50 protein-coding genes (1 of these 50 running past the window's edge) are annotated in these 57,671 nt (G+C 46.5%); 30 read left to right on the top strand and 20 right to left on the bottom strand.

Annotation, left to right across the window (positions count from 1 at the left end; all coding sequences use genetic code 11):
• Nucleotides 1-37 carry the beginning of a tRNA guanosine(34) transglycosylase Tgt gene (gene tgt / locus BLV62_RS15150; RefSeq protein ID WP_089762810.1) on the bottom strand. 1,094 nt of this gene lie to the left of the window's left edge, so the window shows 37 of its 1,131 coding nt (coding positions 1-37); the start codon lies at nt 35-37; its stop codon lies beyond the left edge, outside the window.
• Between the two features lie 167 nt (nt 38-204).
• On the opposite strand from tgt, the gene BLV62_RS15145 reads away from it, so the two are divergent.
• The 7 genes from BLV62_RS15145 to BLV62_RS15115 all read left to right on the top strand — a co-directional run bounded on the left by BLV62_RS15145 (nt 205) and on the right by BLV62_RS15115 (nt 5,276).
• Nucleotides 205-1,341 carry a glycosyltransferase gene (locus tag BLV62_RS15145; RefSeq protein WP_089762809.1) on the top strand — a complete coding sequence of 379 codons (1,137 nt, stop codon included), beginning with the start codon at nt 205-207 and terminating at the stop codon, nt 1,339-1,341.
• Nucleotides 1,342-1,379: 38 nt separating this feature from the next.
• Nucleotides 1,380-2,009, top strand: coding sequence for a 16S rRNA (guanine(527)-N(7))-methyltransferase RsmG (rsmG, locus tag BLV62_RS15140; protein WP_089762808.1), 630 nt, complete (start codon nt 1,380-1,382; stop codon nt 2,007-2,009).
• Nucleotides 2,010-2,241: 232 nt separating this feature from the next.
• Nucleotides 2,242-2,829 (top strand): RNA polymerase sigma factor, encoded by a 588-nt coding sequence (locus BLV62_RS15135; RefSeq protein ID WP_089762902.1) that lies wholly within the window; start codon nt 2,242-2,244, stop codon nt 2,827-2,829.
• A 16-nt stretch (nt 2,830-2,845) separates the two neighbouring features.
• Entirely contained in the window at nt 2,846-3,259 is a 414-nt protein-coding gene (locus BLV62_RS15130) for a hypothetical protein (protein ID WP_089762807.1), read from the top strand.
• Between the two features lie 11 nt (nt 3,260-3,270).
• Nucleotides 3,271-3,480: a hypothetical protein gene (locus BLV62_RS15125; protein ID WP_089762806.1), complete on the top strand. Its 210-nt coding sequence runs from the start codon at nt 3,271-3,273 to the stop codon at nt 3,478-3,480.
• A gap of 196 nt (nt 3,481-3,676) precedes the next feature.
• On the top strand, nt 3,677-4,243 hold the full coding sequence (locus tag BLV62_RS15120; protein ID WP_089762805.1) for a DinB family protein: 567 nt from the start codon (nt 3,677-3,679) through the stop codon (nt 4,241-4,243).
• Nucleotides 4,244-4,274: 31 nt separating this feature from the next.
• On the top strand, nt 4,275-5,276 hold the full coding sequence (locus BLV62_RS15115) for a patatin-like phospholipase family protein (RefSeq protein ID WP_089762804.1): 1,002 nt from the start codon (nt 4,275-4,277) through the stop codon (nt 5,274-5,276).
• A gap of 31 nt (nt 5,277-5,307) precedes the next feature.
• Here the strand turns inward: BLV62_RS15115 and BLV62_RS15110 are convergent, their stop codons facing one another.
• From BLV62_RS15110 to BLV62_RS15085, 6 genes are all read right to left on the bottom strand, one after another.
• Nucleotides 5,308-7,197 (bottom strand): M1 family metallopeptidase, encoded by a 1,890-nt coding sequence (locus BLV62_RS15110; RefSeq protein ID WP_089762803.1) that lies wholly within the window; start codon nt 7,195-7,197, stop codon nt 5,308-5,310.
• A 75-nt stretch (nt 7,198-7,272) separates the two neighbouring features.
• A complete protein-coding gene (locus BLV62_RS15105; RefSeq protein ID WP_089762802.1) occupies nt 7,273-8,334 on the bottom strand; it encodes a winged helix DNA-binding domain-containing protein in 1,062 nt (353 codons plus the stop codon).
• Between the two features lie 19 nt (nt 8,335-8,353).
• Nucleotides 8,354-9,022: a 16S rRNA (cytidine(1402)-2'-O)-methyltransferase gene (gene rsmI / locus BLV62_RS15100; protein ID WP_089762801.1), complete on the bottom strand. Its 669-nt coding sequence runs from the start codon at nt 9,020-9,022 to the stop codon at nt 8,354-8,356.
• A gap of 94 nt (nt 9,023-9,116) precedes the next feature.
• Nucleotides 9,117-9,362 carry a phosphoribosylformylglycinamidine synthase subunit PurS gene (purS, locus tag BLV62_RS15095; RefSeq protein ID WP_089762800.1) on the bottom strand — a complete coding sequence of 82 codons (246 nt, stop codon included), beginning with the start codon at nt 9,360-9,362 and terminating at the stop codon, nt 9,117-9,119.
• 67 nt (nt 9,363-9,429) lie between these two features.
• The gene (locus BLV62_RS15090; RefSeq protein ID WP_089762799.1) at nt 9,430-10,200 is read right to left on the bottom strand and encodes a CDP-alcohol phosphatidyltransferase family protein; all 771 of its coding nucleotides are present in this window, start codon (nt 10,198-10,200) and stop codon (nt 9,430-9,432) included.
• Nucleotides 10,201-10,294: 94 nt separating this feature from the next.
• On the bottom strand, nt 10,295-11,587 hold the full coding sequence (locus tag BLV62_RS15085) for an aminopeptidase P N-terminal domain-containing protein (RefSeq protein ID WP_089762798.1): 1,293 nt from the start codon (nt 11,585-11,587) through the stop codon (nt 10,295-10,297).
• 318 nt (nt 11,588-11,905) lie between these two features.
• Here BLV62_RS15085 and pckA point away from each other — a divergent pair, with 318 nt between their 5' ends.
• From pckA to BLV62_RS15060, 4 genes are all read left to right on the top strand, one after another.
• Nucleotides 11,906-13,507: a phosphoenolpyruvate carboxykinase (ATP) gene (gene pckA / locus BLV62_RS15080; RefSeq protein ID WP_089762797.1), complete on the top strand. Its 1,602-nt coding sequence runs from the start codon at nt 11,906-11,908 to the stop codon at nt 13,505-13,507.
• Nucleotides 13,508-13,834: 327 nt separating this feature from the next.
• Complete coding sequence (gene folD / locus BLV62_RS15075) at nt 13,835-14,722, top strand: bifunctional methylenetetrahydrofolate dehydrogenase/methenyltetrahydrofolate cyclohydrolase FolD (RefSeq protein WP_089762796.1); 888 nt, start codon at nt 13,835-13,837, stop codon at nt 14,720-14,722.
• Between the two features lie 10 nt (nt 14,723-14,732).
• Nucleotides 14,733-15,359: a 7-carboxy-7-deazaguanine synthase QueE gene (locus tag BLV62_RS15070; RefSeq protein ID WP_225889679.1), complete on the top strand. Its 627-nt coding sequence runs from the start codon at nt 14,733-14,735 to the stop codon at nt 15,357-15,359.
• 400 nt (nt 15,360-15,759) lie between these two features.
• On the top strand, nt 15,760-17,643 hold the full coding sequence (locus tag BLV62_RS15060; protein ID WP_089762794.1) for an OmpA family protein: 1,884 nt from the start codon (nt 15,760-15,762) through the stop codon (nt 17,641-17,643).
• Between the two features lie 42 nt (nt 17,644-17,685).
• On the opposite strand, the gene BLV62_RS15055 is transcribed toward BLV62_RS15060, so the two are convergent.
• Entirely contained in the window at nt 17,686-18,492 is an 807-nt protein-coding gene (locus tag BLV62_RS15055) for a 5'-nucleotidase, lipoprotein e(P4) family (RefSeq protein ID WP_089762793.1), read from the bottom strand.
• Between the two features lie 94 nt (nt 18,493-18,586).
• Here BLV62_RS15055 and dprA point away from each other — a divergent pair, with 94 nt between their 5' ends.
• From dprA to BLV62_RS28330, 8 genes are all read left to right on the top strand, one after another.
• Complete coding sequence (gene dprA, locus BLV62_RS15050) at nt 18,587-19,684, top strand: DNA-processing protein DprA (protein WP_089762792.1); 1,098 nt, start codon at nt 18,587-18,589, stop codon at nt 19,682-19,684.
• A 110-nt stretch (nt 19,685-19,794) separates the two neighbouring features.
• Nucleotides 19,795-21,267 (top strand): IMP dehydrogenase, encoded by a 1,473-nt coding sequence (guaB, locus tag BLV62_RS15045; protein ID WP_089762791.1) that lies wholly within the window; start codon nt 19,795-19,797, stop codon nt 21,265-21,267.
• Nucleotides 21,268-21,527: 260 nt separating this feature from the next.
• Nucleotides 21,528-23,138 (top strand): apolipoprotein N-acyltransferase, encoded by a 1,611-nt coding sequence (lnt, locus tag BLV62_RS15035; RefSeq protein WP_089762789.1) that lies wholly within the window; start codon nt 21,528-21,530, stop codon nt 23,136-23,138.
• On the top strand, nt 23,122-23,913 hold the full coding sequence (locus BLV62_RS15030; RefSeq protein ID WP_089762788.1) for an alpha/beta fold hydrolase: 792 nt from the start codon (nt 23,122-23,124) through the stop codon (nt 23,911-23,913). The genes lnt and BLV62_RS15030 overlap by 17 nt, the downstream gene beginning before the upstream one ends.
• 18 nt (nt 23,914-23,931) lie before the next feature.
• Entirely contained in the window at nt 23,932-26,559 is a 2,628-nt protein-coding gene (locus BLV62_RS15025; protein ID WP_089762787.1) for a PKD domain-containing protein, read from the top strand.
• A 67-nt stretch (nt 26,560-26,626) separates the two neighbouring features.
• Entirely contained in the window at nt 26,627-28,558 is a 1,932-nt protein-coding gene (locus BLV62_RS15020) for a gliding motility-associated C-terminal domain-containing protein (protein ID WP_089762786.1), read from the top strand.
• A gap of 31 nt (nt 28,559-28,589) precedes the next feature.
• On the top strand, nt 28,590-29,345 hold the full coding sequence (locus tag BLV62_RS15015) for an SDR family NAD(P)-dependent oxidoreductase (protein WP_089762785.1): 756 nt from the start codon (nt 28,590-28,592) through the stop codon (nt 29,343-29,345).
• Nucleotides 29,346-29,491: 146 nt separating this feature from the next.
• The gene (locus BLV62_RS28330) at nt 29,492-29,653 is read left to right on the top strand and encodes a hypothetical protein (RefSeq protein WP_168927949.1); all 162 of its coding nucleotides are present in this window, start codon (nt 29,492-29,494) and stop codon (nt 29,651-29,653) included.
• Between the two features lie 96 nt (nt 29,654-29,749).
• Here the strand turns inward: BLV62_RS28330 and BLV62_RS15010 are convergent, their stop codons facing one another.
• The 5 genes from BLV62_RS15010 to ruvA all read right to left on the bottom strand — a co-directional run bounded on the left by BLV62_RS15010 (nt 29,750) and on the right by ruvA (nt 41,675).
• Nucleotides 29,750-30,961, bottom strand: coding sequence for a sialidase family protein (locus tag BLV62_RS15010; RefSeq protein WP_089762784.1), 1,212 nt, complete (start codon nt 30,959-30,961; stop codon nt 29,750-29,752).
• A 7-nt stretch (nt 30,962-30,968) separates the two neighbouring features.
• A complete protein-coding gene (locus BLV62_RS15005; RefSeq protein ID WP_089762783.1) occupies nt 30,969-33,248 on the bottom strand; it encodes a TonB-dependent receptor in 2,280 nt (759 codons plus the stop codon).
• 65 nt (nt 33,249-33,313) lie between these two features.
• Nucleotides 33,314-33,685: a hypothetical protein gene (locus BLV62_RS28105; RefSeq protein WP_139170183.1), complete on the bottom strand. Its 372-nt coding sequence runs from the start codon at nt 33,683-33,685 to the stop codon at nt 33,314-33,316.
• A gap of 96 nt (nt 33,686-33,781) precedes the next feature.
• On the bottom strand, nt 33,782-41,053 hold the full coding sequence (gene sov, locus BLV62_RS14990) for a T9SS outer membrane translocon Sov/SprA (RefSeq protein WP_089762780.1): 7,272 nt from the start codon (nt 41,051-41,053) through the stop codon (nt 33,782-33,784).
• A 34-nt stretch (nt 41,054-41,087) separates the two neighbouring features.
• On the bottom strand, nt 41,088-41,675 hold the full coding sequence (ruvA, locus tag BLV62_RS14985) for a Holliday junction branch migration protein RuvA (protein ID WP_089762779.1): 588 nt from the start codon (nt 41,673-41,675) through the stop codon (nt 41,088-41,090).
• 181 nt (nt 41,676-41,856) lie between these two features.
• Here ruvA and BLV62_RS14980 point away from each other — a divergent pair, with 181 nt between their 5' ends.
• Nucleotides 41,857-42,867, top strand: a complete 1,011-nt coding sequence (locus tag BLV62_RS14980) for a beta-ketoacyl-ACP synthase III (RefSeq protein ID WP_089762778.1) — start codon at nt 41,857-41,859, stop codon at nt 42,865-42,867.
• A 138-nt stretch (nt 42,868-43,005) separates the two neighbouring features.
• Here the strand turns inward: BLV62_RS14980 and BLV62_RS14975 are convergent, their stop codons facing one another.
• The 4 genes from BLV62_RS14975 to BLV62_RS14960 form a co-directional block, all read right to left on the bottom strand.
• Nucleotides 43,006-44,061 (bottom strand): sensor histidine kinase, encoded by a 1,056-nt coding sequence (locus tag BLV62_RS14975; RefSeq protein WP_139170181.1) that lies wholly within the window; start codon nt 44,059-44,061, stop codon nt 43,006-43,008.
• Between the two features lie 71 nt (nt 44,062-44,132).
• Nucleotides 44,133-45,449 (bottom strand): sensor histidine kinase, encoded by a 1,317-nt coding sequence (locus BLV62_RS14970; protein WP_089762776.1) that lies wholly within the window; start codon nt 45,447-45,449, stop codon nt 44,133-44,135.
• Between the two features lie 70 nt (nt 45,450-45,519).
• Entirely contained in the window at nt 45,520-46,218 is a 699-nt protein-coding gene (locus tag BLV62_RS14965) for an NUDIX hydrolase (protein ID WP_089762775.1), read from the bottom strand.
• A gap of 50 nt (nt 46,219-46,268) precedes the next feature.
• Nucleotides 46,269-46,760, bottom strand: coding sequence for a DinB family protein (locus BLV62_RS14960; protein ID WP_089762774.1), 492 nt, complete (start codon nt 46,758-46,760; stop codon nt 46,269-46,271).
• A 234-nt stretch (nt 46,761-46,994) separates the two neighbouring features.
• Between BLV62_RS14960 and BLV62_RS14950 the strand changes: the two genes are divergently transcribed.
• Both BLV62_RS14950 and BLV62_RS14945 read left to right on the top strand, forming a co-directional pair.
• Complete coding sequence (locus BLV62_RS14950) at nt 46,995-47,459, top strand: GNAT family N-acetyltransferase (RefSeq protein ID WP_089762772.1); 465 nt, start codon at nt 46,995-46,997, stop codon at nt 47,457-47,459.
• Between the two features lie 77 nt (nt 47,460-47,536).
• The gene (locus BLV62_RS14945) at nt 47,537-48,379 is read left to right on the top strand and encodes a GNAT family N-acetyltransferase (protein ID WP_168927950.1); all 843 of its coding nucleotides are present in this window, start codon (nt 47,537-47,539) and stop codon (nt 48,377-48,379) included.
• A gap of 59 nt (nt 48,380-48,438) precedes the next feature.
• Here the strand turns inward: BLV62_RS14945 and fabD are convergent, their stop codons facing one another.
• From fabD to BLV62_RS14930, 3 genes are all read right to left on the bottom strand, one after another.
• Entirely contained in the window at nt 48,439-49,329 is an 891-nt protein-coding gene (gene fabD / locus BLV62_RS14940) for an ACP S-malonyltransferase (protein ID WP_089762770.1), read from the bottom strand.
• Nucleotides 49,330-49,454: 125 nt separating this feature from the next.
• Nucleotides 49,455-50,042, bottom strand: coding sequence for a GTP cyclohydrolase I FolE (folE, locus tag BLV62_RS14935; protein ID WP_089762900.1), 588 nt, complete (start codon nt 50,040-50,042; stop codon nt 49,455-49,457).
• Between the two features lie 45 nt (nt 50,043-50,087).
• Nucleotides 50,088-50,501, bottom strand: coding sequence for a 6-pyruvoyl trahydropterin synthase family protein (locus tag BLV62_RS14930; RefSeq protein ID WP_089762769.1), 414 nt, complete (start codon nt 50,499-50,501; stop codon nt 50,088-50,090).
• A gap of 113 nt (nt 50,502-50,614) precedes the next feature.
• Here BLV62_RS14930 and mqnB point away from each other — a divergent pair, with 113 nt between their 5' ends.
• The 8 genes from mqnB (at nt 50,615) to BLV62_RS14890 (ending at nt 57,318) form a co-directional block, all read left to right on the top strand.
• Nucleotides 50,615-51,286 (top strand): futalosine hydrolase, encoded by a 672-nt coding sequence (gene mqnB / locus BLV62_RS14925; RefSeq protein WP_089762768.1) that lies wholly within the window; start codon nt 50,615-50,617, stop codon nt 51,284-51,286.
• A 5-nt stretch (nt 51,287-51,291) separates the two neighbouring features.
• Nucleotides 51,292-52,083 carry a 1,4-dihydroxy-6-naphthoate synthase gene (locus tag BLV62_RS14920; RefSeq protein ID WP_089762767.1) on the top strand — a complete coding sequence of 264 codons (792 nt, stop codon included), beginning with the start codon at nt 51,292-51,294 and terminating at the stop codon, nt 52,081-52,083.
• 391 nt (nt 52,084-52,474) lie between these two features.
• Complete coding sequence (locus BLV62_RS14915) at nt 52,475-53,173, top strand: HAD family hydrolase (RefSeq protein ID WP_089762766.1); 699 nt, start codon at nt 52,475-52,477, stop codon at nt 53,171-53,173.
• Nucleotides 53,173-54,015: a phosphoribosyltransferase family protein gene (locus BLV62_RS14910; RefSeq protein ID WP_089762765.1), complete on the top strand. Its 843-nt coding sequence runs from the start codon at nt 53,173-53,175 to the stop codon at nt 54,013-54,015. Before BLV62_RS14915 ends, BLV62_RS14910 begins: the two co-directional genes overlap by 1 nt.
• On the top strand, nt 54,005-54,559 hold the full coding sequence (locus BLV62_RS14905) for a TerD family protein (protein ID WP_089762764.1): 555 nt from the start codon (nt 54,005-54,007) through the stop codon (nt 54,557-54,559). Before BLV62_RS14910 ends, BLV62_RS14905 begins: the two co-directional genes overlap by 11 nt.
• A gap of 23 nt (nt 54,560-54,582) precedes the next feature.
• Nucleotides 54,583-55,197, top strand: a complete 615-nt coding sequence (locus tag BLV62_RS14900; protein WP_089762763.1) for a TerD family protein — start codon at nt 54,583-54,585, stop codon at nt 55,195-55,197.
• Between the two features lie 39 nt (nt 55,198-55,236).
• The gene (locus BLV62_RS14895; protein WP_089762762.1) at nt 55,237-56,337 is read left to right on the top strand and encodes a toxic anion resistance protein; all 1,101 of its coding nucleotides are present in this window, start codon (nt 55,237-55,239) and stop codon (nt 56,335-56,337) included.
• 18 nt (nt 56,338-56,355) lie between these two features.
• A complete protein-coding gene (locus BLV62_RS14890; RefSeq protein WP_089762761.1) occupies nt 56,356-57,318 on the top strand; it encodes a hypothetical protein in 963 nt (320 codons plus the stop codon).
• The last annotated feature ends 353 nt before the right edge of the window (nt 57,319-57,671 follow it).

The following is a 57,671-nucleotide window of genomic DNA, read 5'->3' as shown; positions in this document are numbered from 1 at the left end:
TACTATGAGTATCGGTTGTTATGAGTTCAAAGTTCACACTTCAAGTTTTCAGGCGGCAAAGATATTGAATAGATTCCGGGATTCAGGTTATTTTCGTCATAAGATCAGGATGATTTTCCCTTTTTTAACCTCCTTTTAAGAGTATATCAAAAATGATCTAATTCTTTTTACAGATAACAAAAATTTTATATTTTTGCCAGCATTATGCTTGACCATCTAGGTGAAATTGCCTTATACTTTTTTGCTGCCGTAGCCGGAATCCAGATATTCTATTACCTTTTTATCTTTTCCCGGGTAGCGTTCTATAGACGTAAATTTGACCTGGACCAGATACCGGACGGGCCTTTTTCTGTTATCATCTGTGCAAAGGATGAAGAGCTGAACCTGCAGAAAAACCTGCCGGGCGTATTGCAACAGCGCTATCATCAGCACATGAAACCTGAATACGAAGTGATCGTGGTAAACGACAATTCGGAAGACGATACCAAATACTATCTCCAATCTATCGAGCCAGGTTATCCACACTACCGGCATATAGAAATAAAACAGGCTGCCAAATTCATCCCCGGTAAAAAATATCCTTTGTCTATTGGGCTTAAAGGTGCGCAGTACGACAAAGTATTACTGACAGATGCCGACTGTAAACCAGGAAGCACTTATTGGTTATCGTTAATGAGCCAGGGATTTTCGGGCGACAAAGAAATTGTGCTGGGATATGGCGCTTATCACAAAAAGCCGGGATTCCTGAATAAGGTGATCCGCTATGAAACTTTTTTCAGCGCGCTGCAACACCTCTCCTTTGCCATGAGCGGTATGCCTTATATGGGCGTTGGCCGTAACCTGGCGTATAAGCGTGACCTGTTCTTCAAACATAAAGGTTTTACCAGTCACCAGCACCTGGCAAGCGGCGACGACGACCTGTTTGTAAACATTGCCGCCACCCCCAGGAATGTTGGGGTAGTGATCAATAAACAGGCGTTTACTTATTCGGAACCTAAGCTGAGCTGGAAAAGCTGGTTCCAGCAAAAGACCAGGCATATGTCGACCGGTAAGCATTACCGCTTCGGGCATAAATTCGTTTTAGGCCTTTTCTCTCTGACCCATTTCCTTTTTTACCCCGCGTTTATATTCGGTCTTTTCTTCGCTCCCCCGATCTTATGGTATGTATTAGGCATATTTGGTTTTAAAGTATTGGTACAATCTGTCATTACTTTTGCTGCCATGAAAAAGCTGGATGAAAGCGACCTGTTTAAATTCAGCTGGTTGATGGATATATTCATGGTCTTCTATTATGTGATTTTCACCCCTGCCCTGCTGTTTAAATCCAAAAACAAGTGGTAATCACTTAAAAAGAGGGGAATACTGGTTACTTTTGCGGCATGGAAATTATTCTGAAATATTTCAGCGACTTCACACCTGAACAGGTTGCGCAGTTCAGCGCGTTACAGGGATTATATAAGGACTGGAACGAGAAGATCAATGTGATCTCCCGTAAAGATATCGACGCATTATATGAGAAGCATGTATTGCATTCTCTCAGTATTGCTGCGCTGGCAGACTTCCAACCGGGTACGCAGATCCTGGACCTGGGCACCGGCGGAGGCTTCCCGGGTATTCCGCTGGCTATATTCTTTCCTGAAGTGCAGTTTCACCTGGTAGATTCTATTGGTAAGAAGATAAAAGTGGTAGAAGGAGTAGCGGCAGAATTAGGGTTGAAAAATGTAACCACTGCGCATACCCGCGTGGAAGAGATTAAAAACAGGAAATTTGATATCGTGGTTTCCAGGGCGGTAGCACCCCTGGGCGACCTGTGGAGATGGAGCAAATCGCTGATGAAGAAATCCACTGTTCCGGGCAAGCAGTTCGAAAAAGGACTGATCTGCCTCAAAGGAGGCGACCTGGCACAGGAGATCTCCGAAAGCGGGTTGAAACCCCGGCTCGTAAAGGTTTACGATATCTTCCCCGAAGAAAGTTTCAAAGAAAAATACGTGGTACTGGCGAAGAGTTGATGTTTCCCGCAAAGGTGCCAAGGAGCAAAGAAGCAAAGAACTGTATTAAGAAAAAAGAGAAAGCAAAGGGAGCGAAGATTGTGTTATGCTACATAATTTTCGTTCCCTTTGCTTCTTAAAATTCGCTTCAATCAAAACTCCTTTGCTTCTTTGCTCCTTAGCTCCTTTGCGTGAAAAAAAAATTTTACCGGTTTTAAAATATCCTTCCCGCTGCTTCGTCATCCTTATTAAGATGAAACAGCTTGCCCTTTCAAGTAATATTATGGCCCTGGAACAGAACGAACGCATACAAGCCACTGTGAAACAGGAGCGCAAACGACTACTGAACTTTATCCGTCAGCGGGTAAACAATGCGTCGGATGCGGAGGATATTTTGCAGGATGTTTTGTCCCAGTTCACTGAATACCTGCGATTGGGCAGCCAGATCGATTCAATTACGGGCTGGCTCTTTGCAGTGACCCGTAACCGGATCACCGACTGGTTCCGGAAAAAGAAAGAATCTCCTTTTGCAGATCATACCCGGGAGGTTGAAGGAGAGGAAGTACTGCTGTTACCGGAACTGCTGGCCTCCAGGGAACAAGGCGCCGATGCGCCCCTGATCAGGAAAGTATTATATGAAGCGATCATGGAGGCGATTGCCGAATTGCCCCGTGAACAAAGCGAAGTTTTTATTGCGCATGAACTGGAAGGGAAATCATTTAAGGAGATCAGTGCAGAAACAGGGATCGGCGTAAACACCCTTCTGTCGCGCAAACGCTATGCTGTATTAATGCTCAGGGAAAAACTGGCAGATGTTTACAGCGAATTATTAAACGATTAATTTAATTCTTTTGGTTATGAACTACCGTAATGGTCGTGGAAGAAAAGGACTTCACATACTTAAATTTATCTTCCTGGGTGCATTGTTCATCGCAGCCGTAGGCTTCCTGACAATGACCCTGTGGAACTGCCTTATACCGGAACTCTTTAATGGCCCGCATGTCACTTTCTGGCAGGCATTGGGACTTCTTTTACTTGGCAAACTATTGTTCGGCTGGCATAATCACCATGGCGGAGGCCCGAAGGGCAGATGGAAAGAACGTCTTCGCCATAAGATGGAGAATATGACAGACGAAGAGAAAGAAAGAATGCGTGATCTATGGAAAAAACGTTGCAGCGCCGGCTTTAATTCCTGGGGCCGCGACTTCTGGAAAGAGGACGACATTGAACCCAAGCCTAAAGAACCTGGCAGGGAAGAACCTAATATTTAAACTGTAGCATTATGATCGGCGTATTTAAAACCAATATCGGAACACCGGAAGCCCGGCAAACACTGATCCAGGCTCTCTCAACCAGTTTCCATGTGAGCAATTGTCATGTAGACCTGGAGGATTGCGATAAAGTGCTGCGGATAGCAGACCTGGAAGTAGCCGAACAGGAGATTGTTGCTTTTGTTAGAGAACAAGGATTTATGTGTGATATATTAGAATAATATAAGTTTTTAATTCAAAAAATCACATTCCAGCTCATCCATCATTCCAAAAAAATACATAAAATAAATTAAAATATATTCGTAAAAATTGGCCAACACGCAAAACTGGCGTACCTTCAGCGAGGTTGCGATGGCGCCGGTATTAATTTAATTGAGCTGTTGAAATTGTGATTTTGAACCCTAAAATATCATTCCTATGTACCTGAACCAATTGAAAATTCGAAACAGGCTGGATGAGGAATTCGACGAATTAGTCGACTACATCAGTGCGCTCCCCGATATACGCTTCACCGTAGCCTTAAACGGCCAATGGTCTACAGGTCAGCACCTGGAACACCTGGTAAAATCCATTCGCCCTACCTGTAACGGGCTTGGATACCCGAAGATCACTTTACGGTATTATGGCGTCAGTTCATCGCCTTCCCGCTCCTACGACCAGGTGAGCGCCATGTACGATGATCTGCAGGGAAATGGTTGCAGCAGCATCAAAGAATGGATGCCGGGCATTGCTTACCCTGCGCAAAAAATAGCCCTGCTGTCAGAATTTCTTTCCTTACACCAGAAACTAAACAGGAAGCTGGCCGAATGGACAGAACCTGAACTTGATAAATACAGATTGCCGCATCCGCTGATGGGTAAACTAACCATGCGCGAAAGCCTCTATTTCATTATCTGCCATACCAAACACCACCTGAGAAAGATCCAGGACCTGGAACCCGTTGGACAATCCTGGGAAAATCAGCTTCAACAACTGATTTTTTAATTAAATTAGAGAGAGCGTAACTGATTATCCAATGGCTAAAACTGCATTAGTCCTTTGCGGCGGTGGTTCAAGGGCTGCCTTTGCAGTAGGAGTTTTGAAATACATATATTCACAACCCTCCCCACAGCAATTCGACATCTTCTGCGGCACTGGCACCAGTGCAATTGTTACATCACTCGCAGCATTAGGCGAAATCAATCTGCTTGAAAAACTCTTCACCCTCAACAGAACAGCCGACCTGATTAATACAGGCAATCTCCTGCAACGATTTCCAGGCAGTAATTCTCTTTATAACAATACTGCCTTTATCCAGAAACTCAACAACATTTTTACTGAAGCCCGGTTTGATGCATTGAAAAAAACAGAGAAAGAGATCTTTATTGCAGCTTTAAGCCTGCAAACCAATCAGATTACCTATTTCAGCCCCAATGTACCGCCCTCCAAAGATGTGTTCAACATCCAACGCACCGAAGAGGTCAATCTCTTCAGGGAAGCAGTACTGGGAGCCTGCAGCAACCCCGTGTTCATGCCCCCGGTAGAAGTGAAGGTACCCGGCGTATTTGCACAACAATACTTCACCGCCGGCGGCGAACTGTATTCTCCTATCCGCCTCGCCATTGCAAGAGGCGCTACCAGCATTTATGTTATTCAACTCAGCCCGGACCTGAATATCAATAAAAGCATTTACTATAAAGATGTAGTTGACCTGCTGGAAAGACAAATAGACCAGGATACCCTGGCCTTAAACCCCGCAGATATAAGCCTTGTCCATGCACAGAACACAACATTGCAATACCTGGAGCAGGTAAAGAACAATCTCCTGAACAGCGGTATGAGCCCCGAAGCTGTTGAACAGGCCTTTGAAACGGATAACAACCCATTCAAAAACAAACAGGTCATCGACCTGCATATCATCAAACCAGAGAAAGCACTACCGGCGCCGATGGGAGGATTGGAATTTGATCCAGGCACCATGAAAGAGTTATTGGAGATAGGGCAACAAACTGCCGAAAAAAAATGGGCCAGGGAATAACAGTTATATTATACCCTGACCCATAAATCTATTAAGCCACTACTTTATTATTGCTTCTGTCAACATCCGCCATTCTCTGGCTCGGATCTATTTCCAGCGACTGTATTTCGTTCATCGGCGTATCAATTTCCACTTCGTAAGTAGGATTGGTCCAGAACCAAACCTCATCGACTACACGCTTAACAGAAGGGTCCTCATTCGGTTTCTCTCCAAACATGATAGACAGCGGAATATAGTGCAGTACTTTGTTGTTATGCTTGTCTGTCACCATCAGATCCACAGGCATAGGCATCAGCCCAACTTTCCTCAATCTTACAACTGTTTTATTTCCTTTGGCATAAACGCTGTCGATGCCATAGTCGATATGCTTGGTTGTATAGATGAAATATTGTTTATACCAGTCTAACATAATCCCGCTTTCTTTCTCCATTACCCTGATAAAATCGTTCACATTAGGATGTTTGAAACGCCATTCGTTGTAATAGCGCAACAGGCCGTTATCCCTGTTCTGTGCGCCGATCACATAGCCCAGTTGCTCCAGGAACACTGCGCCTTTGTTGTAGGCCGACTGGCTATAGCCATAGTTCGTGTTATAATGATCTGAGTGAGTAGATGCAGGTTCTTCGAAGGGGCTGGCTGCCAGGTTGAAATAACCTTTATAGGCATCTGCCTGTGCATTACGGCCTTTCAGGGAATCGATCGTATTGTGGATCACATTGTTTTCGGCGAAAGTGGTAAATCCTTCATCCATCCAGGGGTACAGGCTTTCGTTGGTTGCCAGCATTCCCTGGTACCAGCTGTGCATCCATTCGTGCATCGCTACCCCGTACAGGCCGTCCATTTTCCCGTTGCCCATGATCAGTGTAGCCATTGGGTATTCCATACCGCCATCGCCTCCCTGGATGAAAGAGTATTGCTGGTAAGGATATGCCCCGTAATGCGCTTTGATATAGGCGTATGCAGCAGGGATCATTTTTGCCAGTTGCGGCCAGGTTTTGCGCGTAGTATCGTTTTCCAGGTAAAAGAAATGCGCGGTAAAACCATCAACCTTCTGGGTAATATGCTTATAGTCCGGGTCTGCCGCCCACATGAAATCATGCACATTAGGCGCAATAAAATGCCAGGTCAGCTTATCTCCTGCCGGGCGGTTCACTTTAACGCCAGGTGTTTCATATCCGTGGCCGATCTCATTAGGATTCTGCAGGTAACCGGTACCGCCGATGACATATTTTTTGTCGATGGTGATCTTCACATCATAATCTCCCCATACGCCGTAAAACTCGCGGGCAATGTAGGGAGTAGGATGCCATCCTTCGTAATCATATTCACACATTTTTGGATACCACTGCGACATGGAGAAATCCACACCTTCGGAGTTATTGCGGCCGCTTCTTCGGATCTGTACAGGAACCTGCGATTCAAATTCCATATCGAACACCGCTTTGGAATGCGGCAGGATAGGCTTGTCCAGCTGCACTTCCAGGATAGTTTCTACAACCTTGAACTGTTGGGGTTTTCCATCTTTGGTGAGAGAGATGATCTTCTGGTAACCTATTTCATCAGGTTTCAGCTTGGAAATGCGGTCGCGAACCCTTGCGTCCCAATCATATCTTATATTTCCGCTTCTGTCTCTGCCTATGGCAATTTTCCCCAGTTCACGGCTTCTCACATCCATCATGCTGTTAGGCTGAAATGCGTTCCAGTAAAGATGATAGAAGACTTTCTTCAGCGTATCCGGAGAGTTGTTGAAATACTCCAGATGTTGTTTTCCTTTGAATTGATTAGCAGGAGCGTCTACCTGGATATCCATCGTGTATTTCACACGTTGCTGCCAGCGGTCAGACTGTGCGTGAGCCTGCGACCAGGCCCCGGCCAGCGCTGCAAATGCTGCCAGGTATGCCGTTGTAACCCGAAACTTCATTCCTTCACGTTTTGATTAAACAGCTAAAATAAACATTTTGCCACTGGCAACACTACAAACTTGATAACTGGTTGCTTACATGGTCAAACGATTCAGGGGCAGCTGCATAAAGTCAGCGAAGCGCTCCGCCTCCGGTTCAAACGCTTTCAGTTCCTTCTTCTTTAGTTTCTCAAATGGCGCCAGGCTCAGCTCTATTCCTTTTTTATCGATGGTCCTTTTCCACAATCCTACTATCCGCCCATCAAGCAACATTATAGGATTAAAGATACCGTTTACGGTCATTATCTGCTTTACGTACGCAGCATCTGCCAGCATGCTGCGGTCTTTATACCCGATGAAGTATTCGTCGAAGGCAGGTAACAGGAAGGCCGATGATTGCTGAGTAACGGGAGCGGGAACACTCCAGTATTGCGCGCCGTTTATTTCAACAGCTGTTAACTCGTGCTGTACGGCTGCTAACCCGGCTTTTGCGTCGGTAGCCGAAAGGCCCGACCATGCTGTAAAATCGGCCAGGGTAGCGGGGCCATGGCTGGCAAAATATCCTGCCGCCAGTTTCTTTAATGCCTGCGGCTTGCTGATGGCGGGAGCCGGCGGTATCCATTCTTCCAGCAACATATAATCGCCTTTGGCAGGCGCATTACAGATAATGCCCGACAATGCCGCCTCGTAGAGGATATGGTTCATCCTGCCGTCGTCGGTCTTTACCTTGTTCCGTTGCAGCACCTCTGCCAGTTCGTTGCGGGAGAGCACCTGTTTTCCTTTCAGGGCTTTTTCTATTGTTTTAAGGGCTTTGTTGAGGAATCTATCATCCATTTCCAGCTGCCGGCGCCTGCTGCCCATCTTCGTTCTCATGGCCGGGGCTACAAGCCCGGTGATCCAGCGTATATCCGTTGCCGCTACCAGGTGCAGGGTACCCCGCAAAGCGGTGGTTCGTACAATAACGTTTTCTGCTAACGCAGCCTGGACATCGGTTATTTTTAAATGCGGCAAACGGGCTCCCAGCGCCCATTGGCAACTGGCAAATTCCTGCGCCTGGATAGCTGTCATCCAGCTCACCAGTTCTTTTGGATGTTTAAATGTGGAAGAAAGAAGTTGATGGTTGATCAGTCGATGTGCGATAAGATCTCCGGGTTTCATGAAAGCGATTTCCCGTAAATTACGATAATCCCTGCACTACTACTACAATTTCGCCTTTAACGCTTTTTTGTGAGAAATAGTCATGCACTTCCTGCAGGCTTCCCCGTTTGTTTTCTTCGAAAAGTTTCGTGAGTTCGCGGCTTACGCTGCAAGGGCGGTCGGGGCCGAAATACTGGATAAGGTCTGCCAGCGTTTTAACAAGGCGCATGGGCGATTCGTAGAACACGATGGTGCGTTCTTCTGTGGCTAGTTGAGTTAAGAGGGTATGGCGGCCTTTTTTCAGGGGAAGAAAACCTTCAAAAGCGAAGCGGTTCATGGGAATGCCGCTGTTAACAAGGGCAGGAACAAAAGCGGTGGCGCCGGGGAGGCATTCCACAGGCACGCCTGCACGGGTACATTCCCTCACCAGTAAAAAACCGGGGTCGGAAACGCCGGGAGTGCCGGCATCTGTAAGGAGGGCCATTGTTTTGCCTTCCTGCAGTTGCTGCACCAGGTGCTGGGTGATCTTATGTTCGTTATGCTGATGATAGGGAGTTACCGGCTTATTGATCTGGTAATGTTTCAGCAACACCCCTGATGTACGGGTATCTTCGGCCAGTACAAGGTCGGCCTCTTCCAGTACTTTAACAGCCCTGTAAGTGATATCTGCAAGATTACCTATCGGAGATGGAACGATATATAATTTCATGATCAGCCGGTTGCCTCACTGGTGTGAAGATAAGTAAGAGCGCAAGGGAAGATCTTCTCTCCGCTGCGCTCTTAAAAAAATTGCCTGGAAGCAATTATTGTATTGTTACTTCGAAAGATTCCATTACCTGGTTTGCCAGCAGTTTCTGGCAGGCATTTTCAGCGATTTGTTTTGCTTCTTCCTGGCTGGCGGCTTCAATTTGAAGCGTAATGTGCTTACCAATCCGCACATCTTGCACCTGGCCCATTCCAAGATTCATGAGACCACCCAGTACAGCTTTACCCTGAGGGTCCAATAATTCTTTCAGCGGCATCACATTGATAAGTGCAGTAAATGTCATTTTATTAGAAATTTTGCCGCAAACCTACATCAAAAATTTTGGAATTCTTGGATTTTTAGCGTGTTGATCAGGATTTTGCCGTCACTTTAGGCGGTACGATCAACGACAGCAGCACATATACAATAAAAATAAATGGAACTGCGGCGAATTTTAATACCGGGATACTCACTATGGTAAGCAGGATCAGTAAAAAACGGGGCCAGTTATCGGCCATGCTCCGGTTCTTGAATTTCAGGCTGATCATCGGGATTTCGGCTACCATGAGGTAGCAAAGCAGGGCAATGATCACATACAATACCCAGATATTCTGCAGCCAGGAGGCGAGATTGAAAGGATTGAACAGCACGATCAGCGGGAAAGATGCTACCAGCAAGGCAACTGCCGGTGTGGGTACGCCTATGAAATTCTCCGACTGTCGGGTATCTATGTTGAATTTAGCCAGCCTGTAGGCAGCGAAACATGGTACCAGCAAGGCCGGCGCCAGGTTGAACAACGACACCTCGAATACGTCGGGCGACTGGTAATAAGCGCTTCTCAGCAACCTGTATAACATCATACCGGGAACTACTCCAAAGGTCACTACATCGGCCAGCGAATCTAATTCCTTACCCATCGGGCCCTGCACCTTCAGCAAACGGGCCGCCATTCCATCAAAAAAATCAAAAATCCCCGCAATTACAACCAGGATAGAAGCCCAGTAGATAGGCTCGGGCGTGATCACCGTATAGTCGGTTCCGTTAATTTCAGCTCTGTATTCCGGTGCATATAGTACGCAGATAATGGCCAATGCACCGCAAAAAAGGTTAGATAGGGTAAGAATATTGGGTAGTTGTTTCATTAACAGATTTTTAAATAGAAAGATGCAGCAAATTTTGCATCAAGATATACTTAATCCAAAACTCCTGCATCCTTATATCATAATTTTTTTAAAATCAGGCGTTCATGAGCGCTTCAATTTCCTCAACCGTAATAGGTATGTTCTTCATGAGATCCACATTACCGGATGATTTCACCCAGATATTGTTCTCAATACGGATACCCATTTGCTCCTGTTCTATATAAATACCCGGTTCTACTGTCAGCACAGCGCCTTCAGGAATCGGCTGGTAGAAGGAAGGCCCAAGGTCGTGTACATCCACTCCCAGGTGGTGCGAAATACCATGGTAGAGGTATTTGCGGTAAGCAGGTACTTCAGGATCCTGGTTCTTAACATCTGCTTCTGTAAGCAGTCCCAGTTTAATGAACTCCCTGGTAGCCTCTTCGCCCACCATTTCGTGGTATTTGCCAATGGTTAGCCCTGGTTTCAGGATGTTTTTTGCATAGTTGTGCAGATGCAGGCAGGCGTTGTATACCTCTTTCTGGCGGGGTGTAAACTTGCCGCTTACCGGAACAGTACGGGTAAGGTCTGCATTGTAACCGCCATATTCAGCGCCGAAGTCCATCAATACCAGTTCGCCGGCTTTACATTCCTGGTTGTTAGCTACATAGTGCAGCGTGCGGGCGCGGTCGCCTGAAGCAATGATAGAACCATAAGCCTCGCCATTGGCGCGGTTGCGGAGGAATTCGTGCATGATCTCAGCATGGATCTCATGTTCTCCTACCCCCGGCTTGATGAATTTCAGCAGGCGGCGGAAGGTCTTTTCCGTAATATCCATGGCTACCTGCATTACCTGGATCTCTTCAGGCGTTTTGGAAGAACGCAGCTCTTTAAAGATAGGCGCCGCGCGCAGGTAGTTGTGCAACGGGTAGCGGAGTTTCATTTCCTGTGCGTAGCGGTAATCCCTTACCGGTACCAGGTTTGATTTACGGTTATTTTCGTTTGTATTCAGGTAAATATTAGTGGCTTCATGGATCCATTGCTGTAGTAATGCATCCAGGCTGTCCAGCCATACCACGGTGCTCATGCCTGAAACGGCATAGGCTTCATCTTTACGCAACCTGTGTCCATCCCACTTTTCCTTCAACTCGTTAGGTCGAACCAGCACCAATACTTCACGATATTTAGGATCAGGGTTATCAGGATAAAAGATCACCATTGTATCTTCCTGTTCTATACCTGTAAGCCAGTACAGATCAGAGTTCTGCTTAAACTTGTAAAGCGCGTCACCATTTGTCGGCAGTTCATCGTTGGAGTTGATAATAGCTATACTGTGTGGCTGCATCTTTGCCACGAAACGTTCACGGTTCTTAACGAACAACTGCGGATCTAAAGGCAGATTTTTCATATCTCTTTTGTTTCTAATGATGGTCCAAACCTAGGTAAATTTTTGCACTTCGGGACCCGGTCGCTTATAAACGGAGCAGAAAAAGGCTGTCTGGCAACCAGGTTAATGCGGATTCAGTGCAGGATAAATTGACAAATCGAAAATTCAGCAAAACTACGCATTCGATCCTGCAACGAAAACCTGCCATCTTAAAAAGATCTTAATAAAGCAGGGCATTTTGATTGTTAATTTCTAAATTTTAACGAGTTAAGGGGGTTTAAATTTGACAATATCAAAAAAGTCATAGCTTTGCTCATACACCAAAACAATCTTGCTTTTATGCAAATGAGTAGCGTAAGGAATCCTGTTGCTGACCTGAGAGCACTGGGAATAGAAAACGCATCCCGTGTTTTCTACCAGCTATCTCCTGTCGAACTGGCGGAGCAATCAGTTGCCCGTAAGCAAGGAAAATATGCCGACAATGGTGCGCTGGCGGTTAATACCGGTGAATACACCGGCCGCAGCCCCAAAGACAAGTTTATAGTAAAAGACGCCATCACAACGAACACTGTTAACTGGAACGAGTTTAACAATCCAATCTCTGAAGAACATTTTGACCGCCTTTACAGCAAGATCACAAAATACTTTACAGGAAAAGAAGTATGGGTACGCGATTGCTATGCCTGTGCAGACCAGGACTTCCGCGTGAACATTAAAGTGATCACCTCCCTGCCATGGTCTAGCCTGTTTGCCTATAATATGTTCTTAAGACCAACAGAAGACGAGCTGGCAACACAGGATACAGACTGGGTAGTTATCCAGGCTCCCGGTTGCGTGGCAGATCCGGCAACCGACGGCACCCGCCAGAAAAATTTCTCTGTTGTCAATTTTACAAAGAAGGTAATAATTATAGGAGGCAGCGCCTATACGGGGGAAATCAAAAAAGGTATCTTCACTGTACTTAACTACATTCTGCCGCACGACAGGCAGGTATTAAGCATGCACTGTTCTGCCAACATCGGAGAAGATGGCGATACCGCCGTATTCTTTGGACTGAGCGGTACAGGTAAAACAACCCTGAGCGCCGACCCTTCCAGGAAACTGATAGGCGACGACGAGCATGGCTGGACATCTTCAGGTATTTTCAATTTTGAAGGAGGCTGTTATGCCAAAGTAATAGATCTTTCAGAAGAAAAGGAACCGCAGATCTATGCCGCCATCAGGAAAGGAGCATTGCTTGAAAATGTAACCTTCTTCGAAGGCACCGACGAAGTGAACTACGCTGATAAGTCTATCACCGAAAATACAAGGGTATCCTACCCGCTGGAATTTATCAGCAACGCACAGGTCCCTGCTATCGGCAATATCCCTAAAAATATATTTTTCCTGACCTGCGACGCGTCCGGAGTTTTACCTCCTATCGCCAGGCTGACGCCAGGCCAGGCCATGTACCAGTTTATTTCCGGCTATACAGCCAAGGTAGCAGGTACCGAAGCTGGAGTAACAGAACCAACATCCACCTTTAGCGCATGTTTCGGCGCTCCTTTCCTACCCTTACATCCCGCAGCGTATGCACAGATGCTGGGCGAAAAAATGCATACCCAGGATGTAAGGGTATGGCTGGTGAACACCGGGTGGACAGGCGGTCCGCACGGTATAGGCAGCCGGATCCGCTTATGTTACACCAGGGCGCTGATCACAGCCGCATTAACAGGCAGGCTGGACAACGTAAGCTATCACAGGCAGGCGGTATTCGGGTTCGCGATCCCTGACAACTGTCCGGGAATCCCATCCGAAATCCTTGACCCGCGTGATACCTGGGAAGACAAAGCCGCGTACGATACAAAACTGAAGGGGCTGGCGGAGAAATTTATCCGGAATTTCGAAAAATACGCTTCAGCGGCGGATGAAGAGATCCTGGCAGCAGCGCCGGTGATCTGATAACGGTAATACCATATTTACTATAAATACCATATTCATCTTTTGCCTTATAATTTCCACTGATTCAACACGCAATGTTCCTGACAGGCGCAACGCCTGAGCAAAGCAAGTCCGGTGGCGGGCTTGTTTTGCTGAACTGCGGGGGGCACGCAAAGTCGCAAAGTTGGCAAAGGGACGTAAGATTTTTTTAAGGGGCAGAGAGATTTTAAGAGATTTTCTCTCTATCACAGCCCCTTGCCACTTAAAATAAACCCCTTATGTCCCTTAAAAAAATCTTACGTCCCTTTGCCTACTTTGCTGCTTTGCGAGAAACCTTTACCTTTGCACATGCAAATTTTAGACGGTAAACTAGTTTCTGAGGCTATAAAAGCCCAATTAGCCACGGATGTGGCGGCATTAAAGGCTGTTGGTAAAAAAGCTCCTCACCTGGCAGCCATATTGGTAGGTAATAATCCTGCAAGTGAAACCTACGTTGCTTCCAAAGTAAAATCATGTGCAGAATGCGGGTATGACTCCACTTTACTGCGGTTTGATGCGCAGATTTCTGAAAAGCACCTGCTGGACCAGATCATTCTGCTGAATGAAAACCCGGAAGTGGATGGTATCCTGGTACAGTTGCCTTTACCTAAACATATCAACGAAGAGCTGGTGATCAACACAATAGATCCGAGCAAGGATGTTGACGGTTTTCACCCTATGAACGTTGGTAAAATGGTAAGCGGTTTGCCTACCTTCATTCCCGCTACTCCTTATGGTATTATGCTGATGCTGGAACATTACAACATCCCAACCAAAGGTAAACATGCCGTGGTAATAGGCCGCAGCCATATCGTAGGTACGCCTATGAGCATTTTGCTCAGCCGGAACTCTTATCCTGGTAACTGCACTGTAACACTTACCCACTCACAAACGCATAATTTACCCGAAATTTGCAGGCAGGCCGATATCATCGTTGCCGCCATTGGCCGACCTGATTTCGTGACTGCCGATATGGTAAAAGAAGGCGCTGTGATCATTGACGTAGGTATTAACAGGGTGGAAGATGCCAGCAGGAAAAGCGGTTTCCGTTTGAAAGGTGATGTGAACTTTGAGCAGGTAGCGCCAAAAGCAAGCTTTATCACCCCTGTACCAGGCGGTGTTGGGCCAATGACTATTGCCGCATTGTTGAAAAACACCTATCACGCCGCTACCGGTCTGAAAGGAAGCCAGAATTAATCAATTTAACATGTCTGCTGTTCTTACAAATATTAAAAGCACTGCACTGCCTGTAATGGAATCGTTCTACACCATCCAGGGAGAAGGGTTTTACCAGGGCCATGCCGCTTACTTTATCAGGTTAGGCGGTTGTGATGTTGGTTGTGTGTGGTGCGATGTGAAAGAGAGCTGGGATGCCTCCAAACATCCTTCCGTTGAAATTGCTGATATTGTGACAACAGCTGCTGCCAATCCCGGGCATATTGCAGTGATCACCGGCGGAGAACCGCTGATGCACCAACTGGATGAATTAACAACCGCCCTGCAAAACGCCGGCTTGCGTACGCATATCGAAACTTCCGGCTCCTCTCCTCTCAGCGGGAAATGGGACTGGATCACTTTGTCGCCAAAGAAGTTCAAAGCCCCGTTGCAGGAAGCCTGCGACGCAGCTAACGAACTTAAAGTGGTTATTTACAATAAAACGGATTTCGCCTGGGCCGAAAAATATGCAGCACTGGTAAAGCCGGATTGTAAACTATACCTGCAGCCAGAGTGGAGCAAAAGCGCGGCAATGACACCGCTGATAATAGATTACGTGAAAGCCAATCCTCAATGGACGCTCTGCCTGCAAATCCATAAGTACATCAACGTACCTTAGTTGCACGCAAAGGGGCAAAAGGAGCAAAGAAGCAAAGATTATTTGATCGAAGCGAATATTAAGAAGCAAAGGAGTAAAGACTACTTTTTGGAAATCTTTGCTCCTCTGCTTTCTTATTTAAAAATCTTTTGCTTCTTTGCTTTCTTATTATCTCTGCGTGAAACTAAGTACATCAACGTACCTTAGTTTCACGCAAAGGGGCAAAAGGAGCAAAGAAGCAAAGATCATTTGATCGAAGCGAATATTAAGAAGCAAAGGAGTAAAGACTACTTTTCGGAAATCTTTGCTTCTTTGCTTTCTTATTTAAAAAATCTTATGCTTCTTTGCTTTCTTATTATCTCTGCGTGAAACCCACACAACTTTGTATTCCTATATTCGTTAATAGTATAACGAAACAACTATGAAACACTATCTTCCCCTACTTTTTCTACTCTTGACCGGCCTTGCTTCCAGGGGGCAGTCGGTAACCTACGAGAATGCGCCCAAAAAGGCTAAAGCCAGCTTCGATAAAGCAGTGGAAGCAATGAGGGTATACCAGCCTAAAGTGGCCGTGGAGGCCCTGCAGGAAGCAATTAAAGTTGCGCCCAACTTTACAGACGCCTACGGACAACTGGGTATGTGCTATGTTGAAATGAAGAACTATGCGGCAGCCAAAGAAGCGTTCGAAAAACTGAAACAACTGGATAACACCGCACTGAGATTTGTAACCGTTCCTTACTCCAAAGCCCTTGCCGGTACCGGAAATTTCAGGGAGGCGTTAAACCTTGTTACAGAGTACCTGGCCGATGGCCGCAAAAGCCCTGCAGCCGAAAAGCTGAAAGCCAGTTATACCTTCGCCGCCAACTATGGTAAAAATATTCCGTTTCAGCCGCAAAATATGGGAGATGCTGTAAACAGCAAAGACGCTGAATACTTCCCCACCTTGACCATCGACAGCCGTACCCTGATCTTCACCCGGCGGATCAACGGACGGAATGAAGACTTCTTTATCACGACCCGCGATAGCCTGAACCACTGGTCTCTGGCGCGGAATATGGGAGAACCGGTCAACTCCTCTTTCAATGAGGGCGCACAGAACCTATCGCAGGACGGAACATTGCTCATATTTACAGGTTGCGATTTCCCGGAAGGAAAAGGAAGCTGCGATCTTTACTTCTCCGAAAAAACAGCCAATGGCTGGACAGCCCCGAAGAATATGGGAGCTAATATCAATACCCGCGACTGGGAATCGCAACCCAGCCTGAGCGCCGACAAGCAAACCCTCTACTTTGCCAGGGAAACGCAGGCCAACGGGTCGGATATTTATGTAAGCAAACGTATGCCTAACGGGCAATGGGGACCAGCAGAAGCATTGGGACCTAATATCAATACCACAGGTCACGAAAGAACGCCATTTATGCACCCCGACGGGCAAACGCTGTACTTCGCATCCAACGGTCACCCCGGCTATGGAGATATGGACATCTACTATTCGCGCCGCCAACCTGATGGCAGTTGGGGCCCCGCAGTTAATATTGGCTACCCGATCAATACAATTGACGAAGATGCATCGCTGGTTGTAGATGCCAACGGCACTACCGCCTATTTTGCATCGGAACGGTCAGACACCCGCGGGGCGCTGGATATATACAGTTTTGAATTATACCCGGAAGCCAGGCCGCTGCAAACGTTATACGTTCGCGGTTATGTGTACGATTCGCTGAAACATGACCGCTTAACTGCTACTATCAACGTTATAGACCTGAAAACCGGGAATAACATAGCAACAGTTAATACGGATGCCAATGGCGTATACCTGGCGCCGCTGCCTGTGGGCGGCGATTATGCCGTACACGTAGGAAAGCCGGGATATCTTTTCTATTCAGACAACTTCAGCCTGAAAACACATCATTCAGATACTCCTTTCGAAAAGAATATTCCCTTGCAGGCGCTCAGTTTAAATGCCAGCGTAGTATTGAACAATATCTTCTTTGATAGTAATAAATATGATCTCAAACCGGAATCGAGGGTGGAGTTAGACAGGCTGGTAGCTTTACTGACAGACAACCCGTCCATGAAGATCCAGATAGCCGGGTATACGGATAATGTGGGTAGCGACCAGGCTAACCTGGTATTGTCGGGCAACCGCGCAGCCGCAGTAGTTAAATACCTTACAGGCAAAGGCGTGGCAGCCGAGAGGCTAACGTCGAAGGGCTATGGAGAAGCTGATCCGGTAGCCAGCAATGATACAGAAGAAGGAAGAGCGCAGAACAGGCGCACAGTATTTAAAGTGATTAGTTTGTAAATAAGATCAGAGGCCTCGCAAGTAACGAGGCCTCTGATCTTATTAATAGTTTTTCATCCTGCTTCTCAATATACTATCCTTTTGCTGAGGGGTCAGTTTATACTGGAAATTGTATAACGCGCCTTCCCAATCGCCATACATGGGGTTAGGCAGCACGATGAAACGGCTGCCAAACTGGCCTGCGGCCTGCAACACGTTACTGTTGCGTTGTTCGAACAGCTTTTTGTCGAAGATCTCCGAAAAATCGCCCAGGTTATCGCCGAACAGCAATACAATATCATACTGTGCGGCTACCTGTTGCCGGCGTGGTTCCTTACCCGAGGTTGTGGATTTCAGCAACAGATGCTGTTCGTCGGCATCGGGGAACCCGTATCGCTGCAGGTTTTTCAGGGTAGCAGCCCTTTCGCTTTCTTCACGATTGGTGATATAAAAGACTGCAACACCTTTGGATGCGGCATATTTAAAGAAGGCAGGGGCGCCGGGAACAGTATCTGCCGCCGCTTTAGCGGTCCATTCTTTCCAGCTTCCGGGATCATAGCTTTTTCCTTTCAGGGCCTGGTGAACGGAATATGGGCTATTGTCGAGCACCGTTTCATCTATATCTGTTACTACAGCCAATGGTTTGTTTCCTTTGGCGGCAAGGTATTGGTCCAGTTTCCAGGCGGCAAGCTGGTAGGCTTGCAGGCACAGGGCTTTATACTCGCCCGATTGCTGTTGCCATAAGGCGGCCCATGCAGGGCCTGCAGCCAGGGAAGGGACGGCGGTTGCAGGGCTGATGGAGGGCTGCGTAGTTTTACAACTAATAAAAGCAGCTAACAGTAACCCGGCTAATATTCCATATTTCTTCATAAGCAGTTGTGTTATATCTGCAAAAATAAATCAGGAAGCATATAGAAAGTGGAAGAAGAAAAAATGTAATTTCCACTGAAATATATTGTTTGTTATGCCTTCAGAACTATTTTACCAGATAGCTCTAACCCGCATTCCCAGCATCGGGGATGTTATTATAAAAAAACTGATCGAACATTTTGGAAGTGCAGAAGCCGTGTTCAAAGCCCGCAGATTTGAGCTGGAGAAGGTAATGAACATTGGCAGCATGCGTATTGCCGCATTAAGATCATTTAAAGATTTCGGGCGGGTAGAAGAAGAGATGCGTTTCCTGGAAAAATATAAGATCACGCCTTTATTCTGCACAGATCCTGCATACCCCAGGAAACTGCTGGATTGTTATGATACGCCGGCCATGCTTTATTTCAGGGGCAATACGCCTTTAAATGCGAAGCGAATGGTAGGCATAGTCGGTACACGCAGGCCAAGCGCCTACGGCAGTGCGCTGACGGTTCAACTGGTAACAGGGCTTGCTGATGCGGGCGTAACGATCGTGAGCGGCCTGGCGTATGGTATAGATGTCATTGCCCATAAAACCGCTTTGCAATCGGCTGTTCCTACGATCGGGGTATTAGCGCATGGCCTGGACAGGATCTACCCGCCGGCGCACAAAAACATAGCGGCGGAGATGACAGAACGGGGAGGGTTATTAACAGACTATATAAGCGGCACATTGCCTGATAAGCAAAATTTCCCGCGACGGAACCGGATCGTGGCCGGGCTATGTGATGTTACTATTGTGGTGGAAAGCGGGTTAAAAGGCGGTTCGCTGATCACTGCCGACCTGGCCAATGGGTATAACCGGGATGTTTGCGCGGTGCCGGGGCGGGTAGATGATCCATTGTCGGCCGGTTGCAACTGGCTGATAAAGCAGAACAAGGCAGCCTTGATAAATGGGGTTGAGGATGTATTATCGCTTATGGGCTGGCAGACTTCCCAACAAATTAACAAAAAACAATATTCATTATTCCCGGAGCTGACGCAGGATGAAGAGGCCCTGCTGGCCATCCTGCAGGAGAAGTCGCCCCGGCATGTGGAGGAATTTTACGGGGCAACGCAGCTTTCGGGCAGCGAAATTGCCCAATCTCTCTTTACATTGGAGATGCAGCAGGTAATACGGCGGTTGCCGGGCGAGATGTACGAAGTCTGTTAATGATTTATTAATCGTCATCTCACCGTCAGGTGATGGCGAAGATTTTATTTATTCTGTAAATAATCGTACATTTGCGTGCAATTATTTTTTAACTGATTAATAGTTGCATCATGCCTTCGGGAAAATCTAAACCCAAATTCGTAGCTGACGGACTTACATTTGATGATGTGCTCCTGGTACCGGCCTACTCTGAAGTATTACCTAAAGAAGTAAACATTAGTACGCAATTAACAAAGAACATACGTCTGAACATACCTATGGTATCGGCAGCGATGGACACTGTTACGGAAGCCACTTTGGCCATTGCGTTAGCTCGTGAAGGTGGTATAGGTATTCTCCACAAAAACATGAGCATTGAAAGGCAGGCGGAAATGGTCAGACGTGTTAAACGCAGCGAAAGCGGCATGATCATGGACCCTGTAACTTTGAAGCCAGATGCCAATATCGGCGAAGCTTTAAGGCTGATGAAAGAGAATGGCATTGGCGGTATCCCGGTAGTAGATGACAGCAACAAATTAGTAGGTATCCTAACCAACAGGGATCTGCGTTTCGAGAGAAACAAAAAGCGCCTGGTAAAAGAAGTGATGACCAGCGAAAACCTGATCACTGCACCGGAAGGCACCGATCTTAAAAAAGCAGAGAAGATCCTTCAGCAATACAAAATTGAAAAATTACCTGTTGTTAATAAACAAGGTAAACTGGCAGGCCTGATCACATACAGGGACATCCTGCAATTGACCAGCTATCCTAACGCAGTAAAAGACGAATTTGGTCGTTTACTGGTTGGCGCTGCATTAGGTATCACTCCTGATGTTTTAGACCGCGCACAGGCCCTGATCAATGTAGGCGTTGACGTTGTATGTCTCGACAGCTCTCACGGTCATTCTATCGCCGTATTGAACAGCCTGAAAAAATTAAAGAAAACATTCCCTAAACTCCAGGTGATCGCAGGTAACGTAGCTACTGCAGAAGGTGCATTAGCACTGGCGCAGGCAGGAGCCGACGCTGTAAAAGTAGGTGTAGGTCCGGGTTCTATCTGTACTACACGTATCGTAACCGGCGCAGGTTTCCCTCAGCTTTCAGCCATCATGGAAGCATCTGAAGCATTGAAAAAACTGGGTATCCCTGTTATTGCAGATGGCGGTATCCGTTACACCGGCGATATGGTAAAAGCGCTGGCAGCTGGAGCCTCCACGATCATGGCCGGTTCTATCTTTGCCGGTGTGGAAGAAAGCCCCGGAGAAACCATCATCTATGAAGGACGTAAATTCAAGTCTTACCGCGGTATGGGTTCTATTGAAGCTATGCAGGAAGGCAGTAAAGACCGTTACTTCCAGGATGAAGATGATATCAAAAAACTGGTGCCAGAAGGAATCGTTGGACGCGTACCATACAAAGGAATGCTGTCTGAAATCGTTCAGCAATTCGTTGGCGGTTTACGCGCAGGTATGGGCTTAACCGGTTCCAAAGATGTGAAAGCATTGCAAGGCGCCCAGTTCGTGAAGATCACGGCAGCTACCGTTAAGGAAAACCACCCTCACGACGTTGTGATCACCAAAGAAGCGCCTAACTACAGCCGCTAATTTCACGCAGAGACGCTGAGAAGGCAAAGGCTGCAAAGGGATTTTTTAAGAAAAAGGTTGTTAAGGAAAATAAGAAAGCAAAAAGAGTGAAGATTATGTTATATAACACAAACTTCACTCTTTTTGCTTTCTTATTTTCCTTAAAACAAAGTTCTTTGCGGCCTTTGCCTTCTTTTGTCGCTTTGCGTGAAACTCCACTCTTTGCGAGAAACATCCATTATCTTCGTCCTGGTCCTCGAAGGACTGTAACCTAAGATGGAATGAAAACACCTTACTTTTTACTTAGTTTAATCAGCGGCTTGTTGTTCTGGCTTGCATGGCCAACTATGCCTTTCACGCCCTTGATCTTTATAGCGTTTACGCCGCTGTTATATATCGCAGACAAAGTATCCCATCCGGGGAAATATTTTGGCCTGGTCTTCCTCGCTTTTCTAACCTGGAACGCAGCCTCCACCTGGTGGGTAGGGAATACTACCGTGCCGGCCAGCGGCGTATTTGCCAATGTGTTCAACGCCCTGTTGATGAGCATTCCCTGGATGGCTTATAAGCAAACGAAACGCCGGCTGCCTGTTAATGCATCTTATTTTGCATTAGCAGTCTACTGGCTCACGTTCGAGTACATCCATCAGACCTGGGAATTCAGCTGGCCATGGCTGGTGCTGGGCCATGCTTTTGCCATGCACCCCGGCTGGATACAATGGTACGAATTTACGGGTACCAGCGGCGGTAGCTTATGGGTATTATTAGGCAATATAGTTATATATAACGCATGGAAACGTGCACGTATATACGATGCTACGACCCGGGAACTCCTGCGCTATGAAGCATGGAAACCGGTATTGGCAATAGGACTCCCATTGATCATATCTGCCTTTATACGCCCGGCGCCCGATGACCCGGCAAAAAAAGCGGGTGTGGTGATCGTGCAGCCAAATATAGATCCTTACGACGAAAAGTTTTCGGCAGGCACTTCTATGGAGCAGTTGCAAACAATGCTCAGGTTAACAGAACAAAAAGCGGATAGCAATACCCGTTATATCATCTGGCCGGAAACAGCCCTTTTCCCTATGGGCGCCTGGGAACATGAATTGAATTACCAACCCGAGGTGATCGCGATCCGGGACTTATTGAAAAAATTCCCCCGGGCGAAGCTGATCAGCGGCGCTGCTACCCTCAAGCGGTATAGCGCGACCGACGAAGTGCCGGCAACTTCCCGGGAAATGAACGATGGCACCAGGTTCGATGCTTATAACAGCGCCCTCCAGATAGATACTTCGCTTAGCATACAGGTTTATCATAAGTACGAGTTGGTGCCGGGTGTAGAACTGGTCCCTTATGTAAGATATCTTTCTTTTCTCCAGAAAGTAGCGTTGGATTTCGGCGGCATTACGGGCAGCTACGGCAGAACGCCGGGCGTTGAAATGTTTACCGATCCGGCTGCCGGCGCGAATGTTTTCCCGGTGATCTGCTATGAATCTGTTTTCAGCAACTATGTTGCTGAACATATTAAACCTGGAGCGAATTTGTTAGTCATTATAACTAACGACGGATGGTGGGGTAATACAGAAGGGCATCGCCAACACCTGCGTTACGCCAGCATCAGGGCCATTGAAACCCGCAAATGGATTGCGCGCAGCGCCAACACCGGTATTTCAGCCGTCATTGATCCAGCCGGCAACATACATGATCCGCAACCCTATTGGGAGCAGGCAGTTTTTTCATCAACTGTAACACTGAGGGCAGGAAATACGTTCTATGTGAAAAATGGCGATTTATTGTCGAAGGGCGCCCTGATTTTTTGTATTTTGTTGATCATTCAATCGCTTATTTCACGTTTTATTCCCGGCTTAAGATATGCAAAAGGTAACTAGTAACGGAAACAACACCTGGCAGGAAGAAGGAAAGGGAAGTGCTGTTGTGTTAATTCATGGATTCTCTGAAAACTCTGGCCTCTGGCACCTGCAAACAAATCGCCTGAAAGATCATTATAAGGTTATAGTACCAGATCTGCCCGGTACTGCTGCAGCTCCGCTGACAACGCCGCTCAGCATCGAATCGATGGCTGATTACGTTTATACGATCCTGTTAGAACAGAATATAAAAGAAGCAGTAGTGATTGGCCACTCTATGGGCGGTTACGTTGCCCTGGCCCTGGCAGAGAAGCATCCGGAACTGATCAAAGGATTAGGCCTCTTCCACTCCACTGCCAAAGCTGATACCGAAGAGAAAAAAGAGAACAGGACCAAATCCATCAACCTGATGAATCAATACGGCGCTGAAACATTCCTGCGGCAAACGTTGCCAAATATGTTCAGCCCGGTAACAAAAAGCAAACACCCGGAGCTGATTGAAGCCTGTGTAAAAATGGGACAGGAATGTTCTCTCCCCGCCCTGGTAGCCTACTACGAGGCAATGAAAGAACGGCCGGACAGAACTGCGGTATTGCAGCAACTTACAGTACCGGTGCTTTTTGTAGTAGGAAAGGATGATAATGCGGTGCCGCCGGACAGCATTCTTCCACAGATCACCTTACCGCGTGTAAGCAATGTGCATATCTTTGAAGCAGTAGGACATATGGGTATGTGGGAAGCGCCTGCTGAAAGTAATTTAATACTGGAACAGTTTATTGCATTTTGTCAACTATAAGTCTAAAAATCGTTCCCTGTGAAGAAAGCTTTTGTCATCCTGCTATGTCTTGTATGTGGGTTAACCGCACATGCCAGCCATATCATTGGCGGACAGGTGTACTATAAATTCAAAGGGCAAACGGGCAACTATGTTACTTACACCATATCCCTTAAACTATACCGGATATGCGACAAAGGCCCCCGCATTGCGAATATGCCCGAAACGATCTGGCTGGTGGCTTTCGATAAAGCGAACAACAGCTTTGTAAATAAGTACAGCATAAAACGGAACGATTTCCAGACTAAAACAGCTACACAAATTGACCCCTGTATCGTTAATCCTCCTACTATCTGTTATGAAATGGGATTGTTCGAAACAGATATCACTTTACCGGTCAACGCCGCCGGTTATACGATCGCATTCCAGAGTTGCTGCCGCGACCAGTTCATGATGAACATAGTAGCAGAACCCCTGCCGGGAAACGGGCCCGACCTCGGAACAGGGGCTACCTACTATGTTGATATCCCCGGCACTAACCTGAACGCTGTCCATAATTCCAGCCCTACTTTCAATAAAGACGAAGCGACCCTGGTATGCGCAGGTAAAAAATTCACTTACGACTTTTCAGCATCAGACAGCGATAATGATCAACTGACCTACGAATTCTGCGATGCCTATAAAGGAGGGGAAACAACCGACCAATCGGGCATCCCCCCTGCGGCAGTTAATCCGCCTTACGATTTCGTTTCATACATCAGTCCTTACAGCGGCTCAGGCCCTTTAGGACCCGATGTAAAGATCGATCCGAAAACCGGCGTTATTTCAGGTATAGCTCCTCCGGCAGGTAAATACGTGGTTACCGTATGTGTGAATGAATACCGGAATGGTGTTAAAATTGGCACATTAAGGAAAGATTTCCATATCAACGTAACAACATGTGTTAAGCAGGTAACTGCTGCTATGCCTGAAAAATATGCAGATTGTACCAGCTTAACGGTTACACTGTTAAACAACAGTACACTTGGCAAACCATATACCTGGGATTTCGGCGATAACAGTCCACACTATACTACAAACAGCGCCGATCCGATCAAACATACTTATGCACAGCCAGGTACGTATACAGTGAAGCTCTGGGTAGATAAGAACAGCAACTGCGGCGACAGCGCCACCGCCATCGTTTATGCCTACCCGGTATTTAAAGCCGACTTTACCAGCCTGGGCGCCTGTACCAACAAGGGTACCCAATTCACCTCCACCACCCGGGCAGATATCGGAAGCGTAGCCTACTATAAATGGGACTTTGCTACAGGAGCCGCTGGTGATACCAGCAATCTTCCAAATCCAAATTTCAATTATACCCAACCAGGCACCTATGCCGTAAAATTATATGCCCGCAGCGATAAGGGATGCGAACAAACTATCACGCGGAATTTAACGATCTACGATAAGCCGCCTTTTACTGCAACCGGCGATACCCTGCTGTGCGCGAAAGACAGCCTTCATATGTGGGCTACCAGCAACCTGCCCGGCAAATACGCCTGGACGCCAGATAACTATTACATCCTCAATCCTGCTACCCCTAACCCTATTGTTTTCCCGCCCCAGGACCAGAGCTATCGTGTAACCTTTACTGATAACCAGGGTTGTGTTAATAGCAAAGATATTTTTGTGGATGTACGCGATACGATCCACGTTCAGACAATTTCAGACAGCACCGTTTGTACGAACGATGAAATACACCTGCCTTCGTATAGCGACGGGCTTTATGAATATACCTGGACAGAGCTGGATCACCAGCGGGTTGTTTCCAGCAATGCAGATGCATATGTGACGCCCGCGCCCCCTGTTCAGCGCTACGAGATAAAAGCACAACTGGGTAAATGTTCGTCTGCCGATACAGTAACTTTAAAGGTTGTAGATCCGCCAAAACCAACCGCCGCCCCAGATACTACCGTTTGCTTCAATGTTCCGCTAACCCTAAGAGCAACCGGAGGCGCGTATTACGCGTGGAAACCAAGTTATTATGTAGATGATCCTACGAAACCCGTGACCATAGCCAGGCCTAAAGACACTACTTTGTTCACGGTAACAGTAACAGATACATTGGGTTGTCCTAAACCGGTAATAGCCACCGCCCTTGTAAAAGTTGTGCCGAAAGTGCAGGCTTTTGCCGGAAACGATACAATTATAATGCTTAACACGCCTTTCCAGCTCCATGCAACTGGAGGAGTGAGATATACATGGTCGCCGCCCGACGGGTTGAACAGCCGGAGCATTTACAACCCGGTCACCACTTATAACCGCGATATAGTATATACCGTTACCGCCTATACTACAGAAGGTTGTACCGGAACTGACGATATATATGTACGTTTTATTAAAGGGCCGGAAATTTATATACCTAACGCCTTCTCTCCTAACAATGATGGACAGAACGACATTTTCCGTCCACTGCCTGTAGGTATTGTAAACCTGGAATATTTCAGGGTTTTCGACAGGTGGGGTAAACTGATGTACGAAACGCGCATGTATATGAAAGGCTGGGACGGTACTGTTAACGGCAATCCTGCCGCAGTCGGAACCTATGTTTGGGTGGTGCAGGGAAAAGACATCAATAACAACACCGTACAACGCAAAGGAACTGTTACCCTGATCAGATAATAAAGTGAGATGGATTGAACCTGTTCTGGATTTTTTTTGTTAAATTCAGATAGCAGGACACCCCATCATGAAAATAGCAGTACTTCTGATACTCTGCTGCTGTTTGTTCCCAATTTGTGCAGCCGGATATCATATCATTGGTGGCGAAATTTATTATAAGACGCTTGGATTGAACAGGGATAATACCCGCTACCGTTATCTCATCACTCTCAAGTTATATCGCGACGCAGATTTTACCTGCGGCGACCGACAAGGCTGTATCGACCGGTTTGAAAATCCTGTTACTGCAAATATTTATACGGTGAGTGGAGCCCGGCCAATTTCCACTGTTTACCTGACGATGAGAGACACCAAACCAATGAGGGATACGCTCAAAAATCCCTGCCTGGCGCCTAAATCACAACACCTGGAAGTAGCCTTCTATTCAGATACTATAGAATTGCCTGCAATTAACGGCGGCTACTTTATTGCTTCACAACGATGCTGCAGGGGCGAAAAGATCACTAACATCTACGATTCAGAACACGAAGGTTCTACCTACTACACCATCATCCCCGGTTCAGAATCAAAACCTTATAACAACAGCGCCTATTTCGATAAAGATACTTCCATCATTATTTGCAACGCGCTGCCTTTTACGCTGGATTATGCAGCATACGACGAAGATGGCGACAGTCTTACTTACTCCCTCTGCAATGCGCTGACAGACGGTACTAACAACCAGTCAGATAACAGTTCGGTAACGCCGCCGCCTTACAACCAAACGGTGAGGTATATCCCTCCGTATGCAGGCGCCAACCCGGTTGGCGGCAACCCGCGTATGAGCATCTCCAACAAGGGGCTTATCAGCTGCACGCCCGACAAGCCGGGGAAATACGTGATCACTGTTTGCGTAAATGAATACGACCGGGCAACCGGCGCATTCCTGGGAACCCATAGCAAAGATATTTTGCTCACCATCTTTGATTGCCAGACCAAGATCACCGCCAAATTTCCGCCGGTGATCATGAATTGCGCAGAATCACCGGCTTTTGATATCCCTATCAGCAATTCAAGTATTGCCGGGTTTACATCTGCTTATCTCTGGACATTTGGCGACGGAACAGATACCGTCACTAATTCTCAAACCCTCTTCTATCATCAATACCCCGACACCGGTGTATACAAGATCAAACTTGTGGTTAATCCAGGCCTTGCCTGTACTGATAGCCTGGAAGGCGTTGTACATAATTACCCGGGCCTGAAAGTTGGGTTCACAACAGAAGGGTTATGCAAAGGAGAACAGATCCGGTTCAATGATACCTCTTCCTATCTCTACGGCCATATCGTGAGCAAACAGTGGGATTTCGGTAATTCTGATCCTGTAAGCATATTCAGAGGGGAAGGAGGAGTATCTCACGTTTATAATGCCGGCAATACTTACCCGGTATCACTGACCATCAAAACAGACAACATCTGCGAACGAACGGTGACGAAGGATTTAAAGATATATGAAGTAAAACCTTTTGCAGGGAATGATACTATCCTGGCAAAAGGGCAACAGCTGGTGCTGCCGGGAAGCGGCGGCGACTTCTATAGCTGGACGCCAACAGAAGGACTGAGCAACCCGTCTGTTGCCCAGCCGCTCGTAACCGGCAATAAAGACATCACCTATTACCTCAAAGTTTCTGACAGGCAGGGTTGCTTCGGATACGACTCCATTAACATCAAATACTATACAGGCCCCGAAATTTACGTACCTACCGCCTTCTCCCCGAATGGCGACGGACAGAACGACCGTTTCCGGTTTATTCCCGTTGGCATTACTACCTATAAATTTTTCAGGATCTTCAACCGGTGGGGAGTAGAGATCTATTCATCGCCCGATTACAAAACAGGCTGGGATGGCACCTATAAAGGAGATCCCGCCCCTGTGGATACTTATATCTGGATCCTGCAGGGCGTTGATTTCAACGGAAAAGAAATAATGAAAAGAGGAACGGTTACCCTGATCCGATGATCCTTTAGTAAATTGCAACAAATTTAATGTCATGGCTATTGTTCTTGTTACCGGTGCAACCGCCGGGTTTGGTCAGGCTTGCGCAACAACATTCGCAGCAAAAGGATACGATGTGATCATTACAGGTCGTAGAAAAGAAAGATTGGAAGAAGTCAGCACACAACTGACCCAGGAATTTGGAGTAAACGTGCTGGCGTTACATTTCGATGTACGGAACCAGGACGAGGTTAACACGGTACTCGGAGGTATACCGGAAGAATGGCGCAGGATCGATGTGCTGGTGAACAATGCCGGCCTGGCTGCGGGTCTGGACCCTATCGACCAGGGGAACACCGAAGACTGGGATGCCATGATAGATACCAACATCAAAGGCCTCCTGTATGTATCGCATGTTGTAATGCCATGGATGCGCTCCCGGACAAGCGGGCATATCATCAATATCGGCTCCACCGCCGCCAAGATCGTGTATGCGAAAGGCAATGTCTATTGCGCCACTAAAGCGGCCGTTGATGCCATTACCCAGGGCATGCGGATAGACCTGCTTCCTTACCGGATCAAAGTAACTGCGGTGCACCCCGGGGCAGCTGAAACAGAGTTCTCTATGGTTCGTTTCAAAGGCAATGAGGATAAGGCCAAAGCAGTGTACGAGGGACTTATTGCACTATCTGCGCAGGATGTGGCAGATGTGGTGTATTACTGCACTACTCTTCCGCCGCATGTTTGCATCAACGATTTGGTAATGACGCCTATCCAGCAGGCCAATGCCTATTACACTGACAGAAAATAGCACTATCATGTGATATATATCTTTATATAATATATTATATTTGAAAAACATCATATATTTTTTCCCGCTTCCGTAGCTCGGGAAAGGATCTATGCCGATACTACAACTAGAACTAAGACTATCCAATAACTTGAAACCATATCCCTATGCTTACATTTATCACTGTGTACTTGCTACGCCTGTACTATCCCAGGTGCAAAGCAGTCTGGCGCTTCTATTTCGGTAATTCCAGGAAAGGAAATTATGGCCGATGGGCTTCGGGCAAGGATTGGGGCGGTCGGGAATCCTATTCGCTGGGTTACAACTGAGAGACTATGAAATTAGGGATATAGCGATATATCCCGCACAAAAAGAAAGGCGTTTCTACCAGGTAGAGGCGCCTTTCTTTTTGCACAGTTAAATTCCTACAATGCGATATGATTCAACACAATACGTCCTTTGTTATCCACTATCTGCTTATAGGCAACCATTGCATCCGTCCTGAAGCTTCCCAATACCGGGTAGCTGGCATAAACAGTACTATCGGTTAGCCGCCCTGCCCGGTCAAGCGATCCATCCGCTTTCCGCCATTGGTAACCTATACGGCTGTTTGAACTTTTCCTGAAAGGAACAGGTTCGTCCCAAACCAGCAGGAGCCGGTCATCGATCGTGTAGATCTGCGGGTGCTTAGCCATAGGTTCGTCGCTTAACGACTCCTTTTTCGTATAAGAAAGACCGTTATCAACTGATTTGCAGTAAAAAGCGCCTTTGCCATTCCCCATAGTGAACCAGGCGAAATGCAGCCCGCTGCTGTTGGCTGTCAGGGTTGGGCCGGTATGCGGGCAGCCTCTTACAACCCAGTTATCGGCACTGATGCGAACAGGCGAAGAAAACGTTTGCCCCTGGTCCACAGATACCTGGTGTACCATATCCCTGATCGAATCGTTCAGGATGGCGCGATAAACAATGTGGATATCTCCCGTTCCGGCAACATACAGGCGTGTGCGGCAACATTGGCAAACCTGCGAAACGATGCGCTTTTCATCCCTAAAACCTTCTTTGCCCGTCGCTTTGGCAAAATAAACGGAAGATCCTTCTGCGCTGGTATCTTTCCTGTTGTCTAACCATACAATAGCCCCCTCCCCATCTTTCGTAACGGCAACATCGAAATACCGCTGGTCGTAACCTGCAGTGTCCCTGACCAGCGGTTGAGCGGCCTGCCAGCTTCTTCCGCCGTCAAACGATTGCGTATACATCACCTTTCCGGCATATTTATTTCTCGCATCATTGGCTTCAACGCCAAATACCGCTATCACTACTCCGTCTTTCTTAAACAGCATCTTAGGCAGGTTTTCGTCGTGCGGGATCGCTCCCTTTGTGACCGGGATTTCGATCGGCGGTCCGAACATCTGCGTGGCCGAATCATATAGCGTATAGAACATTGTTCCTGCATCTTCCGCGCTATCTTTTTCTATCCAGCTGACAACCGGTATGCCTTCGGCTGTCTGTGTGAAATAAGGACAGGATGCATCCATATTGATATGCGAGATCACCGACGGCCTGCTGACCTTATTCCCCGCTTCTTTACAACCTACTCCAACCGCCAGTACAAGGAGTACAGAGAGAAAATATTTCATCTTAAAATCATTTTCCTGTGAATGTATAAGCAATACCGATATTAAAAGTTTGTCTTGGACCTACGCGGTAGGTTTTGCCATATGCCGACTTCTCAGCTGTCGTTGCATAAAGCCTGTCGCCCAGGTTCATTGCATTCACCCAGCATTCAAATCCCTTCCATTCATATCCTACCCTGGCATTAAACAGGTCGTAACCTCCATACTTCGATGTGTTGGCGGGGTCCATGTAATAATCGCCGATATGCTGCCACTCTGCCCCTATCCTGAAACCAGCCAGGAACGAAGGTTTCCACGTCAGCTCCGTATTAGTGATCCACTTTGGCGCACCATTCATCTGGTTATCGGTATACACTTTGGCGCCATCTTCATACGCTTTGAATTCATGCAAAGCATAAGTTCCGCTCGTTCTGAAAAACAAACTTCGTATAGGCGTATACTTTATATTCCATTCTATTCCCTTATGCGAAGTTTCTCCGGTATTCCTGTTCACATACGATCCATCCGCCTCCCTTACGCTGATGATTTCGTTACTCCCTTTCATATAATACAGGCTCAGATCAACATATCCTTTCCCCTTTGCAAAGGCCATCCAGCCGCCAGCTTCGCAGTTATAATAGGTAGCAGGTTTCAATACCGGTACTTTCACGCCGGTATACAATTCGGAGATATTTGGCGGTGCAAATCCCACACTATAGTTGGCATATATGCCATGGTCGCGGCCCAGGTCGTAAGTCAATCCCAGCTTTGGCGTAAGCGCGTTGAAGTTATTGCGTTCGCTTGGCGCGCCTGTGTAGGCAGAAGGAGTAAGATGATTGACAAAATTGTAGTCCATCCTGTCGTAACGCAAAGCAGCTACAACTTTCAGGCGCGTTAACGGAACAAACTCAAACTGCGTATAGGCGGCACTGTTAAGCAATCCTACATTATAATCAGTTAATGAAGAATCTGTTTTTATGTAACTGCGATAATATCCCGCAGCGTCTTTGGTGATATCAATATAATCGGCCCAGAAGGAAGCGGGACTGTAATCCATGCTCAACCCGGCTATCAGGGCAGCCTGTTTCCAGCCGAACTGTTTTTTATGTTGAATGATTATCCCGTAACTGTTGAACCCATCACTGTTGATCTGTCCGCCGGCCTTCGGGGTGCCGCGTACATCTTTGATCGCGTAAAATGGATTTTGCCCTATCCGGTTGTTCCTGAAAAAGGCAGTAAAAGACGTATGGTTAGTATTGTTCCAGGTATGTTCCCAGGTACTCCTGATACGCAGGGCATTTACTTCCCGGTAGGTGAACGTCTGGAAGTTCTTATAATCGCGGGCAAAAAAATGTGCGCTGTCAAGTCCGCCTGTCTGGTCTGTTTTATAATCTATATAAGAAATAGCGTTTGTCCATTTATTCTTTTCATTGGCCTGGTAAACCAGCTTGCCTGTTAAAGCCAGCTTATGGAAATCGCTGTGATCCATATATCCATTATGCTGGTTGGCATAGTAACCGCTGACCACGAATCCCAGTTTTTTCACGGTGCTGGATATATTAAAATCCGCCCGGCGGTAACCCCAGTTGCTTCCTTCCAACTGCAGTTTTGCAGTTGGCACCAGTGTTGGCGCTGAAGTAATAAAGTTTACAGCGCCGCCAACCGCTTCACTGCCGTACAAAGAAGATGCGGGTCCCCTGATCACTTCTATGTTACGAAGCGCGGCCATGTTGATTTCTATCAGGGCGTTATGATTGAAGTCGCCGATGGTGCGGATAGGTATCCCATCTTCCAGGTACAGGAACAGGCTTTTATAACCAATAGGCTGCCGTATAGCCATGGTATGCTGCTCGTTACCCAGATCTACCATGTATACGCCGCTTACCTTGTTCAATACCTGGTCTAACGTTACCGGTTTTGCTTCGTTCAGTTGTTGTGAGGAAACCGTACTGATAGCAATAGGAGCAGTAGTACGGGGCTGCTGTTCACGGGAAGAAGAAACAATGATCTCGTTAAGATTAGTTGCAGATGGTTGCAGGTAGATGACAGACCTTTTCTGAGCCTGCTCTACGGGAATCCGCTGGCTGATATAGCCGGTAAATGATATGATTATTGAATCGGCACTTGCCGCATTTAGTTCATAACGGCCGGCCGAATTGGTAGTACATCCACTGGGAGCATGACATAGCCGCACAGTAACCCCGGGTAATGCTTCCCTGGTCTGTGCATCTGCCACACGCCCATATATTTGCTGTGCACGACTGCTCAATGCAGCAATGCAGGCAATGATGAGTAAACAACATTGTTTCATGTGCGCAATAAGTTAACTATCCGATGTTGGGCATACGAATAGAAGGAGTAAGAAATCGGGTACAATTATGCTGCCAAGGCCCGGGGAGGATGGAATATAGAGAAGGATGGGATAACTAAAAACGGTTCTTTATAATGAGCTGTTTGGGTGAGCTCATTCTCTACAGAAAAACTTGAAAAACCAGGAACATTTTCCACAAACATCACTTCAAATTTCTCCTTATTCGTGCTGTTGTTCTTGTCCTGCTGGGTATCTTTTTCCAATTCTTTTTTCAGGTGGCACTTACCATTACAGTGCATCTTTGGCTTATCCCTGTTCTCGCAAAGATTGTTGGCTATATAGGTTTGGTTCATCCAGAACTGCACATAGATCACGCTCTTGCTGAAGTTCTGCAGCAAGAGTCCGAAAAAGATGCATATGATCGGGATGAGTTTCACGCCGCAAACCTAAATCATTTCTCTCAAAAGCAAAAGAAAAAAATAAGGCCGGAGCATCAGAATGCCCCGGCCTTTTATGTAAAAAAGATCTGGTCGTTATTGCGATAATATGAACCTGAATGTGATACCTCCGTTCGTGCTGGTGATCGGGTAAGCGGTTGAAATCACAGGGATGGTCTGACGCCTGTCGTAGAAGAAACGCAGGTTCAACCTGTTGTTCACCACATAGTCGATAGATGGTGAAATACCAACTACCTTCTGCCCGCTTGTTGGTATAACCAGGTCGGCATCCAAACGATTATTGGCTGTTTTATCATCACGGAAGCTGAGATCCAGCCGTATGTTCAGATCGTTCTGCAACTTGCGGGCGCCGTTCTTATTGATCGCAAAAGGCAATGCAAGTCCCCTGATCCTGTAACCGCCGCCAATGATGATCTCACTCGACCTTACTTCCGTTAACTGGTAATCGATCAGGCTTAAGCTCAGCGAACGCGTTTTACGGAATTCTACCCTTGCATTCAGGCTGTTTACAAAGGTCATATCCACTCCCAATAATGGAGAGAAAGATTCTGTCAGCGTCAGGTTAGGCACCATGAAATACGGGTAATAGTTTCCGGAGATAGTATCCCTGAACGCCGGGAATCCTGCCAGCCTTGGATCTTCGAAGTACATGGAAGTATTGTAGGAATCCATTCTCAATGAACCTATATAAGTATGCCTTAACGTAAAGTTGGTTAAGAAAGATCTGAATGGTTCCAGCTTCGTTAACCCGTTATAGGTCAGGCTCCAGTTCGGCCGTGGTATATAGTTGCTGAACGGATTGCTTTTCACATTATCATTACCCTGTTTCAGCAGCGATATTTTGCTGGGGTCTTTTCCTGTATAGGCTGCAAGGAATGCAGGGATCAATACATCCTGTGCATATCTCGTATAGCCGTAAGCGTAAGTAGGATCTTTAGGATCCTTTGATGGTATGCCCGGATCTTTATTATAAGGGTTCAGCGCTCCCAAACGTTGGGAGATCGTGTTCCTGTATGACTCGAATTTCCTGAATGTTTCAGATACGCCGTCTTTTGTCTGGATATTGCCAAACATTGTTTTGATAGCGATATAAGAGATCTCGAATCCGCCGGCATCATATGGGCTCAGGTGCTGGTAATTAGGCGGATCTGTCAGGTTTTTGAAAAGCTCCGTATGCGTTTTGGTAAACGACTTGGTCATCGTCAGGTCGATGGTCAGGTCATTGAATGGCTCTAAACGGGCCTGCAGGTCCCAGCGTTGCGTGTATTGTTGCTGTGCCTGTATGTTGAATAAAGTATCAGGCGTTATCAGTCCTTTTTGTGCGAATTTATCAAACCATTTCCTGTCGGGCTGGTATCCCAACACGAAGTTCAGACCCGGCGCCATTGAAGCCCAGTTCATACCCAGAACTTTCGTACTGTCTATATATCCTGGCAATCTTGTACCGGCATTCTCATTATAGTTCAGTCCTATACGCTTCAGCATCATCAGCGGCTTCAGGATACCTTTCACCCAGGGAGATATTTCTTTATCCGAAGAGGCTGTCTGTTGCTGGTTAGCCTGGTCTTTCTGGTTGTTCTTCTTATTGTTGTTGTTTTGATTATTACCGGTATTTTTCCGGGCATTGATCTCACGCAGGAATCTCGACTTATTATAAAGCTCGGCAAACTTGAATTCCGCCGTCAACGTTTTCTGTTGTGAGTTTTCGATGGCGTTACCCAGGTACAGCGCCAGTTGAGATGCGCCGGTCCAGCGGTATTCCGTACTATAACCAATGGAAACGTTGGTCCAGTTTAAAGCCGGGAACTTGGCAGTCGGCAATAAATAGGTAAAGTTTGCATTGTGCATGTAGTTAGTATTACGCCCTCCCCTGAAGAAGTTGCGACGAACAGTGTCTTTCTTCGAAGAGTTATCCAACCTGCCATACGGTTCATCTATCCTTGCATTATTCACCGCGTTGAACTCAAAGTTGATGCTGCGGGTCAGATCCCATTTCACCGTGTAATACCTGTCGAAAGTAAAGTATTTATTATAGGTTTCCGGCAACTGGTATTTCACATCTCCGCCTACGTTCCTCACACGGGTAACTCCAAACTGCCTGGAGATATCGGCCCTGAAGCTGAGGATAGACGGCACGTAGTTGAAGTTGAAATCTTTTATAAGATCAAACCAATGCGTCTTGCTTCGTATCAGTCGTTTAAACGGTTCTATGTAATGCGGTTGCCCTGCGTAGTTATATCCTAATCCGCCCCGATGTTTTGTAAGCACATCATTTTCGATAAGCGGGTTATGTCGCATGATCTGCGAGAAGGAGTAACTCAGGTCAAAGTTTTCCAAATCCCATAGTTTGCGTTTGCCCGAACTGCCAAGGTTCAGCTTACGGACGTTCGTAAAGTTCAGGCTCTTGATGGAAGTGAAGTCCTGTGCATTGCGGCGGATAGAGTCTTTTTCTCTCCTGTTCCTGGCCAGCGCAATTTTATCTTTCAGTTTAATATCCAGGTCGTAAGGATCATACTCAGGATTACTTACCGCCTGCGAGTAACCTGCATACACAGGTATAGACAAGCCTATTTTCTTAGGCAGCAGTTTGCCCAGGTCTAAGTTGGCCGCCGCGTCGTATTGCAGGAAGTTATCCCTGAACCGTTCATTCACCCGCTGGTCAATATTTCCGAATCCTGCTGTGTGCATATTCCCGGATACGGATACAGTACCCAGGTCGGACAGTTGCACATCTACCCTTGCCTGCGCAGCATAGCCGCCTTTTTCGTCAAAGTCTGTCAATCTTAACTCGTCAAACCAAACTTCCGCACATTGAGGCATACCATCATCTTTCGGGTTCAATACACCAATCATCATTGTTCTGGCATCACCTAAGCTCGGGTTACCCATTACCGTCATGTAGTTGCCATACTCGTCGGCTACCGGGTTTTGCGGGTAAGGCAGCAATGGCGAACAGGAATCGCACATATTCCGTTTTTGCTTCAATGCGCTCATCTGCGATAATACCAGTTCCAGGTTATTTCTTTCAGGCCATATATCATACGCCGTCTTGGGACCATTCCAGTCTGTTACCTTCAATGGAATGCGGTATTCGTAATAGTTGCTTACAAAGTCGCTACCGATACGGATCACTGCCTGTATCTGCCCGTCTCTCAGCGAAGAAGCCGACTGCACTGCTTCTGCGTGCATATACATCTGCATCTTCTTATACTGGCGCAGATCCATATTCAGCGTTTTGTACATCGCTCTTATCTCTCCATCTTTCAGGTTACATACCTGTACAGATAATGATTGCTCATTTAACTGCAGGGTAGTATTATTGGTGCTGATAGTATTCTGCCTTACTACTCCCGGAGGCAGTACATAAGGGATAGGAGTACGGGACGAGTTCTCTTCGATGTTGACAGCAGAAGAATTAAATGTAGTGCTGTTATCGATAGGAATAGGATCGCCTGGTTTCACTTCATACATATACCTGCGCCACTGGTTGCGTACCAGTTCCAGTTTCCCGAAACGTACAACTACAGAATCAGAGAAATTAGTAAGGAACATCCTCATGAAACGGATCGACTTAAAGTCGGGGATGTTTCCAACCTTCTGGTTGTATTGATTGATAGGAATTTTAAACTGGTACCAGGTTTCTGTAACCTTTTGGTTATTGGGCAATGTAACATCTGCATCGATTTTATCTACGATGAAGTTGGTACCTACCTGCATATTCGGTTTCAGGTCGACCCTGTACTGGAAGTATTCTTCAGTTTCGTTCATGGTATTATCCCTGTTCAGGTCTTCTGATTCAGGAATATTGGTAGCGGCAGAAGAATACTGCGATTTGGAATCTGAAACCGGCGAATTGCCTTCAGGGTTGCTATAGTTTTTATAGCGTTGCAGGATCGGCTGACCGTTGTAAACAGGATCGCGATAATGTTTGTAATCATCGTTTGCCGGGTCGGCCAACGCCTGGTTGTAAACAGGCGCACCGCCGAAGTTCATTCTTAAGGTATCCATATACCCTTTATAGAACGATGCTTCGTCCTGCGATCTGAGACCGTCATATCCTACGTCCTGGTACGCGCGGATGGCAGGATCGTTGTCAAACGCCTGCGTGATCTGCTGCTGGAATTTAGGGAAACGGCCCCATTTGGACGAGTCGATCTTATTCGGGTCCTGGGTTGGATCAGGCATTCCATTTTCGAAAAACTTTTTGGAGTCTTTCAGGATGTCTTCCGACACGTTACCCAGGTTAAAGTACAGGGAACCGCCGGTGCTGTTCGGCTGTTTGATGAATGGGTCCTGTATCCAGAATTCGATATACTCGATATTGGAAGTTTCGAAGTCGCTGTTATCTATCGCCCTCATGATACCGCCCCAGCGGGTTTGAGGTCTGACGAGGCGACCATTGCGATCCATCTGTAAATTGGAAGAAGTAAAGTTATACGGGCCTCTTTCTGTTGGGTAATAAGCCAAGTCGAGCGTGCTTAACTGGGCTTGCCCGAAATCTGTAGACCTGTTCTTGAACACTTCTTTCTGGTAAACCATTCTCACGCGGGGATCTGACTGGTCGTCTACCGAGATGCCGGGAGGCAGGTTAGGCGATTTAGGCAGCTGTAAGGTTGGTTCGATAATGTACCAAGCCAGTTTTGCCCTGTTCTTACCATATTCCAGCACATTGCTTACTTCCGCTTCAGGGAACATTACCTGGCCGCTGGCGTTGGTAGCGCCTTTCGGCGTAGAAGCCAATGCCCAGCTGGTGGCAGGGAATTTCAGGTCATAACCGCTCTTCACCCCTTCAAAGTCGTCGATAAAGGCAGTACCCTGGCGGGAACCGGGTTGGTTCACCAGTTTGCTGTGGCCGGGGAATAACCTGGCCACCTCGCCTGTAAAGAGGATGGTAGAAGGAGTAGTGCTGTTATAGTTTGGTAATTTATCCAGGAATTTGTTCAGTCCTTTCCATTCGGAGGCGTAGTTGGCGTCGAATCCTACCATGGTATTCTTAATAGGATCTTCCCCATAGTTCACTTTCTGGTAGTAAGGGCGTTCGCTCATTCTTACCACTGTTCCGCCCAGGCTCAGTTTATCGTTGACCACATAATCCAGGCGGGTACCGAAGTAATTCCGGACCTGCTGCCCGAACAAAGCGTTGTTCTCAAACTGTACATTGATAGGCACTCCTGAATTCAGGACGCCGGCGTTGATCACTTTAAGCCTGCCCAGGTTATAATCGATGATGTAATCCACGTTTTCGCGAAGCAGCTGTCCGCCTGCTGTTACTGTTACAGATCCCGGCGGGATGGTAACACCTGCGCCCAACATGATCTCAGACGAGTTGGCAGATTTATAGGAACCCCTGATCACGTACCTGTTGAGTTGCGGGAATTGTTGGGCCACTACTTTGATGGAGTCGTATAACACCCTGTAGAGGTATTGTTTTTCCAATGTTGCATCTCCGCCAAACGCCTTTTTCAATCCATCAGCAAAGGGTTCCAGCGTAGGGAAGATGATCTTGCCCTGCAGGGAGTTGATAGTATATCCTTCTACATAATCGAACACTCCATCCGGTTGGGGGTCTAACTGGTTATTCAACCGGTCCAGTCCCAGGATGGTGATGATAGGAGCGCCGGCATAATCGCCCTTGGCGTCGGGTATATAACGTTTATCGCTTGGCGGGCGGCCTTCGGCGCCGGGGTCTTTATAATAAACATCCATCCTGAAATCTTCCTTGTTCACCTGGAAAGCGCCGGTAGCATACACGTTTTTCATCATCAGTTTCCAGATAGGAAGAACAGGCCGTGCGGAAGTAGCTTTCAGGAGCTTCAGGAACAATACGGGCTGGTTGGCGCTGTTGTTCTGATCCGGCGGTACATCCTGCGAGAACTCACCCACCTGGTATACCCTTCCGTTGTAGGTATACTGGTAAGCAACTGCCAGCACCTCGTCGGGTTGCAGTTGCTGGTTCAGAGAGATGAAGCCCAGTTGACGGTTATAGGTATATTCGGTAGAATCCAGTTTTCTTGCGAATGTTTTCTCGAACTCCGACACCGGCTGAAGCCCTAAAGCCAGCAACCGGCTTACAACCGTTCCCGTATTTCGGCTGGCAGGATCGCTGACCAGTTTTCCATACAGGTCGTTGGTTCCCCTGTCGGGCAGGTGAGAAGAAGTGTTCACCCGGATATCCTTGTTATAAGGCGCATACTCGGCGAGGTCCATCAAGCCCACGATATCCCTGGTTTGCGTAGTGGCTCCTGTTTTATTGGTCACCCAAACTTCCAGGCGGGTGATGTTGGTAAGGGAGCGGATGACGGGCAGGTTGGACATGGCGTAGTTGAACGTATCCCGGAAGAACTGGGCCAGGAGGAAGTGCCGGTTGTCTTCGTACTCGTCTGCCCGGATGTTATAGTCCTGTACCTGGGTTCCGCCTTTCAGCATCATGTTCTGCTTCTGGGATTTCTGGTTCGATAATACGCTGGTTACTGTCAGGCGCCCGAACTGCAATTGTGTTTTAACCCCGAAGAGGGATTGAATACCGGAGATAAGGGAGCTTCTTAAAGGAAAGCTTACGTTACCGGCTTCGATCTTTTTGATGATCTCGTCGTTATACCCGGTATATTCCAGTTTTACCTGGTTTTCGAAGTCGAATTGCGACTGGGTGTTATAGTTGGTAAGGAGTTTCAGTTTATCGCCGATCTTTCCTACTACGTTCATGTTGATGCCCATATCGAAGTTGAAGCCGCCATTTCTCCTGGCTTGTTCAACGAGTACGGGGTTTTTGATATTTTGTCCCTGGTAGCCGAAGGTCAGATCAACACTTCCCTGGGGGCGGATGTCTACTTTGCTTCCGCCGAAGATGCGGTCGAAGAGGTTATTGCCGTTATAAAGCGTCGGGCCTATACCGCGTTGGTTAAGGTTGCCGAGGGTACTGGCGCGTTTTTGCCAGTAATCTTTTTCGCTTTGTTGAGATTGAAGTTTGTAGAATTCGTCAAAACTGAGGTAAGTTGGGTTTCTATAATATTGGTTGCCAATCTTTTCCGTTACCGTGTATTGCTTCGTGACCGGGTCGTATTCAACAATTTTATTGATATTTGCCGGGTCTTTGAGGTCAATAGCGCTCCCCGTCCCCTTATCTGTTAGGTTGGGGCCTCTCCTGTCCTTTAGGGGGTATTTTAGTGAATCTCTCTTCTTTCCGGTAGAATCGATTTTGGTCTGCCCGGTGATAACAGTGTCCGGTGTCACAGGTCTTCTCTTCAGTAAATTCGGATCCCACGTACGATTTCTAGCGGCAGTATTAACAATTAAAAAGGATACGATTGCTGTAACGGCAATAGCACCAAAGTATGTTTTCCTTGCCAAGAAAATAGGTTTTTATAGAGGATTTTATATTTTTTTATAAACTTTTCAGGGCTTTCTTTATCAGCTCTTCCAAGTTTTGCAATAGTGGCTCATTCTTCATAACTTTTTGGACTGCCGTTTCTGCCATGTTTCTGGCTATACCAAGAGTTACCAGAGCATTTAACGCATCTTCCTGCATTGTATTGTTTACAGAGGCAGATAATTGTATGCCGGCATCTTTGTGCTTCTTAATTTTGTCCTTCAGTTCCAGGATTATTCTTTTGGCTGTTTTGGCACCTATTCCTTTAACGCTTTCGAGCATTTTGTCGTTCTCCATCATGATGGCGCGTTGAATATCTTCCGGTTGCAGGGAGGATAACATCATGCGGGCAGTGCTGGCTCCCACGCCTGAAACACTGATCAGTAACAGGAACAGACTTCTTTCAGCTTCTTCAAAGAAACCATATAAAGTATGTGCATCTTCTTTTATTTGGAGGAAGGTTAACAGTTTGCAACTTTCCAAGTCCTGAATCCGGGAATAAGTGTTCAGACTGATCTGCACTTCATAGCCGATTCCATTCACATCCAGATGAACAAGAGCAGGTGACTTATACGCTAATTTTCCACTCAGATAAGCAATCATACAAGGTAAAGGTTCTGCAATTTAATAAACTTGCGGAAAATAATGTACCGCGTAAACCTGCGCAAAGATGCTAACTTTTAACGGATTGGCAACCTTTAAAGTTCAACATATGCTACTTTTTTAGGAAATATACGTTTATATCGTATTTTTACGCCTCGTTTTAAACACATATTTAGTTTATATGAATAAAATAACGGCCGCTATTACAGCGGTGGGTGGGTATGTTCCCGATTACGTGCTAACTAACCAGGAATTAGAAAAATTAGTAGATACAACAGACGACTGGATTTTAACCCGGACGGGCATTTCTGAAAGAAGAATTTTGAAAGGAGAAGGCAAGGGGACATCTGATCTGTGTGTGCCTGTGGCCCTGGAGATATGCAAAAAAAGAGGTATTTCCCCCGAAGAAATAGACCTGCTGATCGTTGCTACTGTAACCCCAGACATGACCTTCCCAGCTACTGCCAATGTTGTAACCGACAAGCTCGGAGCTAAAAACGCTTTCGGGTTTGACATCAGCGCTGCTTGTTCAGGTTTCCTTTATGCCCTTGACACGGGTGCAAGGTTCATTGAAAGTGGTCGTTACAAAAAAGTTATGGTCATTGGAGCCGATAAAATGAGCTCTATCATCGATTATACCGACAGAACTACCTGCATCATCTTTGGCGACGGCGCCGGCGGCGTATTACTCGAACCAAATGAAGAAGGTTATGGCCTCATCGACAGTATCCTGAAAAGTGATGGTCATGGCCGCGAATACCTGCACATGAAAGCCGGTGGTTCCGTTAAACCTGCCAGTATCGAAACAGTGAACGCCCGCGAACACTACGTATACCAGGAAGGTAAAATGGTATTTAAATACGCTGTTTCCAACATGTCGGAAGCCGCTAAAGACCTGATGGACCGCAACCAGCTGTCGGCACAGGACATCGCATGGTTAGTTCCTCACCAGGCCAACAAACGTATCATCTCCGCTACTTCCCAATACATCGAAGTTCCTGACGAAAAAGTAATGATGAATATCCAGCGCTATGGAAACACTACCGCCGGTACTATTCCATTATGCCTCTGGGACTACGAGAAACAACTCAAAAAAGGCGATAACCTTATTATGGCTGCATTTGGCGGCGGCTTCACATGGGGAGCCAGCTATATCAAATGGGCTTACGACGGCGAAAAATACGGTAAATAACAAGGATCACAGACCGGCTACGCCCACTCTGTTCCACCTAAAGAACTTCCCTCAGAAGTTCGGCATGGTAAGCAAGCAAGCAAATATCCTTTGCCTTCTTGCTTACTTTGCTCCCATACGGGAAATCCTCCACCGCGATCAAACAGGAAAGGTCACATGAAAGACCAGGTAGCGCTGATCTACCGAACTTAATGCAAGCTTCCCATTCATCTTGTGAACAAAGTCTTCTGTCATTGCATAACTCAGTGCATACATATTCTGCTGCCAGTTGCCAAGGCTTTTCAACACCTCCTCTACGTCTTCCGACGGCTCCGTGATCAGTCGGATATGTGCAAGCGATAACTCCTCCCAGGCCGAAACCACCATCAGTCTTCCCGGATCTGTAAAATGAATTGCAAGTTGCAACAAATGTTGCTGTATCATCTTCAACATCTCTGCATCCGCTTCGACCACCAGTTGCTGAGGCACCTGGTTTACGAAAACAATTCCTTTTTCCTCCATCCGGGGAGCAACGATTCCCAACACGCCCTGAAGAATTTCATAAGGCCTGCACGGATATTTTACGTATACGAATCCCGATAACTGCAATTTTATCCATTTAAGAATGTTATCGAATACACACAACGCCCCTCTGGCGATCACCGATATCTCCTTAATAAATGCCGTGGTAACCGCCGGATCTGAAGCCTGCTGCCCCAGCCGGGCGGTGATAGCTGATATTTGTTTTAAAGGACTGCTGAAATCATTTGCGATGATGGCGATCAGTTTCTTTTTAAACTCGTCGTTCGTCTTCAGCTCATCATACGTAAGAAAAGCGTTGGCGCTTTGGATTGCCTGCACCCTGCGCCTGCTTTGAGTCAGCCGGGATGTACGGAACCTGATACCCAGCAAAGCCAGCAACAGTACGAGGATCACCAGGCCGGCATAAAAGATCCATTCTCTTTCCGCCGCTGTCATCTGCCCTCCATCCAGGTTTGCCTGCAACAAAAGCCGCCCGGCAAGAAGTTTATACGCTACAATATCTTTGTTAAAAAAAGCAAGCGGCCCGGCAGCTGCCTGGTCGCCCGACTGCCGCAGGTCTCCTGCAAATGCACTCATGCTGCCACCCAGCAACACGGCTCCAATGTTGCGCATATGACGGAAGCAAGAGCAGATAAAACAGATCGTCAATCTGCGACCAATGGTAATATTCATAGTAATACGATTAATGAATCCTGTTTCCAGAATTACTGCACGCCTGGGATCAACAACACGAAATCAGATGATCAAAAATGTGGCAACCGGTAAAAGAAAGTACTTCCTTCGTCCTCGTTATTAAACGCACCTATGTCTCCTCCCATCTTTTCTATAAAATCCTTACAGATGATCAGGGCAATACCGGCGCCTTTGCCCACCCTGTCGGGGTCTTTAGACAGATGCCGCCATTCGAACAATCCTTTAAGTATGTTTCCGTCTATTCCTGAACCTTCATCGGTGAAATAGACTGTTGTGCCCTTCTCATTTACTGACGTGTGTATCCTGATAACCCCGTTATCCGGCGAGAATTTTACGGCGTTATGCAAAAAGTTGCGGTGTACGAACTGCAGCATCTCGTAATCGGCCTGTACTGCGTGGTTAAGGGGAACGTCCAGCAGCAGCTTGATCTCTTTTTCTTCCAGGGTCGTTTTCAGGCTCTCTACTGTTTCCAATAATAACTCGCGTACCTGTAATACTTCGGGCTGATAAGAGAAACCTGACAACTGTGTCCGGACCCATTTGGATATTTCCTCGAACAACTGCAGGGTATGAGCAGCTGTTTTATCTACCTGCCCGATCATCGCAGTTGCTTCGGCGGGCGTCAGCACCCGTTCATTAACGAAGCCTGTAATGCTGACGATATTGTGCAATGGGGTTCTGAAATCATGCGCGATCATAGATAATAGTTTATTCTTGAAGTCATCATTTTCTTTTAATGCCATGTTGCTCCTTTCCGTTTCCTGCTGCCATTGCTCCATAGAAAGCATCCGGGGGTCAGACAATTTATATAACCGGATAATGGCGGTGATAAGGCATGCTACCAATACTATAATCACCAGGATCAATATTACCTGGTAGTAGACAAACCGGTCGTTATACCCTGTGCCTGCCAGTAAAGGAGAATGGACATGATATTCCTGCAGCAGGCTTTCCAGCAATTTGCTGCCAAAGAAATAAGAGAGATAGTCTGCCTCTTCTGCTCCCTGCTGCTGTTCAGCAATACGTATGACCGGCCTTGGGTCGGCAATTCTCTTTAAAAGACAGTTGTTAAGAGAGAAAGATACCTGGCTGGCTACTGGTACCGGCTTGCGTTTCGCATTTGCCTTTCTGCTTACAGGCTGGTTACTGTAAGCTATATCATAAGCAGACCGGGCATATGTTTCCCTGCCACCCAACTTGTATCCCAGGTATAACGCAGCGGTCTTTCGGGGGCCATCTGCATACTGAATACTATCTGTTGTGCGGGATAGCGATCGCTGAATAAACTTTATTTCATTTCGTTGGGCGTATAATGCAGTATATAAGAACAACAGGCAACAAACGCCCAAAAGACGGAAATAATGCATATACGGGTATTCACTCCGTCGAAAATAGCATTATTCGTCAGCAATCCGTTTAGCCATTTTGTTCATTTTGTCAGATCTCGAATACCAGGCCTTTATGTTTCAGGGCTTCATACTTTTGGGGGTCGAACCGGTAGAGATGCGCTCCCTTCTTGGAAGAAGTCTTATCTTTTTCTTCCAGCTTTTCAATAACGTCCAGCGACAGGATCTTTTTACGGAAGTTCCGTTTATCGAGCGTCCGCTGGTAGATCTCCTCATAAAGGCTGCGTAACTGCGACAGGGTAAATTTCTCGGGCAGCAGTTCAAACCCGATCGGGTGAAATTGTGCATTATTCCTGAGGGCTGCCAGTGCATCTTCTATCATTTTATTATGATCAAAGATCAGTTCCGGTATTTCGTGCAGTTCCAGCCAGTGAGCGCCATGCTCTCTTGCCAGCGGCTTATCATGATCCTTTATCCTGATAAGGGCGTAATAGGCTACGGAAATTACCCTGGCGCCGGTATCCCTGTTCACGCTTCCATAACAATGCAACTGGTCCATATAAATATTGTTCAAGCCCGTTGTATGCTCCAACACCCGGGCCGCCGCTTCTTCAATCCCTTCTCCTTCCTGTACAAAACCACCGACCAACGACCATTCGCCAGCCATAGGCGCCACTTTACGTTGCATAATGAGCAGCTTCAGCCGACCTTCGTCGAACCCGAAAATGATACAATCTACCGCCACCAAATGCCGGGGCGCTTTGTTATAAAAAGAGGAAGCTGCGTTCATAACGTATCTTTAATAGGGAGAATATTCAGGTAAAAATAATAAAAACCAGTTTATTTTCTGGGCTTGTAGCTCCGGTAATCCAGTACCGGCAACTTCTTTATATTCAACTGCTGCAACAATGAGATCAGCTGCCCCCTGATCAGCGTACTGCCATTTACCACTTCGATGATCACATCGTATACAGCGGTTTTATAATGCTCATTCTTTTTTAAGGTATAAGCTACCGTATGTTCCAGTCTTACTGGTGTTGCCTTTATCACCCACTGTTCCAGCAAGGCCGATTGCTCCAGGCAATGGCTGCATAACTCTTCAAAAGTTCCTTTAAAATCCCTGGCCGGATCGCTTACTTTTTCCACTAACTGCAAGCGCTCATACCACCCATGCTCGAACGCCCATAACTGTGCCACCAGCTCAAAAACCGAAGGCTGCACTCCGCCCCAGGAAGCCTCTGCCTGCTCCGGTTTCAGCTTCAGCAAACTTTTTACCAGCTGCTGGTTGGCCCAATGGTTATATGAAATATATGGAACAAGGATATTTTTCATATTGAGTCGCTTAGAATAGCATACAAATTACAATATTGTTTGCCATTCCTCCTTATGATATTTTCAATAATGCGATTTTTTTTTGACGCGCTGATCGCCACATTCTTCAAACTTGCGTTAGGAGCTAAAGAACAGTTTATATACATTTGTCCGCGTTCCCGGGCCTGCTTATGCGTTTCAAATCCGCCCATCCCGGAGCAACCCGCAGGCTTACGGAAATAAAAATATTCAGCTATGGAAGAGATCAAAATAAGAGTGGCGCAACGGGAAGATTGTGCGCGATTGATGGAACTGGTCAGAGAACTGGCCTTATACGAAAAAGCCCCTGAGCAGGTAACAGTCAGCCTTGCCCATTTTGAAGAAGCGGGGTTCGGTCCCAACCCCGTCTGGAAAGCCTTTGTAGCCACCACACAAGAGAATGGGAAAGAAGTGATCCAGGGTTTCGCCCTTTATTATATCCGCTACTCTACCTGGAAAGGCTCCCGCATGTACCTGGAAGATATTATTGTAACGGAGAACTTCCGTGGCAAAGGGATCGGCAAACTATTGCTGGACCGGCTGATAGAGGAAGCCAAAGAAAAACAGTTCAGCGGTATTGTATGGCAGGTGCTGGAATGGAATACTCCGGCTATCAATTTCTATAAAAAATATACAGCCAAATTCGATGCTGAATGGATCAACGTAAGCATTGATCTGTAAAGTTTCCGTTCATAACATAAGTAAAAGGTATGTTGCCAATGTTTATTAAATTGGTTACGTACCTTTTTATTTTCTATATGCAACCGGAATTTAAAACACTGCAAGGCATCGATACAGTCCAGTTATGCGATACATTCAACCTGGCATTCAGCGACTACCTGGTTCCGTTCCATTTAACTCCCGTTATCCTCCAGCAAAAAATGGAAGGAGAAAATCTCCGGCGCGCTTTCTCCATTGGCGCTTTCTTTAATGGAGAGTTGGGTGGGTTTATCCTGCAGGGGCCGGACGACGACAAGCATCCAAAAGTATTGTACAACGGTGGAACAGGCGTAATACCTGCCTTCAGGGGCCAGCGGCTGGTACAGCAGATGTACGGTCATTTTATCCCTGTTTACCAGCAACAGGGCGTCAGGCGGCTGCTGCTGGAAGTGATCAGCACCAACCTCCCGGCTATCAAGGCCTATAAGGCAACCGGTTTCCGGAAAGAAAGAGTACTGCATTGTTATAAAGGAGATATAAAAGCAGGCGCCCGGCCCGGCATCGAGATCAGGAAAAGCCCCAGCCCCGATTGGGAACGGCTTGGGCAGTTCGATACCATGCAACCCTCCTGGTCTAATTCGGTAGACAGCCGGAAGAGGGAAGCCCCTTATGTTGTTACCTGGGAAGCGTATATAGATGGCAAACGCGCCGGCTACATCACGGTGGCCAAAGACACGCGCCGCATCCGCAGCATTGCAGTGGCGCCGGAAATGAGGAGGCGCGGCGTAGGCAACACCCTGCTGCACACGGCCGCACAGCAACTGCCAGGCGCCTTCAGCATACTGAATATTGACGACGCGCATCCGGAGATCTCCGCCTTCCTGGAGCAGGCAGGGCTGACGAAATACTTATCACAGTACGAAATGGCAATGGATATATAGAAACGCAAAAAGCCCCGGAGTATAACTACCCCGGGGCTTCTGCTTATCGTTATAAACACTTAGTTAATCCCGTTAACTACTGCTTCTTTGTTGATCTTCTGTACTAATCCCTGCAACACTTTACCAGGACCTACCTCTGTAAATTCAGTCGCACCGTCGGCAATCATTGCCTGAACGGATTGTGTCCATCTTACAGCGCCTGTAAGCTGGTCGATCAGGTTTTGTTTGATGGCTGCCGGATCGGTCACTGCTTTCGCTACCACGTTCTGGTAAACAGGGCAGGAAGGCGCGTTGAAGGTAGCGGCGTTGATAGCTGCCTGTAGCTCTTCTTTGGCAGGAGCCATCAGCGGGGAGTGGAAAGCGCCGCCAACAGGCAGTATCAGGGCTCTTTTAGCGCCTGCAGCTTTCATTCTTTCACAAGCCAGTTCCACACCTTTGATGGAACCGGAGATCACCAACTGGCCGGGGCAGTTGTAGTTGGCTGCTACCACTACTTCGCCTGTTTCGGCAGTTACAGCAGCGCAGATCTCTTCTACCTTGGCGTCGTCTAATGCGAGGATGGCCGCCATAGTGGAAGGTTGCACTTCACATGCTTTCTGCATGGCGTTAGCGCGGATGGCAACTAATTTCAAAGCATCTTCAAATGATAATACGCCATTAGCTACCAAAGCGGAAAATTCGCCCAGCGAGTGGCCGGCTACCATGTCGGGCTGGCCATGTTCAGAACATAAAAAGGCAATTACAGCGTGGAGGAATACAGCAGGTTGCGTTACTTTGGTTTGTTTCAGGTCTTCCTCTGTTCCGGTGAACATGATATCGGAGATGCGGAATCCCAGGATTTCATTGGCTTTCTCGAAAAGATCTTTGGCTTTTGTATTAGTTTCATACAGATTTTTACCCATACCCGGGAACTGAGATCCCTGCCCGGGAAATATGTAAGCATGCTTCATGGAAGTTCTATTATCAAATTAATAATTTTCAAATATAAAAAGAATTATGAAATAGCCATTACGAACTACGGATTTGCAGATAGATGCGCTCTATTTACAAATCCGTAGTAAAAAGTTTGTTGCTGCTATTTGCCTATCAGTTTCATGAATTCGGCCCTGGTAGCGCCGCTGCCAAACTGGCCGCTGAACGCGGAAGTAGTGGTCAGGGAATTCTGTTTCTGTACCCCTCTCATCATCATGCAAAGATGCTGTGCTTCAATTACCACAGCAACGCCCTGCGGTTGCAGGGTTTCCTGGATAGCATCCAGGATCTGGTGAGTTAAACGTTCCTGTACCTGTAAACGGCGTGCAAAAACGTCGACAACCCTGGCAATTTTGCTTAAACCGGTGATGTAACCGTTAGGGATATAGGCTACATGCGCTTTCCCGAAGAAAGGCAGCATGTGATGTTCGCACATCGAGTACAGTTCAATATCCTTTACGATCACCATTTCGCTATATGCCTCGGTAAATTTCGCTCCTTCCAGGATTTCTTTGGCATCCTGCTGGTAACCCTGGGTAAGGAATTGCATGGCTTTAGCTACCCTTTCAGGTGTTTTTTCCAGCCCTTCTCTTTCCGGATCTTCGCCCAGAAGACGCAAACAGTCCTTATAATTGCTTATAAGCCCCGTTGTGATGTCTTCATCGTAAGTTTCGTTCTTATTATACGCCATTCTTATATGTTTTTTAAACAGGGCCCCAAGCCGGGGTCCTTTCAATTATTTACCGCCATAGTATTCCACATAGATCCTTGGCGTCTCATATAATTTAATGCAATGTAATTGTACCTCTGCGGGGAGATGTTTAGAGAGCTGGTCCCAGATGGCAATGGCCAGGTTTTCGGCCGACGTGAATTTACCCTTCATAAAGTCGACGTCCAGGTTCAGGTTACGGTGATCGATCTTTTCGATGATCGTATCTTTAATAATAACACCCAGTGTTTTGGCATTGAAAACAAAACCTGTTTCTGGATCCGGATTACCTTTTATTGTAACGTGTAGTTCGTAGTTATGACCATGCCAATTTTCATTAGCACATTTACCAAATACTTCCTCGTTTTTTTCTTTGCTCCAGCCCGGGTTAGACAACTTATGCGCTGCATTAAAGTTCTCTACTCGCGTTAAATAGATCATTTTTGAAAAAAATTTTCGCAAAAATACCACTATTAACTGAGTACTGCCAATTTATCCTTAATCCTGTCAATTGTTTTACATGGGCAAGCGACAATTTCCTGTACTTTTGCACCATGAAAATTTTGGTTACTGCCGCCACCACACTGGAAATACAGCCCTTTACCCGGTTCCTGGACGAACATCGTTCTTCTTTCCCGGCTCACCTGGATGTTGAGGTCCTGGTTGCCGGAATCGGTATGATGCATACCGCTTTCAGCCTGGGAACATACCTCGCCGTCAGGCAGCCTGACTTTGCTATCCAGGCAGGAATAGGCGGAAGTTTCGATCATTCCCGGGAGTTAGGCAGCCTGGTAATGGTAGCCGAAGAATACCTGGCCGACCTGGGCGCCGAAGACAACGATCAATTTAAAGATTTATTTGATATACAGCTCTGGCAACCCTCCCAGCCCCCGTTTACAGGTACCGCCCTGGTTAATACCTTTTCAGGCCTGCCGTTTATACCAGACCTGCCGAAAGTAAGGGGAGTTAGCGTAAATTTGGTAAGCGGCAGCGCTGCTACCATTGCCAGACTGGAGACTAAATACGCTCCCGTTATTGAAAGTATGGAAGGAGCTGCATTTCACTATGCCTGCCTCACTGCCAAAGTGCCATTCTTACAGTTGCGCAGTATTTCTAACTATGTAGAGATCCGCGATAAAAGCAAATGGAAAATACCTTTGGCTGTAAAAACACTGAATGAAGAACTGATCAATATTATTTCATCACTGGCCGGAATTAAATTATAGACGATATGCACTTATCATTAGGTTTTTCACCTTGCCCGAACGATACCTTTATATTCGACGGGTTGGTGAACAAGAAGATAGACACCAGAGAATTTTCTTTCGATACGCACTTGGAAGATGTTGAAACCCTTAATAACTGGGCGTTGCAGGGCAAACTGGATATTACCAAACTAAGTTTTGCCGTTTACCTGAAAGTAAAAGACCAATACGAACTGCTTAACTCAGGCAGCGCATTAGGGCGCGGCTGCGGTCCGCTGCTGATAGCAAAAAAAGACATTCCCTTAAGCGAGATAGATAACCTGACTGTTGCCATTCCCGGCGAAAACACCACCGCTAATTTACTTTTCTCTATCGCCTTCCCTAATGCCAAAAAGAAAAAAGTAATGCTCTTTTCAGAAATTGAAAATGCGGTGATCAACGGGGATGTAGATGCAGGAGTGATCATCCACGAAAACAGGTTCACCTACCAGCTGAAAGGCCTGGTAAAACTCATGGATATGGGCGAATTCTGGGAAAAAACCACCGGCAACCCCATTCCGCTGGGCGGCATCTTTATCAAAAAGAGCATCCCGGCCCCCATTCGCCAGCAACTGGATCAACTTATTCATAATAGCCTGCAAAACAGCTACGCTTCATATCCGCAACTTTCTGAATACGTTACCGCACACGCCCAGGAAATGGACGAATCAGTGATGCGCCAACACATCGACCTGTACGTCAACCAATTCAGCCTCGACCTCGGCGCAGAAGGCAAAGCAGCCGTCACAGCCCTCATGGAAGCAGCGGAGAAATTGTGATTTCACGCAAAGGGGTTTCACGCAGAGGAGCATAAGAAGCAAAGAAGCATAAGATATATTTTTTAAGAAATAAGGAAGCAAAGATGAGATTGTATAGTAAGCTAACTTCTTTGCTTCCTTTTTATTCGCTCCGATCAAAAATTCTTATGCTTCTTTGCTTCTTATGCTCCTCTGCGTGAAACCCCTCTGCGTGAAACTAGATAAGTTCGGGAACGATAACGCTGCATTAAATCTGCACGCTTTTTGATTATCGTGTGCAATTAAACATTATATTAGCTTTCCGCGGCCGCAGACTGTTTAAATACATTAACCCGGACACTATCGGCTATGTCAAGTATAGTAGTTTAACACAGAACGTAGTAATCATAAAACATTAATACGGTAAACATAGATGAGTAAGTACAGGCATTATTCTTTCGACCTTTGGTTAACATTGATCAGATCAAATCCTTCTTTTAAAAAAGAGAGGGCTAAGTTTATTTTTGATAACTTCAATCAATTTCAGAAACCACTGGAAGAAGCAGAGAAAGCCTTCAGACGGATAGACCTGCTTGCCAACGCGATCAACGAAAAAACAGGTAAGCATATGGATACAGATGAACTTTACCTGATGGTGATCAGCGAATTCAATGATCACCAATACGATCTGCAATCTGTTGACCTGGCCGCCCTGTATAACGAAATGGAGCAGTTGTTCTTTAGGTTTATGCCAAGGGTTTATTGCAATGAAACCAAAAAAGTGCTGGAAACATTATATAAACGCGGCGACTGTACTATCAGCCTGTTGAGCAACACTGCTTTCATAAAAGGAAGTACGCTCAGGCAGGTATTGCAGCAGCTGGAAATCGGTTCGTACTTTAAGTTCCAGATATATTCGGATGAAACGGGGATGTCGAAACCCAACATTCTCCTCTTCCGCAAAATGATTGACCAGGTAGCGATCAGCAGAAATAACGAATTAATACCCTTACAGGAAATTGTACACATAGGCGATAATAACAAAGCCGACATCGATGGGGCTAATGCTGCCGGTATTCAGTCGTTACTCATAAATTCCAATAATCGATGTATTTCAAGTTTGCTTAACTAATGATTACAACCTATTCCTTACATAAGATCATTGATACCAATGATGTAGGATTCTCCCCTGATGACTACAGCCGTTTTAAATTCGGCGATGACGCAGTGGCAGAGAAATTCGGTACTCAACTGGCACAAGGATTCATTGATCAGCACCTGGGCACTGGTCCTGTTCCTCAATTGGTAGTAGTATCCAGCCCTTATTCGTTTATCCCCACTGCTACTTTTGCCATGAAAAACTATTTCAGCTACCGGCTGAACAGATGGCTGGCATTGAACGGATACCCGATCATCCAGGAAACAAAGGTACACCGTACCATTACCTATAAGGAAGATTATGGTAACCTGGATGCCGAACAAAGATTGCAGCTGATAGGAAACGATAGTTTTCATATCGACAGGGAATTCCTGAAAGATAAGGTCATCGTATTCCTGGATGATATACGGATCACCGGAAGTCATGAACGTATGATCTTAAAGATGGCGGATACTTACCAGCTGACCAACGATATTTACCTGCTGTATTTTGCAGAATTGCAGAATAAAGCCATTCACCCGAACTTCGAGAATCACCTGAACTATCATTGTGTAAAGAATATTTTCGACCTGGATGATATTGTATCCGGGGAACGGTTTGCAATTAACACCCGTATTGTAAAATACCTGCTGAATTACGACGCTGACGCGTTCCGTGTTTTTCTACAGAACAAGTCGGAAAAATTCATCAACCTCCTGTATGATATGGCCATTGGCAACGGTTATCATACAATTGATGCTTACCAGCAGAATCTTGAGTATCTTAGCAATCACCTTTTTCAAAGAACACATAAAAGTTTAAAGCATGGCAATTAACTTGCAAAAAGGGCAGCGACAAACTATCAATGCACCTAAATTCATTATCGGCTTAGGTTGGGATGTCAACTCGTCCTCTACTGGTACCAGCTTTGACCTGGATGCTTCTGTTTTTATCATGGGAGAGAACAGGAAGATCTTATCTGACCAACACTTCATTTTTTATAACAACCTGGTATCGCCGGACGAAGCGGTGCAACATACAGGCGATAACCTGACGGGAGAAGGCGGAGGAGATGACGAACAGATCAAAATAGACCTCTCTAAAATTGACCCGAGAACTGCCGAGATCTGCGTGGTAGTGACCATTCACGATGCCGCAGCCAGGAAACAGAACTTCGGCCAGGTAAGGAATTCCTATGTGCGCATACTGGACGCCGCTACCAATGAAGTGATCCTGAAATATGAACTGGAAGAAGATTTCTCTATCGAAACCGCAGTGGAATTCGGAAGGATCTACAAACGGAACGACGAATGGAAATTTGAAGCAGTAGGCGTAGGCATGAAAGGCGGATTGCAGGACTATCTCAACAAATACAATTAATCACAAAAGCTAACATCATATCAATGGCAATAAATCTTCAAAAAGGGCAGCGTATCAGTCTCGAAAAATCAAATGGTACCAAACTTCAACATGTTTGCGTAGGCATCAACTGGGGAGCTATTGAAAAGAAAGGCTTGTTCGGCCTGGGTAAAACAAAGGAAGCAGTAGACCTCGACGGTAGCTGCGCTTTATTCAACGAGCAAAAACAACTGCTGGAAGTGGTTTATTTCGGCAACCTCCGGTCTAAAGACTCCGCAGTGATCCATAGCGGCGACGATCTGACGGGCGATATGAACGGCAACGACGGCCTCGACAACGAAGTGATCACGCTGGATTTCTCCCGCCTGAACAGCAACATCAACTATGTGGCATTTGTTCTGAACAGCTTCAGGGGACACGATTTTGGCACCATCCCATTTGCTTCCATCCGCATTTATGAAGGTACTCCTTCCCGCGTGAATGAAGTGTTTGCCACTTACGATATCGCCAGCGGACCTGGATTTGCGGGACATGTATCCATGGTGATGGGCGTTTTCTATAAAAAGAACGGAGAATGGAAATTTAACGCGATAGGAGAACCAACACGCGACAGGAAATTAGAGCAAACTGTAAATACCGTTGCACAACAGTATTTGTAGTTTTTATCTTACTACCCTTTTTACTAATTTCGATACCTTATGGAAACAACACCAAATATCACCGATCCAACTCTTCCTACCGTCAGAATTGACAAAGAAGGAAATACCAACCTTGCCAATCTCAGCCCGGAAGAAACACAGAAATACAAAGAGCTGAACAAAACGCTGGTCACCTCCGATGTGAACTCTGTGTTGAGCTACGGTTCTGACGTTCAGGCTTCTATGGAGCGTTACAGCAACGAATTCCTTACTTCTGTACGGACCAACCAGGCAGGAGAGGTAGGCGGGCTGATCAACGACCTGTTGGCTGAATTGAACTACATTGACGTAGAAGAGCTGAATCAGACAGGGTTTAAGGGAATGCTTTCCAAACTTCCATTCCTGAAGAAACTGGTTTTTGATGCCAAAAAGCTGTTCCAGAAATATGATACAGTGATCAATAACATCGACAAGATCACCAACAAGATCAAAGCTGGCCGCCTTAATTCCATCAAAGACAACAGTTCCCTCCAAACGATGTTTGACAGCAATGTCAGCTACATCAAGCAAATGGAAGACCTGATCATTTCCGGTCAACTGAAAATGAACGAATTGAACGAACAACTGGCTGTAATGGAAGCAAACCCGGCTAACTACCAGGATTATGAAATTGCAGACCTGAGAGACTTCATCAACCGCCTGGACAAACGACTGGCAGATATGAAGATCGTTCGTTTCATCATGCTTCAGTCACTGGCGCAGATCCGCCTGGTTCAGAACAACAACACGTCTATCGCTGAAAAGGCACAGTCTATCATTACCACTACCCTCCCGGTGTGGAAAAACCAATTGACCATTGCCGTTGCACTGCAAAGACAAAAAGCCAACGTGGAAATGCAACGCAAAATATCCGATACTACCAACACTATCCTGCAGAAGAATGCAGACCTGTTGAAACAGAACAGTATCGAAGTGGCCAAGGAAAATGAAAAGACCGTTGTATCTATCGAAACACTGAAGAGAACTACACAGTCGCTGATCGAAACGCTTCACGAAGTGAAGAGAATTCACGAACAAGGCGCTGAAAGCCGTAAAGTATTAGACAGTGAGTTGCAGAACCTGGAAACAGAGTTGAAGAAAAACGTAACAAACGTTAAATAATATTTGTAAGTAAAAGGAATGGAGGATAACCTGGCTATAATACTGAACAACTCAAATAAAACCATAAGCAAATTACAGGTGCTTTCTGCGTTTTTCGATGAGGAGATCATTTATAAGATCTATCTCCGTAGCCAGGTTGTCCATAAACTGTTCGAAACCAACCCGGAACTGGATATCAATAAACTGGAACTCTTCCATATCCAGTACACCGACTCCGTCATAGACCTGCTCAGGAAAATCAAGGCCGATAACGAAAAGAATGTAAGCCTGCTGTACGACGAAATACATCTTAACGAAGAGCTCATAGAGAAACTCAACAACGCCGTGTTCACCGAAAAGAGTTACGAACTCGACAAACAACGGCAATCTCTGAAAATGAACCTCTCTATGCGGGCGCTTTTCAAAACCTTATCCGAAAATACAGACGAGTACCCCTTCTCCAGGAATATCAACGCATTCAGCAACCGTTACGCCCAGGACTTTTTCTACGATATATCGGCAGACCAGATGCTGGCGCTGATCAATTTTGATACAGACAAAGTTTATAAAAACACCCATGCTACCATACAGAAAAAGCTGATGGGGCTACTTTGCAAAGTGGATTTCAAAACAGAGTTCTTCTGCGGTCTCAGATCCGGCGACCTGGCCGTAGAGATCTACCGCTTCCTGGACCTCGACAGGCATTACCTTTATCTTCCCTCCAAAAACCTGCTTTTGCTCTGCGATCTTTCTACTATCCCCAATATCGACTGGACAAACAACCTTTCCAAAAAGGCCAGGATATTGCAGGAACTGAACTCAAAGAACGACCTGCTGGAGAGCCGGGCAAAACTCATTAAAACCCGTCTTCCGGAGCCCGTAAAAGCCGTTTTAAGCGAATACCATGAGAAGATATCGGAAGTGGATTTCCTTCAGAAAATAGGCAACTACGACGTGCAAACAAATATCCTCAAGGCCATGCTCAATACAGATGGCCTGTAAATCGAGTAGGAAGTGAGGGATTATTTCCCTCACTGTCCTCTCACACCACCGTACGTACCGGTCTGGTATACGGCGGTTTGTTAGAATAATTTAATCTGACTTTCTGTTTTCAGATAATAGCGTTCGTAAAATCCGACATAGCCTTCTTTCCTAAAGTATGCGTTGGTGAGGGTTCTGCATAGTATCGGACTACGAGCCGCACGGCTGTAACCTATACTCGTTTTGCTCCACATCCTTGCGTAATACTTTGATAAGCCAAGTTTTATAAGATTACGGTACCGGTTACGGATGGTTTTCCATTGCTTCCAGATACATATGCGCAGACGATTGTAGACTTTTCTGTCCAACTGTTG

Source organism: Chitinophaga terrae (ex Kim and Jung 2007) (genome assembly GCF_900107795.1).
Taxonomy (GTDB): domain Bacteria; phylum Bacteroidota; class Bacteroidia; order Chitinophagales; family Chitinophagaceae; genus Chitinophaga; species Chitinophaga terrae.
The sequence above is the reverse complement of the archived record's forward strand: the minus strand, read 5'-3'. Positions and strand labels throughout refer to the sequence as shown.

Coding starts and splice junctions, on each gene's coding strand:
- BLV62_RS15110 (WP_089762803.1), bottom strand. CDS start 7,197: ATGAAGTTTCGGGTTACAACGGCATACCTGGCAGCATTTGCAGCGCTG.
- BLV62_RS15020 (WP_089762786.1), top strand. CDS start 26,627: ATGAAAATAGCAGTACTTCTGATACTCTGCTGCTGTTTGTTCCCAATT.
- BLV62_RS14895 (WP_089762762.1), top strand. CDS start 55,237: ATGGAAACAACACCAAATATCACCGATCCAACTCTTCCTACCGTCAGA.
- BLV62_RS14970 (WP_089762776.1), bottom strand. CDS start 45,449: ATGCATTATTTCCGTCTTTTGGGCGTTTGTTGCCTGTTGTTCTTATAT.
- BLV62_RS14975 (WP_139170181.1), bottom strand. CDS start 44,061: ATGAATATTACCATTGGTCGCAGATTGACGATCTGTTTTATCTGCTCT.
- BLV62_RS14980 (WP_089762778.1), top strand. CDS start 41,857: ATGAATAAAATAACGGCCGCTATTACAGCGGTGGGTGGGTATGTTCCC.
- BLV62_RS15005 (WP_089762783.1), bottom strand. CDS start 33,248: ATGAAACAATGTTGTTTACTCATCATTGCCTGCATTGCTGCATTGAGC.
- BLV62_RS14960 (WP_089762774.1), bottom strand. CDS start 46,760: ATGAAAAATATCCTTGTTCCATATATTTCATATAACCATTGGGCCAAC.
- folE (WP_089762900.1), bottom strand. CDS start 50,042: ATGGCGTATAATAAGAACGAAACTTACGATGAAGACATCACAACGGGG.
- dprA (WP_089762792.1), top strand. CDS start 18,587: ATGCCTTCAGAACTATTTTACCAGATAGCTCTAACCCGCATTCCCAGC.
- BLV62_RS15145 (WP_089762809.1), top strand. CDS start 205: ATGCTTGACCATCTAGGTGAAATTGCCTTATACTTTTTTGCTGCCGTA.
- mqnB (WP_089762768.1), top strand. CDS start 50,615: ATGAAAATTTTGGTTACTGCCGCCACCACACTGGAAATACAGCCCTTT.
- BLV62_RS14905 (WP_089762764.1), top strand. CDS start 54,005: ATGGCAATTAACTTGCAAAAAGGGCAGCGACAAACTATCAATGCACCT.
- BLV62_RS14915 (WP_089762766.1), top strand. CDS start 52,475: ATGAGTAAGTACAGGCATTATTCTTTCGACCTTTGGTTAACATTGATC.
- BLV62_RS15115 (WP_089762804.1), top strand. CDS start 4,275: ATGGCTAAAACTGCATTAGTCCTTTGCGGCGGTGGTTCAAGGGCTGCC.
- BLV62_RS15060 (WP_089762794.1), top strand. CDS start 15,760: ATGAAACACTATCTTCCCCTACTTTTTCTACTCTTGACCGGCCTTGCT.
- fabD (WP_089762770.1), bottom strand. CDS start 49,329: ATGAAGCATGCTTACATATTTCCCGGGCAGGGATCTCAGTTCCCGGGT.
- BLV62_RS15015 (WP_089762785.1), top strand. CDS start 28,590: ATGGCTATTGTTCTTGTTACCGGTGCAACCGCCGGGTTTGGTCAGGCT.
- BLV62_RS15105 (WP_089762802.1), bottom strand. CDS start 8,334: ATGAAACCCGGAGATCTTATCGCACATCGACTGATCAACCATCAACTT.
- guaB (WP_089762791.1), top strand. CDS start 19,795: ATGCCTTCGGGAAAATCTAAACCCAAATTCGTAGCTGACGGACTTACA.
- BLV62_RS15085 (WP_089762798.1), bottom strand. CDS start 11,587: ATGAAAAATCTGCCTTTAGATCCGCAGTTGTTCGTTAAGAACCGTGAA.
- BLV62_RS15055 (WP_089762793.1), bottom strand. CDS start 18,492: ATGAAGAAATATGGAATATTAGCCGGGTTACTGTTAGCTGCTTTTATT.
- BLV62_RS14920 (WP_089762767.1), top strand. CDS start 51,292: ATGCACTTATCATTAGGTTTTTCACCTTGCCCGAACGATACCTTTATA.
- BLV62_RS15090 (WP_089762799.1), bottom strand. CDS start 10,200: ATGAAACAACTACCCAATATTCTTACCCTATCTAACCTTTTTTGCGGT.
- BLV62_RS14965 (WP_089762775.1), bottom strand. CDS start 46,218: ATGAACGCAGCTTCCTCTTTTTATAACAAAGCGCCCCGGCATTTGGTG.
- BLV62_RS15130 (WP_089762807.1), top strand. CDS start 2,846: ATGAACTACCGTAATGGTCGTGGAAGAAAAGGACTTCACATACTTAAA.
- BLV62_RS14890 (WP_089762761.1), top strand. CDS start 56,356: ATGGAGGATAACCTGGCTATAATACTGAACAACTCAAATAAAACCATA.
- BLV62_RS15135 (WP_089762902.1), top strand. CDS start 2,242: ATGAAACAGCTTGCCCTTTCAAGTAATATTATGGCCCTGGAACAGAAC.
- rsmI (WP_089762801.1), bottom strand. CDS start 9,022: ATGAAATTATATATCGTTCCATCTCCGATAGGTAATCTTGCAGATATC.
- purS (WP_089762800.1), bottom strand. CDS start 9,362: ATGACATTTACTGCACTTATCAATGTGATGCCGCTGAAAGAATTATTG.
- rsmG (WP_089762808.1), top strand. CDS start 1,380: ATGGAAATTATTCTGAAATATTTCAGCGACTTCACACCTGAACAGGTT.
- BLV62_RS14950 (WP_089762772.1), top strand. CDS start 46,995: ATGGAAGAGATCAAAATAAGAGTGGCGCAACGGGAAGATTGTGCGCGA.
- BLV62_RS15125 (WP_089762806.1), top strand. CDS start 3,271: ATGATCGGCGTATTTAAAACCAATATCGGAACACCGGAAGCCCGGCAA.
- BLV62_RS14930 (WP_089762769.1), bottom strand. CDS start 50,501: ATGATCTATTTAACGCGAGTAGAGAACTTTAATGCAGCGCATAAGTTG.
- ruvA (WP_089762779.1), bottom strand. CDS start 41,675: ATGATTGCTTATCTGAGTGGAAAATTAGCGTATAAGTCACCTGCTCTT.
- BLV62_RS15030 (WP_089762788.1), top strand. CDS start 23,122: ATGCAAAAGGTAACTAGTAACGGAAACAACACCTGGCAGGAAGAAGGA.
- BLV62_RS28330 (WP_168927949.1), top strand. CDS start 29,492: ATGCTTACATTTATCACTGTGTACTTGCTACGCCTGTACTATCCCAGG.
- BLV62_RS15120 (WP_089762805.1), top strand. CDS start 3,677: ATGTACCTGAACCAATTGAAAATTCGAAACAGGCTGGATGAGGAATTC.
- lnt (WP_089762789.1), top strand. CDS start 21,528: ATGAAAACACCTTACTTTTTACTTAGTTTAATCAGCGGCTTGTTGTTC.
- BLV62_RS14945 (WP_168927950.1), top strand. CDS start 47,537: ATGCAACCGGAATTTAAAACACTGCAAGGCATCGATACAGTCCAGTTA.
- BLV62_RS15070 (WP_225889679.1), top strand. CDS start 14,733: ATGTCTGCTGTTCTTACAAATATTAAAAGCACTGCACTGCCTGTAATG.
- BLV62_RS14910 (WP_089762765.1), top strand. CDS start 53,173: ATGATTACAACCTATTCCTTACATAAGATCATTGATACCAATGATGTA.
- pckA (WP_089762797.1), top strand. CDS start 11,906: ATGCAAATGAGTAGCGTAAGGAATCCTGTTGCTGACCTGAGAGCACTG.
- folD (WP_089762796.1), top strand. CDS start 13,835: ATGCAAATTTTAGACGGTAAACTAGTTTCTGAGGCTATAAAAGCCCAA.
- BLV62_RS14900 (WP_089762763.1), top strand. CDS start 54,583: ATGGCAATAAATCTTCAAAAAGGGCAGCGTATCAGTCTCGAAAAATCA.
- BLV62_RS15010 (WP_089762784.1), bottom strand. CDS start 30,961: ATGAAATATTTTCTCTCTGTACTCCTTGTACTGGCGGTTGGAGTAGGT.